General features: G+C 71.7%; 43 protein-coding genes and 5 pseudogenes (1 of these 48 running past the window's edge). 26 read left to right on the top strand and 22 right to left on the bottom strand.

The features are described from left to right. The 4 genes from JF597_RS14915 to JF597_RS14900 all read right to left on the bottom strand — a co-directional run. Positions 1 to 148, bottom strand: the 5' portion of a protein-coding gene (locus JF597_RS14915; protein WP_293994283.1) for a hypothetical protein. It extends 1367 nt beyond the left edge of the window; only the first 148 of its 1515 coding nucleotides appear in the window; it begins with the start codon at positions 146 to 148; the stop codon falls past the left edge of the window. Positions 149 to 274: 126 nt separating this feature from the next. Next, entirely contained in the window at positions 275 to 1291 is a 1017-nt protein-coding gene (locus tag JF597_RS14910) for a hypothetical protein (protein WP_293994281.1), read from the bottom strand. A gap of 178 nt (positions 1292 to 1469) precedes the next feature. Next, positions 1470 to 3179 carry a carbohydrate binding domain-containing protein gene (locus JF597_RS14905; protein WP_293994279.1) on the bottom strand — a complete coding sequence of 570 codons (1710 nt, stop codon included), beginning with the start codon at positions 3177 to 3179 and terminating at the stop codon, positions 1470 to 1472. Positions 3180 to 3345: 166 nt separating this feature from the next. Then, the gene (locus JF597_RS14900; protein ID WP_293994277.1) at positions 3346 to 5301 is read right to left on the bottom strand and encodes a LamG-like jellyroll fold domain-containing protein; all 1956 of its coding nucleotides are present in this window, start codon (positions 5299 to 5301) and stop codon (positions 3346 to 3348) included. Between the two features lie 515 nt (positions 5302 to 5816). Between JF597_RS14900 and JF597_RS14895 the strand changes: the two are divergent. From JF597_RS14895 to JF597_RS14855, 9 genes and pseudogenes are all read left to right on the top strand, one after another. Next, positions 5817 to 7869 (top strand): annotated as a pseudogene (locus JF597_RS14895) (elongation factor G). Between the two features lie 525 nt (positions 7870 to 8394). Beyond that, complete coding sequence (locus tag JF597_RS14890; RefSeq protein ID WP_293994275.1) at positions 8395 to 9711, top strand: sugar ABC transporter substrate-binding protein; 1317 nt, start codon at positions 8395 to 8397, stop codon at positions 9709 to 9711. A 5-nt stretch (positions 9712 to 9716) separates the two neighbouring features. After that, positions 9717 to 10709 carry a carbohydrate ABC transporter permease gene (locus tag JF597_RS14885; protein ID WP_293994273.1) on the top strand — a complete coding sequence of 331 codons (993 nt, stop codon included), beginning with the start codon at positions 9717 to 9719 and terminating at the stop codon, positions 10707 to 10709. A 7-nt stretch (positions 10710 to 10716) separates the two neighbouring features. Beyond that, on the top strand, positions 10717 to 11556 hold the full coding sequence (locus JF597_RS14880) for a carbohydrate ABC transporter permease (protein WP_293994580.1): 840 nt from the start codon (positions 10717 to 10719) through the stop codon (positions 11554 to 11556). Positions 11557 to 11594: 38 nt separating this feature from the next. Continuing rightward, complete coding sequence (locus JF597_RS14875) at positions 11595 to 12953, top strand: GH1 family beta-glucosidase (protein ID WP_293994271.1); 1359 nt, start codon at positions 11595 to 11597, stop codon at positions 12951 to 12953. Positions 12954 to 13198: 245 nt separating this feature from the next. Then, the gene (locus tag JF597_RS14870; RefSeq protein ID WP_293994268.1) at positions 13199 to 13771 is read left to right on the top strand and encodes a TetR/AcrR family transcriptional regulator; all 573 of its coding nucleotides are present in this window, start codon (positions 13199 to 13201) and stop codon (positions 13769 to 13771) included. A 67-nt stretch (positions 13772 to 13838) separates the two neighbouring features. Then, entirely contained in the window at positions 13839 to 14822 is a 984-nt protein-coding gene (locus JF597_RS14865) for a zinc-dependent alcohol dehydrogenase family protein (RefSeq protein WP_293994266.1), read from the top strand. A gap of 439 nt (positions 14823 to 15261) precedes the next feature. After that, positions 15262 to 15933, top strand: coding sequence for a hypothetical protein (locus JF597_RS14860; protein ID WP_293994264.1), 672 nt, complete (start codon positions 15262 to 15264; stop codon positions 15931 to 15933). A gap of 51 nt (positions 15934 to 15984) precedes the next feature. Beyond that, on the top strand, positions 15985 to 16710 hold the full coding sequence (locus JF597_RS14855; protein WP_293994262.1) for a YcnI family protein: 726 nt from the start codon (positions 15985 to 15987) through the stop codon (positions 16708 to 16710). Positions 16711 to 16790: 80 nt separating this feature from the next. On the opposite strand, the gene JF597_RS14850 is transcribed toward JF597_RS14855, so the two are convergent. Next, positions 16791 to 17597, bottom strand: a complete 807-nt coding sequence (locus JF597_RS14850) for a CDP-alcohol phosphatidyltransferase family protein (RefSeq protein ID WP_293994260.1) — start codon at positions 17595 to 17597, stop codon at positions 16791 to 16793. A 121-nt stretch (positions 17598 to 17718) separates the two neighbouring features. Between JF597_RS14850 and JF597_RS14845 the strand changes: the two genes are divergently transcribed. From JF597_RS14845 to JF597_RS14825, 5 genes and pseudogenes are all read left to right on the top strand, one after another. Next, positions 17719 to 18702 (top strand): zinc-binding alcohol dehydrogenase, encoded by a 984-nt coding sequence (locus JF597_RS14845; RefSeq protein ID WP_293994258.1) that lies wholly within the window; start codon positions 17719 to 17721, stop codon positions 18700 to 18702. 160 nt (positions 18703 to 18862) lie between these two features. After that, positions 18863 to 19261 (top strand): 6-carboxytetrahydropterin synthase, encoded by a 399-nt coding sequence (locus JF597_RS14840; RefSeq protein ID WP_093497951.1) that lies wholly within the window; start codon positions 18863 to 18865, stop codon positions 19259 to 19261. Then, on the top strand, positions 19258 to 20460 hold the full coding sequence (locus tag JF597_RS14835; RefSeq protein ID WP_293994253.1) for a glycosyltransferase family 4 protein: 1203 nt from the start codon (positions 19258 to 19260) through the stop codon (positions 20458 to 20460). The genes JF597_RS14840 and JF597_RS14835 overlap by 4 nt, the downstream gene beginning before the upstream one ends. Before the next feature lie 77 nt (positions 20461 to 20537). Then, entirely contained in the window at positions 20538 to 21479 is a 942-nt protein-coding gene (locus JF597_RS14830; protein WP_293994251.1) for an SAM-dependent methyltransferase, read from the top strand. Continuing rightward, a pseudogene (locus JF597_RS14825) lies at positions 21476 to 22357 on the top strand (lysylphosphatidylglycerol synthase transmembrane domain-containing protein); the annotation flags it as partial. The gene JF597_RS14830 and the pseudogene JF597_RS14825, both read left to right, overlap by 4 nt. Positions 22358 to 22455: 98 nt before the next feature. On the opposite strand, the gene JF597_RS14820 reads toward JF597_RS14825, so the two are convergent. Next, positions 22456 to 23214: a creatininase family protein gene (locus tag JF597_RS14820; protein WP_366916404.1), complete on the bottom strand. Its 759-nt coding sequence runs from the start codon at positions 23212 to 23214 to the stop codon at positions 22456 to 22458. Between the two features lie 38 nt (positions 23215 to 23252). On the opposite strand from JF597_RS14820, the gene ribA reads away from it, so the two are divergent. The 3 genes and pseudogenes from ribA to JF597_RS14805 all read left to right on the top strand — a co-directional run. Beyond that, on the top strand, positions 23253 to 23912 hold the full coding sequence (gene ribA / locus JF597_RS14815) for a GTP cyclohydrolase II (protein ID WP_293994246.1): 660 nt from the start codon (positions 23253 to 23255) through the stop codon (positions 23910 to 23912). A gap of 54 nt (positions 23913 to 23966) precedes the next feature. Further along, positions 23967 to 24224 (top strand): annotated as a pseudogene (locus JF597_RS14810) (FAD-binding oxidoreductase); the annotation flags it as partial. 409 nt (positions 24225 to 24633) lie between these two features. Beyond that, positions 24634 to 25092 (top strand): annotated as a pseudogene (locus tag JF597_RS14805) (FAD-binding oxidoreductase); the annotation flags it as partial. A 7-nt stretch (positions 25093 to 25099) separates the two neighbouring features. Here the strand turns inward: JF597_RS14805 and JF597_RS14800 are convergent. Beyond that, positions 25100 to 26320 (bottom strand): serine hydrolase domain-containing protein, encoded by a 1221-nt coding sequence (locus tag JF597_RS14800; protein ID WP_293994244.1) that lies wholly within the window; start codon positions 26318 to 26320, stop codon positions 25100 to 25102. A gap of 484 nt (positions 26321 to 26804) precedes the next feature. Here JF597_RS14800 and JF597_RS14795 point away from each other — a divergent pair, with 484 nt between their 5' ends. Further along, positions 26805 to 27230 (top strand): PPOX class F420-dependent oxidoreductase, encoded by a 426-nt coding sequence (locus JF597_RS14795; protein WP_293994242.1) that lies wholly within the window; start codon positions 26805 to 26807, stop codon positions 27228 to 27230. A gap of 63 nt (positions 27231 to 27293) precedes the next feature. Then, a complete protein-coding gene (locus JF597_RS14790) occupies positions 27294 to 27635 on the top strand; it encodes a VOC family protein (protein ID WP_293994239.1) in 342 nt (113 codons plus the stop codon). Here JF597_RS14790 and JF597_RS14785 read toward each other — a convergent pair. From JF597_RS14785 to JF597_RS14775, 3 genes are all read right to left on the bottom strand, one after another. Beyond that, on the bottom strand, positions 27532 to 28746 hold the full coding sequence (locus JF597_RS14785) for a glycosyltransferase (RefSeq protein WP_293994237.1): 1215 nt from the start codon (positions 28744 to 28746) through the stop codon (positions 27532 to 27534). The genes JF597_RS14790 and JF597_RS14785 overlap by 104 nt on opposite strands. Before the next feature lie 75 nt (positions 28747 to 28821). Further along, positions 28822 to 30144, bottom strand: coding sequence for a nucleotide sugar dehydrogenase (locus JF597_RS14780; protein ID WP_293994235.1), 1323 nt, complete (start codon positions 30142 to 30144; stop codon positions 28822 to 28824). An 89-nt stretch (positions 30145 to 30233) separates the two neighbouring features. Beyond that, a complete protein-coding gene (locus JF597_RS14775; RefSeq protein ID WP_293994233.1) occupies positions 30234 to 31655 on the bottom strand; it encodes a glycosyltransferase family 4 protein in 1422 nt (473 codons plus the stop codon). Positions 31656 to 31756: 101 nt separating this feature from the next. Between JF597_RS14775 and wecB the strand changes: the two genes are divergently transcribed. The 4 genes from wecB to JF597_RS14755 are packed head-to-tail and all read left to right on the top strand — an operon-like array spanning position 31757 to position 37482. After that, entirely contained in the window at positions 31757 to 32845 is a 1089-nt protein-coding gene (gene wecB, locus JF597_RS14770; protein WP_293994231.1) for a non-hydrolyzing UDP-N-acetylglucosamine 2-epimerase, read from the top strand. Next, entirely contained in the window at positions 32838 to 33488 is a 651-nt protein-coding gene (locus JF597_RS14765; RefSeq protein WP_293994229.1) for a methyltransferase domain-containing protein, read from the top strand. Before wecB ends, JF597_RS14765 begins: the two co-directional genes overlap by 8 nt. Further along, entirely contained in the window at positions 33488 to 35299 is a 1812-nt protein-coding gene (locus tag JF597_RS14760; RefSeq protein ID WP_293994227.1) for a hypothetical protein, read from the top strand. The genes JF597_RS14765 and JF597_RS14760 overlap by 1 nt, the downstream gene beginning before the upstream one ends. Then, the gene (locus tag JF597_RS14755; RefSeq protein ID WP_293994225.1) at positions 35296 to 37482 is read left to right on the top strand and encodes a glycosyltransferase; all 2187 of its coding nucleotides are present in this window, start codon (positions 35296 to 35298) and stop codon (positions 37480 to 37482) included. Before JF597_RS14760 ends, JF597_RS14755 begins: the two co-directional genes overlap by 4 nt. A 56-nt stretch (positions 37483 to 37538) precedes the next feature. Here the strand turns inward: JF597_RS14755 and JF597_RS14750 are convergent, their stop codons facing one another. The 3 genes from JF597_RS14750 to JF597_RS14740 form a co-directional block, all read right to left on the bottom strand. Then, complete coding sequence (locus JF597_RS14750) at positions 37539 to 38540, bottom strand: fatty acid desaturase (protein ID WP_293994223.1); 1002 nt, start codon at positions 38538 to 38540, stop codon at positions 37539 to 37541. A 201-nt stretch (positions 38541 to 38741) separates the two neighbouring features. Continuing rightward, positions 38742 to 40103, bottom strand: a complete 1362-nt coding sequence (locus JF597_RS14745; protein WP_293994221.1) for an MFS transporter — start codon at positions 40101 to 40103, stop codon at positions 38742 to 38744. Positions 40104 to 40334: 231 nt separating this feature from the next. Beyond that, positions 40335 to 41000: a TetR/AcrR family transcriptional regulator gene (locus tag JF597_RS14740; protein WP_293994219.1), complete on the bottom strand. Its 666-nt coding sequence runs from the start codon at positions 40998 to 41000 to the stop codon at positions 40335 to 40337. A gap of 157 nt (positions 41001 to 41157) precedes the next feature. Here JF597_RS14740 and JF597_RS14735 point away from each other — a divergent pair, with 157 nt between their 5' ends. The 3 genes from JF597_RS14735 (at position 41158) to JF597_RS14725 (ending at position 45977) form a co-directional block, all read left to right on the top strand. Next, positions 41158 to 42039: a shikimate dehydrogenase gene (locus JF597_RS14735; protein ID WP_293994217.1), complete on the top strand. Its 882-nt coding sequence runs from the start codon at positions 41158 to 41160 to the stop codon at positions 42037 to 42039. 106 nt (positions 42040 to 42145) lie between these two features. After that, positions 42146 to 43927: a sugar phosphate isomerase/epimerase and 4-hydroxyphenylpyruvate domain-containing protein gene (locus JF597_RS14730; protein ID WP_293994214.1), complete on the top strand. Its 1782-nt coding sequence runs from the start codon at positions 42146 to 42148 to the stop codon at positions 43925 to 43927. 175 nt (positions 43928 to 44102) lie between these two features. Continuing rightward, on the top strand, positions 44103 to 45977 hold the full coding sequence (locus JF597_RS14725) for a glycosyltransferase family 39 protein (protein ID WP_293994211.1): 1875 nt from the start codon (positions 44103 to 44105) through the stop codon (positions 45975 to 45977). Positions 45978 to 46032: 55 nt separating this feature from the next. Here JF597_RS14725 and JF597_RS14720 read toward each other — a convergent pair whose 3' ends face one another. The 9 genes and pseudogenes from JF597_RS14720 to JF597_RS14680 all read right to left on the bottom strand — a co-directional run. Next, positions 46033 to 48888 (bottom strand): glycoside hydrolase family 2 TIM barrel-domain containing protein, encoded by a 2856-nt coding sequence (locus JF597_RS14720; protein ID WP_293994208.1) that lies wholly within the window; start codon positions 48886 to 48888, stop codon positions 46033 to 46035. Positions 48889 to 48913: 25 nt separating this feature from the next. Beyond that, on the bottom strand, positions 48914 to 49777 hold the full coding sequence (locus JF597_RS14715; protein WP_293994205.1) for a carbohydrate ABC transporter permease: 864 nt from the start codon (positions 49775 to 49777) through the stop codon (positions 48914 to 48916). Beyond that, positions 49774 to 50739, bottom strand: coding sequence for a carbohydrate ABC transporter permease (locus JF597_RS14710; protein ID WP_293994202.1), 966 nt, complete (start codon positions 50737 to 50739; stop codon positions 49774 to 49776). Before JF597_RS14710 ends, JF597_RS14715 begins: the two co-directional genes overlap by 4 nt. 20 nt (positions 50740 to 50759) lie before the next feature. Further along, positions 50760 to 52025 (bottom strand): sugar ABC transporter substrate-binding protein, encoded by a 1266-nt coding sequence (locus JF597_RS14705; protein WP_293994199.1) that lies wholly within the window; start codon positions 52023 to 52025, stop codon positions 50760 to 50762. Positions 52026 to 52282: 257 nt separating this feature from the next. Next, positions 52283 to 54163: a glycoside hydrolase gene (locus JF597_RS14700; RefSeq protein WP_293994195.1), complete on the bottom strand. Its 1881-nt coding sequence runs from the start codon at positions 54161 to 54163 to the stop codon at positions 52283 to 52285. Beyond that, a complete protein-coding gene (locus JF597_RS14695; protein ID WP_293994192.1) occupies positions 54160 to 55404 on the bottom strand; it encodes an ROK family protein in 1245 nt (414 codons plus the stop codon). Before JF597_RS14695 ends, JF597_RS14700 begins: the two co-directional genes overlap by 4 nt. 218 nt (positions 55405 to 55622) lie before the next feature. Further along, complete coding sequence (locus JF597_RS14690; RefSeq protein ID WP_293994190.1) at positions 55623 to 56216, bottom strand: histidine phosphatase family protein; 594 nt, start codon at positions 56214 to 56216, stop codon at positions 55623 to 55625. Between the two features lie 6 nt (positions 56217 to 56222). After that, positions 56223 to 57236: a phosphogluconate dehydrogenase (NAD(+)-dependent, decarboxylating) gene (gene gnd / locus JF597_RS14685; RefSeq protein ID WP_293994188.1), complete on the bottom strand. Its 1014-nt coding sequence runs from the start codon at positions 57234 to 57236 to the stop codon at positions 56223 to 56225. A 46-nt stretch (positions 57237 to 57282) separates the two neighbouring features. Next, positions 57283 to 57671, bottom strand: a pseudogene (locus JF597_RS14680) (glucose-6-phosphate isomerase); the annotation flags it as partial.

Genomic DNA, 57671 nt, shown 5'->3' with positions numbered 1-57671 from the left:
CCTGGTAGGCGCCGGTGGACGCGTCCCACAGCCGGGAGTTGATCTGCGTTCTGAGCGCCGCGGCCTGGTCGCCGTAGCTGGTCGTCAGCGTGCTGTCGCCCTCGGTGCGGGCCAGGGACGCGCCGGTGGTCAGGACCCGGTAGAGCATGGCATTGGCCGCGATGTTCTCCCCGCCCTGGCCGGTGCGGGCCCAGTCCAGGGTCCCGGTGACGTCGAGCAGGCCGTTCGAGTCGACTTTGCCGGTGATGAAGTCGACGCCGCGCTTGTACCGCGCTCAGATGCCGTCGAGCCAGGTCCGGTCGGCGGTGTCCAGGTAGTAGGTGTAGGTGCCGAGCAGCGTCCACATGTGGTAAGTGTCGGAGCCGAAGAAATTGAACTCCGGTCCCGCCCAGAGGAGTTCGCCCGACGACTGTTGCATCTGGTACACGGTGGCCAGCGAGTTGCGGGCGGCCGTCATGTCGTCGGTGCTGACGTAGGCCGTGGGCAGGGAGATGCCCATGTCGCCGGGCCACACGGAGCGGTCCCGTTTGGCGCCGTCGGTCAGGACCTCGCTGCCCACGCCCACCACGCCGTTGTTCTCCCAGCCGGAGGAGGGCAGCGGCCACACCCGGCCCTGGACCGGGTCGATGGTGTCCATCTGGACGGTGTAGGCACCCGCGTACCAGATGCGGTTGAGCAGCGTGTCGTTGGAGTAAAAGCAGTCCGGGTAGGCCGCCGGATTCGTGGCTCCGGGGGCGGCCGAGTACGCGAGCGAGACGCCGTTGACGTCCACCCAGCCACCGGAGTCGAGGAAGAGCGTCAGATAGCGGAAGCCGCCGCGCAGCTTGTCGGCGGGCATGGCGTAGCTGCCGGCGCCGTTGACCGGCGCGTAGATCGCGCCGTCCGTACCGCCGCCCGAGTTGTCGCTGCTGTTGGCGACGTACAGCGACGACTCGCTGAAGGCCAGCCCCACGCTCCGCCCGGCACTGCTCGCCCCGGAAAAACTGAGGATGACGATACCGCCGACCTCCTTGCCGAAGTCCAGGGTCACGGCCGAGCCGCTGCCGTTCAGCCGGGCGGCCTGGTGCGACAGCACATGGGTGGGGTCGCTCACCGAGCCGGCGGTCCGGTACACCGAGACCGGTGCGAGCGTCCGCGAGGTGGGAGCGAGGAGGTAGGGGTCGCCGGGGGTGGCCCCCGCCGACGTGGCGGCCGCGGCCGGCGGCGACTCGAAGGGTGCCACGCGGCCGAGGGCCAGGGCGAGGCCGACAGCGAGCGCGATGCGGAGCGCGCCTTTGAGCGGATGGTTCACGGGATGACTCTCCTCGGTCTCGTGAGGGAGGGGGCTTGCGGGTGTTGAAACGGTTCAATCATGGGCAGGTCGATACGGTTGCGAGCCTCCTCGTCCGGGCCGGAGTGCGAAACGCGCCCCGTCGGCTCGCCGGGGGATGAGACCCGAGGCCGCCGCCGGGGCGCGCATGGAGAGGCCGTCAGCCGAGGGCGAAGTCGTCCGCGTCGACGTTTGACTGGCCGTACCAGCCGTGCACGTAGACGGTCACCGCTCCGCTGCTTCCGGTGGTGAAGCTGACCGTGAGCTGGTTCCAGCCGGTGCTGTTCGACCAGGTGCTCGCGGTGGCGCCGCCGCTGACCCCGACGTAGGCGTACGGGCCCTGTACCCACGCGGTTAGAGTGTAGGTGTGGTTGGCGGCCAGGGTGACGCTCTGGTCGCACTCGCCGGTGCTGCTGGAGCTCGGCGTGACCTGGAGGCCGTGGCTGCCGCTGTGGACGGGGCCGGCGACCACCGAGCTGCCGCCGGTGCACGTCCAGGGGGTCAGGCTGCCGGTCTCGAAGCCCGCGTTGGTCAGCGAGCCCCCGCCGCCTCCGCCGCTGCCGGAGGACGTGACGGTGAGTGAGTAGGTCGCGCTGTGGCTGCCGCTCGCGGCCGTACCGGTGACGGTGATCGGGTAGGTGCCCGCGGCCACGGACGAGCCGACCGTCGCCGTCAGCGTCGAACTGCCGCCGGACGTCACGGAAGCGGGGTTGAAGGAGACGCTGACGCCGGACGGTGCGCCGGAGGCGGAGAGGCCGACGGACTCGGCGCTGCCGGAGGTGACGGCCATGCCGACCGTCGCGGTCGCCGAGCCGCCCTGGGGGACCGAGGCGGACCCCGGCGACAGGGAGAGGGAGAAGTCGGTGGTGGTGCCTCCGCCGCCACCGCCCGTGCTGCCCGCGTAGGGCACGAACGCGTCGGTGAAGGCGAGCGTGTTCTGGCTGATCTCGCTGCACGTGGAGAGCGAGTTGGCGCTTCCGCTGCACGGCTGGTCCCGGTTGGCCGACCAGAACGACAGCCGCCCGACGCCGTTCTGCGCGGCGAAGGACTCCACCGTCCGGGCGTCCGCGAGGGTGAAGGTGGACCCGTCGTCGTTCTTGCCGATCATCGGCGTGATGCCGAAGTTGGCGTAGGTGTAGCCGGAGTCGACGGACTGCATCTGGGCCAGCGTGGCCTTGGCCGCGGAGACCGCGCCCTGGCCCATCTCGGTGCCGGTGCCCGCGTAGTAGTCCATGGCCATGATGTTGACCACGTCGATCCTGATGCCCGCCGTCTTCGCGGCCTTGAGGATGTTGACGCCGTCGCCGGTGAGCCCGCTGGTCAGCACGGGCAGGGTCATGGAGAACTTCAGGTTCGGGTTGGACGCCTTGAGGTCCTTCATCGCCTGCATCTGACGGGCCGCGGCCGCGGTGTCCGCGATGGCGGCACCCTCGACGTCGAAGTCGAGCTGGGTGACGCCGTAGTCGTTGATGATGGCCTGGTAGCCGGCGTCGATGCTGCTCTGGGTCGAGCACGTCCAGGCGAGCGGCTCACCGCTCGCCCCGCCGGAGGAGATGATGACGGAGGCGCCCTCGGACTTCGCCCTGGCGATCTCGGGGTCGGTGTAGGAGTCGTTGCCTATGGGGAGCGTGTCGCCCCAGATCTGCGTGCAGCCCTCGCCGAGTACGAAGGCGGCTGTGTAGGCCTTGAGTCCGTGTCCCGTGACGGCGGTGTCGAGCAGTCCTTCCTGACCGTTCGACATGTCGACGTAGGGAGCCACGGAGTAGACGCTGCTGCCCGCGGCGCTGCCGGCGGGGGCCAGCGCGACGGTGACGCCGGTGGCCGCGAGTGCGAGCGCGCATGCGGAGGCTGCAAATCTTGCCAGGTGCATGACAGTGGCCCTTTCGGGATGCCCATGGGGGGCGGTGAGGGTGGGCCGAGATTTGGTACATACCAAACCGTCGTCATGCCCTTCAGTCAAGAGGACTAGACCAACTCCATACCATTCCGGGATGTCTCCAGTCCCCGGCGGGCGGGCCGGGGGCGGGAGACGCCGCTCATCGCGCCGTCAGGAACTCGTCCGTGGCCAGGGGGCGGTTCACGATGCGGATGTCGCCGATGCTGCCGTGGAACACCATGTCGACGGCGCCCGCGTACTCGTGGCCGCCCACCATCCACGGCAGCCCGAGCGAAGTGAGGCCGACCGACCGGCGGTCGGGGTTGTCGACGACCGGGGCGCCCTCGACGTACAGCCTGGTGCGACGGCCGTCGTTGACCACCGCGAGGTGCCACCACTTGAGTTCGGCCAGGCCGTGCCCCCAGTTGGTGGTCGGCCAGGTGTCGTTCAGCGGGTAGTGGTTGAACTGCGGCTCGCGGCCGTTGTTCGAGACGGAGAGCTGGAGCACCGGCTCGCCCGGGTCGGTGTTCCTGCCGTGCTTTCCGGCGTCCCCTGCCGAGCCGCGGCGGCTGAGTACCGACGCCCAGCCGTTCTTCCCGGCGTCCCAGTCCAGCGCCAGCATCACGAACGTCTCGATGGTGTACCCGAACCTGAACGTCTCGTCGTTCAGCGGTGCGTGCGCCTCGGTGGTCAGGTACGAGCCGTGCAGCGGGTTGCGGCCCCCGCTGAACTTCAGGCCGGCGTGCGCGGGCTGGTCGGGGTGGTGGTCGGAGGACCAGGTGAGCGCGTCCGCCGCGGTGCCCGGCAGGGTCACCACGGTCAGGTCGTTGCCCTTGCCGGACAGGTCGCGGACGATGTCGCCCGCGGCGAGTGCGGTGCCGGGCGCGCCCTGCCCGTCGAAGCGCCAGTACGCGAGCGTGCTCTTCACCAGTTCCCGGCCGGCCGGCCGGGCGGGCCGGTCCGGAACCGGGGCGAAGCCGGAGAAGCGCTGCTCGAAGTCGATCGGCACCGAGAAGTCGTCCACCGGGCCGGTGATCCGGGCGTGCTCGGCCGCGAGTTCGGTACGGGACTCCGGCTTCTGGGCCAGGATCCACGGGTTGATCGTCTCCACGTCGATCGTCTTGCGGGCCAGGTCGAAGTGGTAGAGCCGGATCATGCCGCCACCGCCGAAGTAGCGGTTCTGGTAGTTGGTGATGTGCAGGTGCACATCGTTGCTGGCGGCGTTCTTCGCGGTCGTCCGCGCGGGCGGCCAGTAGTGGCCGTTGAGGGTGAGGAAGATCTGGTCGTTGCCGTCGATCAGCCGGTCCCAGACTGCCCGGCCGTGGTCGGAGAGCACGGCGTTGTCCTCCGGGTCGCCGGAGTCGTATGGGAAAACGTTGTCATCGTAGTTCGAGTAGACGAGGTCGTGGGTCGTGAGGATCACCGGCAGCTTCGGGTGGGCCCTGATGACGCTCTCGGCCCACGCGAAACCCTGCTCGCTGGTCCGCCAGTCCAGGGCGAGCAGCAGCCAGGAGCGCCCGGCGGCCCGGAAGACGTGCGCGGTGTTGTAGCCGGTCGCGTCGGCCCCGGCGAACGTCTTCGCGTGCGCGAACCGCTGTGGGCCCATGGTCCGCAGGTACGGGGTGTCACCGCGGCTGTCGTCGCCGCTCACGTCGTGGTTGCCGGCCAGCACGTTGTACCCGGCGCCGTGCGCGTCCAGCAGCGCGAACGCCTTGTCGACCTGCTGGAACGAGGACGGGTCCGCGTCCTGGGTCAGGTCGCCGAGGTGCGCCATGAACACGATGTTGTCGCCGTTCGCGTCTCCGCTGTGGTCGATCACGTAACGGAACGACGCCTCCTGCGGCGCCCGGTTGACGCTGTCCTGGCTGTCCCAGTACAGGAACTGGGTGTCCGGCATCACCGCGAGGGTGAACCGGAGGGCGGCCGGATCCGGTCTCCAGGTGCCGCTCCCGGCGCTGCCGTTGGCCGCCGCGGCGGTGGCGGGCGCCGTGCCGAGCATGGTCGCGCCGGTTCCCGCTGCCGCCGCTCCCGCGCCGGCCAGCGCCGTGCTGCGGAGAAAACCGCGCCTGCTCTGTCCGGTGTTCTCTTGTGCCGGGGTGTCGTCTCGATGGGACATGGGGCCGCCTTTCCCGTGCCGATGGCTCGACGCGACGACGCTACCCAGCGGCGCTCCCGGTCGGGCGGCCGAGAGGTGACAGTCGAAGCGCAGTCGTCTGTCCGGGACTTGAAGGATCGAGACAGCCGGTCGAAAACCGGGTGCCGTGCCCCGCGCCTCCTGCCTACACTCGTCCACTGTCACGCACCGTAGCCGCGAACCGCGGTCGCGGTGCTGTGCCGTGACGAGTTCGGACGAACGAGGGGGAGAGGGCCATGCGGGATCGCACCGCTGTTGTCCCCTTCCTTTCCCGTTCCCTTTCCCGCTTCGACGTGATCCTCGTGTCCCCGTCCCTCCGGTGCCCGCTGCGCGGCCGGCACCGGACTCCGTGACGCGCGACCGGATCAGTCGACCACCGGCACATGTACGTACTGTGACGTGCCGTCAGGCCGGACCGGTGGACTTCGCCGCACGGGAAATCGCGCTGCCCCTTCCGGGAGCGATTCCGGGAACCGTCATCCGAAAGGCACCGGGCCATGCGCACCGAACTCCACCCGAACTCCGTCAACCCCCTTGCCGCCGTTCGCAACCTGGGCATCCTCGCCCACGTCGACGCCGGGAAGACCACCGTCACCGAACGCATCCTGTTCGCCACCGGCACCATCCACAGACGCGGCGAGGTCCATGACGGCACCACTGTCACCGATTTCGACCCCCAGGAACGCGACCGCGGCATCACCATCTTCGCCGCGGCCGTCAGCTGCGCCTGGCGCGGCCACCGCGTCAACCTCATCGACACCCCCGGCCACGTCGACTTCGCCGACGAGGTCGAACGCTCCCTGCGCGTCCTCGACGGCGCGATCGCCGTGTTCGACGCGGTCGCCGGCGTCGAGCCGCAGAGCGAGTCGGTGTGGCGGCAGGCCGACCGGCACGGCGTCCCCAGGATCGCCTTCGTCAACAAGCTGGACCGCGCGGGCGCCGACCTCGACCGGGCCGTCGCGTCGATCCGGGGCCGGCTCCACCCGGCCCCGCTCGTCGTCCAGTTGCCCATCGGCACGGAGGACGGCTTCACCGGCGTCGTCGACCTCGTACGCATGCGGGCGCTGGTCTGGGCGGACGACGGCGGTACGGCGACGGAGGGACCCGTTCCCGAGGAGTTGCGGGAGCCGGCCCACCGGCGCCGGCACGAGTTGGTGGAGGCGGTGGCCGCGCTGCACCCGGGCGCGCTGGAGGAGTTCTGCGCACCGCCCGGCCGGCTGTCCACGGCCACGCTGACCGGCGCCCTGCGCGACCTCACCCTGAGCGGTGAGGGCGTCGTCGTCCTGTGCGGCTCCGCCTACCGCAACCGGGGCGTCGAACCGCTCCTGGACGCGGCCGTGGCCTATCTGCCCTCGCCGCTCGACGTCCCCGCCGTGCGCGGTACCCACCAGGGCGCCGAGCAGCGGCGGGCCGCCGACCCCGAGGGGCCGTTCGCCGCGCTCGCGTTCAAGGTGACCGCGACCGCCACCGGGCGCCTCACCCACGTCCGGGTCTACTCGGGCACGATCGAGAAGGGAGACACCGTGTGGGACCCGGCGACGCGCCGCACCGAACGCGTGGCGCGCATCCTCCGCGTCATGGCCGACCGGCACGAACCCCTCGACCGGGCGGTGGCCGGTGACATCGTCGCCGTCGTCGGGCTGAAGTCGGCCCGCCCCGGCGCCACGCTGTGCGCCCCGGACGCCCCGCTGCTCCTGGAGCCGCCGGCCGCCGCGGAACCGGTGGTCTCGGTCGCCGTCGAGGCCCGCCGCCGTACCGACACCGACCGGCTGGCACAGGCGCTCGCCCGGCTGGCGACGGAGGACCCCTCACTGGTGGTGCGCACCGACGCCGAGACCGGGCAGACCGTGCTGTCCGGGATGGGTGAACTGCACCTGGAGGTCGCGGTGGAGAAGATCCGCCGGGACGGCGGCCCCGAGGTGACGGTGGGCCGGCCGCGGGTCGCCCTCAGGGAGACCGTGGCCCGCGGGGTGACCGGCTTCGTCCACCGGCACGTCCACCAGACCGGCGGGGCCGGGCAGTTCGCGCACGTCGTCCTCGACGTCGAACCGCTCGGGCGCGAGGGCGGGTGCGAGGGCGGGTGCGAGGGCGGCCTTGAGGGCGGTCACGACGGCGGGTGCGAGGGCGGCTTCGTGTTCCGGTCGGCGGTCGCCGGCGGCCGGGTGCCGCAGGAGTACGTCCGCGCGGTCGAGGCCGGCTGCCGGGACGCCCTCGCCGAGGGCCCCCTCGGCGGGCATCCGGTGACCGGGCTGCGCGTCACGCTGACCGACGGCTCGACGCATGTGAAGGACTCCTCCGACAGTCGCCGAGGTCACGGTCACCGTGCCCGAGGACGCGGTGGGCGGCGTGCTCGGCGACCTGGCGGCCCGGCGCGGCCGGGTCACCGGTTCCACGGCGCGGGGCGGCGCGGCGGTGCTCACCGCCACCGTGCCGCTGGCCGAACTCTTCGGCTACGCGACCCGGCTGCGCGGCCGCACCCAGGGCCGCGGCACCTTCACCATCCGCCCGGTCGGCCTTGCACCGGCTCCGACCGCCGTATCCGCCCACTGACACCGGGCGGGGGGTGGGGCCGGGGACAACCTCCCCGGCCCCCATCCCCGCAGCCGACGTCCGATGTCCCGACCCGTCCTCCGAGGCGCCGACCGACCCTCCGGCGCCGCTCGCCCCCCCGATCGCCGTCCGTCCCCTCGCCGTTCACGCCTTTCGCGTCGCCGTTCTCCCGACGCCCGTCGCTCCACCTCCGGCCTCCGGCCGCCCGCAACCGGCCGTCGAAACAGAACCGTTGTGGAACGGCATACGCCCGCTTTCCGCGCAGGTCATCCGGCTTCGGCCCAGGTCACGCCGTCGGCGTGGGCGTACCCCCGCTCCGGAACCGGCTGTTCCCCGGCCCGCCTGCGCCGATACCCGTGCCGGATCCCTTGACGAGCCACTGTTCGGGGGATTAACTCACGTCCTAAATTAAGCCATGAGGGGCTTCGGAAGCCGAACGTCGGTCCGGCCGTCCGCACGCGCGGGCGCCGGCCTTCGCGAAGCCCTCTCGGGGTTAACGACTCCCGGAAAGGCACAGCTGGAGCCATGCGCAGCATCCGAGCCGCGGCCGTAGGCGCCGTCACCATGTCCCTCGCCCTCGCGGCCACGGCCTGCGGTGGCGGTTCGTCCACCGGGGGCGGGTCCAACGACTCCCCGAAGACGCTCACCTACTGGGCCTCCAACCAGGGCGCCAGCATCGAGGTCGACAAGAAGGTCCTCCAGCCGGAGCTCGACAAGTTTCAGAAGCAGACCGGCATCAAGGTCAAGCTGGAGGTCGTGCCCTGGTCGGACCTGCTCAACCGGATCCTGACCGCGACCACCTCGGGTCAGGGCCCCGACGTGCTGAACATCGGCAACACCTGGAGCGCCTCGCTCCAGGCGACCGGCGCGCTGCTGCCCTGGGACGCCAAGAACTTCGGCAAGATCGGCGGCAGGGACCGGTTCGTCGACTCCGCGCTCGGCTCCACGGGCGCCGAGGGCAAGGACCCGGCGGCCGTACCGCTCTACTCGATGGCGTACGCCCTCTACTACAACAAGAAGATCTTCGCCGACGCCGGCATCCCCAAGCCCCCGGCCACCTGGGACGAGCTGATCGCCGACGGCAAGAAGATATCGGCGAAGGGCAAGTCGGTCCTCGGCGCCGAGGGCGGCAACGTCTCGGAGAACATCCACCACGTCTTCGTCTTCGCCAAGCAGCACGGCGCCGACTTCTTCACCTCCGACGGCAAGCCCAACTTCACCGACCCCAACGTCGTCGCCGCGGTCAAGCAGTACGTCGACCTGATGGCCAAGGACAAGGTCATCCCGACCGGTGACGCCGAGTACGCGCAGAACCAGTCGGTCAGCGACTTCGCCAAGGGCAAGCAGGCCATGCTGCTGTGGCAGTCGGCGTCCGCCAACCTCAAGTCGCAGGGCATGAGCGACAGCGACTACGGCATCGCCCCGGTGCCCGTGCAGTCCGGCACCCCCGGCACCGGCGCCCAGGTCAACTCGATGGTCGCCGGCATCAACATGGCCGTCTTCAAGAACACCAAGAACCTCGACGGCGCGACGAAGTTCGTGAAGTTCATGACCAGCGACGACGAGCAGAAGATCCTCAACACCGCCTACAGCTCCATCCCGCCGGTCAAGACCGCCCAGGAGGACGCGGCCTTCAACACCCCGGCCAACTCGGTCCTGAAGAACACCCTCGCCACCAGTGCCGCGGCCCTGCCCCAGGTGGCCTCGGAGTCGCAGTTCGAGACCACGGTCGGTACGGCGGTCAAGAACCTGTTCGCCGACGCCGCCGCCGGCCGCGCCATCACCACCGACTCCGTGAAGGCCGAGCTGGAGAAGGCCCAGCAGCAGATGCCGGCGGCCTGAGCACCATGACGACCACCACCACCGCCGTACAAGAGCCGGTGCGTGCGAACTCCCCCGGGACGGCGGGCGGCTCGGGCCGCCGTCCCGGGCGGATCCGCCGGATCGGACTGCCCTACCTGCTGCTCCTGCCCGCCCTGCTGCTCGAACTCCTCGTCCATCTCGTCCCGATGGTCATCGGCGTCGTGATGAGCTTCAAGGAGCTCACCCAGTTCTACATCCGCGACTGGACCACCGCCCCCTGGGCCGGATTCGGCAACTACAAGCTGTCGGTCGAGTTCGACGCCCCGATCGGCAAGGCCCTGCTGCACTCGTTCTTCGTCACCGTCGGCTTCACCCTGCTCTCGGTCGGCCTGTGCTGGCTGATCGGCACCGCGGCCGCCGTGTTCATGCAGGACACCTTCAAGGGCCGTGGCCTGCTGCGCGCGCTGTTCCTGGTGCCGTACGCGCTGCCGGTCTACGCGGCCGTCATCACCTGGGTGTTCATGTTCCAGCACGACAACGGCCTGGTGAACCACGTGCTGCACGACCAGCTGCACCTCACCGACAAGCCGTCCTTCTGGCTGATCGGCGACAACAGCTTCTACGCCCTGCTCACCGTGTCGGTGTGGAAGGGCTGGCCGTTCGCCTTCCTGATCGTGATGGCCGGCCTCCAGAACATTCCGCGGGAGCTGTACGAGGCGGCCGCCCTGGACGGCGCCGGCATGTGGCAGCAGATCCGCCGGATCACCCTGCCGTCGCTGCGCCCGGTCAACCAGGTGCTGATCCTGGTCCTGTTCCTGTGGACGTTCAACGACTTCAACACGCCGTTCGTCCTGTTCGGCAGGTCCGCCCCGGAGGCCGCCGACCTCATCTCGGTGCACATCTACCAGGCCTCCTTCGTCACCTGGAACTTCGGCACCGGCTCGGCCATGTCCGTGCTCCTGCTGCTCTTCCTGCTGGTGGTGACCGGCGTGTACCTGGTGCTCACCTCGCGCGGACGGAGGACCTCGGATGTCTAGCTCGCCCATGGCCCCGCCGCGGTCCTTCCTCTGGTCCCGGCGGGTCTTCCTCACGCTGCTCACCGGGTTCGTGCTGGTCCCCGTGTACGTGATGGTCTCCAGCTCGCTCAAGCCCCTCGCGGACGTCACCGGCGAGTTCCGCTGGCTGCCGAGCGGCCTGACGATCCGCCCGTACATCGACATCTGGTCGACGATCCCGCTCGCCCGGTACTTCGTGAACTCGCTGATCGTGTCGGTCGCGGCCACCGTGTGCTCGGTCGTCGTCGCGGTGTTCGCCGCCTACGCGGTGAGCCGCTACGAGTTCCGCGGCAAGCGCGTCTTCACGGTCACCGTGCTGTCCACGCAGATGTTCCCGGGCATCCTCTTCCTGCTGCCCCTGTTCCTCCTGTACGTGAACATCGGCAACGCCACCGGCATCGCCCTGTTCGGCTCCCGCGGCGGCCTGATCCTCACCTACCTGACGTTCTCGCTGCCGTTCTCGATCTGGATGCTGATCGGGTACTTCGACTCGGTCCCGCGGGACCTGGACGAGGCGGCGCTGGTGGACGGCTGCGGGCCGCTCGGCGCGCTGCTGCGGATCGTCGTACCCGCCGCGATCCCCGGCATCGTCGCGGTCGCCGTCTACGCCTTCATGACCGCCTGGGGCGAGGTGCTGTTCGCGTCGGTGATGACCAACGACACCACCCGCACCCTGGCCGTCGGCCTCCAGGGCTACTCCACGCTCAACAACGTGTACTGGAACCAGATCATGGCCGCCTCGCTCGTGGTCAGCGTCCCCGTCGTGGCCGGCTTCCTGCTCCTCCAGCGCTACCTCGTCGCCGGGCTGACCGCCGGCGCCGTCAAGTGAACCCGCTTCGCAACGAAGCCAGTTCCGAAGGGAATTTCGTGACCATCGACCTCGCCGCCCTCCCGCACGACTTCCTGTGGGGCACGGCAACCGCGGCGTACCAGATCGAGGGAGCCGTCGCCGAGGACGGCCGTGCACCCTCCATCTGGGACACCTTCTCGCACACCCCGGGGAAGATCGCAGGCGACGACAACGGGGACGTCGCGTGCGACCACTACCACCGCTGGCGCGAGGACATCGACCTGATGCGGCAACTGGGCGCCAACGCCTACCGGCTGTCGGTCGCCTGGCCGCGCGTGCGGCCCGGCGGGGACGGCCCGGTCAACGCCAAGGGTCTCGACTTCTACGACGAGTTGATCGACGCCCTGCTGGCGGCCGGCATCACCCCGTCGGTCACCCTCTACCACTGGGACCTGCCGCAGGCCCTCCAGGACCGGGGCGGCTGGCCCGAGCGGGCGACCGCCGAGCACTTCGCCGCGTACGCCTCCGTGGTCGCGGAGCGCCTCGGTGACCGGGTCAAGCACTGGACCACCCTCAACGAGCCGTCCTGCTCCGCCTGGATCGGCCACTTGGAGGGCAAGATGGCCCCCGGCTGGACCGACCTCACGGCCGCCGTCCGGGCCTCCTACCACCTGCTCCTCGGCCACGGCCTGGCCGCCCAGGCGATCCGTGCCGCCGCGCCCGGCGCCGAGGTCGGCATCGTCAACAACCTCTCCACCGTGTTCGCCGCCTCGGACCGGCCCGAGGACGCGGCCGCCGTCCGCCGCCACGACGGGCACGTCAACCGCTGGTGGCTGGACCCGGTGCACGGCCGCGGCTTCCCGGCCGACATGGTCGATACCTACGGCGTCGAACTCCCCGAGCGCGCCGGCGACCTGGAGACCATCGCCACCCCGCTCGACTGGCTGGGCCTGAACTACTACTTCCCGGCCTACATCGAGAACGACCCGAGCGGCCCCGCGCCCTACGCCCGTTCGGTCCACCGCCCCGACGTCCCGCGCACCGGCATGGACTGGGAGATCGACGCGAGCGGCATCGAGACGCTCCTGCTGCGCCTGACCGAGGAGTACGGCGCCCGCAAGATCTACGTCACCGAGAACGGCTCCGCCTACCCCGACGTGGTCCGCCCCGACGGCACGATCGACGACCCCGAGCGCCAGGCCTACCTGGTCAGCCACCTCGCGGCCTGCGCCTCGGCGGCCCGCAAGGGGGCCCCGCTGGCCGGCTACTTCGCCTGGTCGCTGCTGGACAACTTCGAGTGGGCGTACGGCTACGCCAAGCGCTTCGGCCTGGTCCACGTCGACTACCGCACCCAGGTCCGCACGATCAAGGGCAGCGGCCACCGCTACGCGGACATCATCCGCGACCACCGGGGACAGGCCCGCCGGGCGGCCTGACACAGACCGCGGTGGGCGCGGACCAGGGGAGTACCGCGCCCACCGCACCCGCGCCCACCGCACCCGCGCCTACCGCGCCGTGCCAAGCCCCGGACGCACGAACCCCCGGACCCGGCTCGCCGGCAGACGCTGCGGGCCGGATCAGGGTTGGCCTCGATGCTGCCCAGGACTACGCCGGCCCCAGGACTCCGCGCTTGCCGAGCTTAATCGAACGAACTAGTCTGTCCGATTAAGGAGGCCGAGCCATGGTGACACGGGTCAGGAAGACGAAGTCCGAGGAGAGGATCCTCACGGCGGCGGCGGAGCTGTTCTACGCGAACGGGCTGCGCGGCGTCGGTGTCGATCAGGTCATCGCGGCGTCGGGCGTCGCGAAGTCGACGCTGTACGTGCACTTCCGCACCAAGGAAGAGCTCGTCGCGGCGTACCTGCGCAGGACCGACGACTCCTGGATGGCACAGCTGCAGGACGCCGCCGCGCGCAGCGGGGACGACCCTCGAGAGCAGCTCGTCGCACTGTTCGACGCGCTGACGGATGCCTTCGACCGGCATGGCTTCTTCGGGTGTCCGTTCGTCAGCGCGGCGGTCGAGGCGGACCTGGACTCGGAGGCCCGGTCCATCACCGTGCAGCACACGCGGCGTCGTCAGGCCTGGCTGACCGAACTGTGCGAGCGCGCCGGGGCAAAAGCCCCCGGCGCGCTCGCCCGGCAGATCGGGCTTCTGATCGACGGCGCCCTGACCTCGGGACGCCTCCTCCAGGACCGCTCCGTCGTGGAGGAAGCGAAGTCGGCGGCACACCTGCTCGTCGGCAGTCACATCTGATCGCGGCCGGTGCACCACCGTGCCGACCGCGCACATCCACCCGGCAAGACAGGAAAGAGGCGCAGTCATGCGCGCAGTGGTCCTCCGGGAGTTCGACACTCCGCTGGTCCTCCGTGAGATCGACGAGCCCGACGCCGGCCCGGGGCAGGTGCTTGTCAGGATCGGGGCCAGCGGCGTCAATCCGCTGGACACCAAGATCCGGGCCGGCAAGGCCGCCCACGCCCGGCGCACGCTCCCGGCCGTCCTCGGCCTGGACCTGGCCGGCGTGGTCGAGGAGGCCGGCCCCGGCGTCACGGACTTCGCCGCCGGCGACGAGGTCTTCGGCATGACCGGCGGCGTCGGTGACGTGCAGGGCACGCTCGCCGAGTACGCGGCCGTCGACGCCCGTCTGCTGGCCCGCAAGCCGGCCGCGCTCAGCATGCGCGAGGCGGCGGCGCTGCCCCTGGTCTTCATCACGGCCTGGGAGGGACTGGTGGACCGGGCGCAGGTCCACGCGGGACAGAAGGTCCTCGTCCACGGCGGAGCCGGCGGCATCGGCCAGGTGGCCGTCCAGATCGCCCGGGCCCGCGGTGCCGAGGTCTTCGCCACCGCCTCGTCCGCCCGACGGGAGGTCGTCCAGCGCCTGGGCGCCACCCCGATCGACTACACCACCACCGCCGTGCAGGAGTACGTCGCCGAGCACACCGGCGGCGAGGGCTTCGACGTCGTCTTCGACACCGTCGGCGGCTCCGTCCTCGACGACTCCTTCGCCGCGGTACGCACCTACACGGGGCACGTCGTGAGCGCCCTGGGCTGGGGAAGCCACAGCCTCGCCCCCCTGTCCTTCCGCGGCGCGACCTACTCCGGTGTCTTCACCCTGCTGCCCCTGCTGACCGGGCGCGGTCGGGAACACCACGGCGAGATCATGCGCGAGGCGGCCGCGCTCGCCGACGCCGGGGCACTCAAGCCGCTGCTCGACCCGAGGCACTTCACGCTCGCCGACGTCGCCGACGCCCACGCCGCGGTGGAGAGCGGCACCGCCCGGGGCAAGGTCGTGATCGACATCAGCTGACCGGCGCCGCCGCCGCGAGGCCCGCGACGACGTCCGTGTCAGCCGGTCCTGCGCGCCCCACGACCGAGCCTCGTAAGCCTGATGCAGACTTGTCGGTCAACGGAGTACCGCAGCACCGCATCTGAGGCGGAGCCCACGTCGCCTCTGCCGTCAGAAGACTGCTGGGCCATACGCGCGGGAGGTGGCTCGCTCGGTGGGCGGAACTCCTGAGTGCTTTCCATCGCGGCTCAACGGGCGGTGGCCGAGGCCGGCCCACATATGTCGCGCTCCGACCGGGGACCGGCGCCCTGCTGGAGGTCGGGGCGGTGTCGCGGTACGGCCGCAGCCGACCACCGCCCTCGCTCAGCAGGCCACGACCGTCGCACCGGAAATCCCCAGCCACGAGTGAACGGGGCGTCCGTGCCTCGCGTATCCCCCCATCGTGGGAGGATCGCTCACCATGAGTGCGTCACCGGCGGTACGGAGCCTGCGTGCCGCGGTGTTCGCCGCGGTGTGCGTGCTGCTGGCTGCCGCCGGGCACGGTCTGACCATGGGCGACATGCCGCCGCTGTGGGCTGACGCGGCCGGGTTCGTGGTCGTGTTCGCCCTCGGGCGGGCCCTCGCGGAGCGTGAGCGCGGGTTGCCGGAGATCGGTGTCGGCATGCTGCTCACCCAGGCCGGTCTGCACTTCGGCTTCGACGCGGCCCGTGCAGTCACTCCCGCTGCTCCCGCGCCCGCCACGACCATGGCCCCCATGCGCATGCACGGTCATGTCACGGCCGGCATGTCTGCTGTGACCGGCATGGCGAGCATGGCCGGTATGCGCGGGCCGGCGGAGCAGCACCCGCACGTCCACGTCCTGACCGCGCACGCCACCCTCGCCCACGTCGTCGCCGCGCTCGTCGCCTCCTGGTGGCTGCGGCGCGGTGAGGCCGCGCTGTGGTCGCTGCTGAGGCGGACCGCCACGCTCGTCCCGGGCCTGGCCGCCTGGTGGCACGACGCCCCCCTGCCCGCCCCGGCCGGCGGGCCCCGCCTGGCCCCGGCCGGCCCGATACGGCCCCGCCCGCTGCTCGCGCTGCGGCACGCGGTGAGCCGGCGCGGCCCCCCGAACCCGGTCCCGTACCCCGCCTGACAGTCGTCAGACACGCCAGCAGACCTCACCCGTACGGAGATCGACTCACCCATGTCCACCACCCGACTGACCCTCCGCCGCGCCGCCACCGTCACCGCGCTCACCACCGCGTCGGTCCTGGCCGCCGCCGGCATCGCCGCCGCGCACGTCACCGTCCACCCCGAGAGCTACGCCAAGGGCGCCACCGACGGCGTGCTCACCTTCCGCGTGCCCAACGAGGAGGACACCGCCGCCACCACCAAGGTCCAGGTCTACCTGCCCACCGACCACCCGGTCCTGGGCGTCCTCGTGACCCCGCACGACGGCTGGACCGCCAAGGTGACCACCACCAAGCTCAAGACGCCCGTGAAGACCGACGACGGCACCATCACCGAGGCCGCCTCCGAGATCACCTGGACCGGCGGCAAGATCGGCGCCGGCCAGTTCGAGGACTTCGACGTCGCCTTCGGGCAACTGCCCGAGGACACCGACCAGCTGACCTTCAAGACCCTGCAGACCTACTCCGACGGCAAGGTCGTCCGCTGGATCGAGGAGGCGCAGAGCGGCGACGACGAGCCGGAGAACCCGGCGCCGACGCTCAAACTGACCGCCGCGGGCGACGACTCCGCCGCGCCGGCGGCGCCGGCCACCGAGAGCAGCGGGAAGGCGACCACCGCGGCCGCCGGCTCCAGTGACTCGACCGCCCGCGGCCTCGGCATCGCGGGTCTGATCGTCGGCGTTCTCGGCCTGGCGGCGGCCGCCTTCGCCGTCGTACGGACGCGGGGCGCGAAGTCGTAGACCGACATCCGTCGCTGCGTCGGTGAACGGCGAAGGGGCCCGGACCGCTCCCCGGTCCGGGCCCCTTCGCCGTGCTCGGTTCAGCGCACCGCCAGCTCCAGGATCTCCAGCTCCTCGGCGGAGTCCGGCACGCGCTCCGATGCCGCCGCCGCGGGCGCCGCCGCCAGGGCAGCCGGCCGCGCGTTGCGCCACAGCCACCGCACGTCCCGGCCGAAGGACCAGACCAGGGAGCCGAGCGCCAGCAGCACCACGCCCAGGTTGGCCACGTAGGGCAGCAGGTCCGCGCCGGCCAGCAGCAGGCAGATGCCCTGCATCGCGGCGACCGTCTTGCGGGCCATGGAGTGCGGCAGCGGGGCGTTCAGCCAGGGCGCGGCCTTCGCCGCCGCGACGAACGCGTAACGCATCCCGCCGATCAGCAGCACCCAGGGCCCCAGCTGCGTCGAGACGTACACGCTCAGCACCAGGATCAGGAACGCGTCGACCTCCATGTCGAAGCGGGCGCCCAGCGCGGTCGACGTACCCGTCCTGCGGGCCACCTTGCCGTCGACGCCGTCGAGGATGAGGGCCACGGCCGTCAGGCCGACCAGCAGGGTGACCGGCGGCGAGCTCTCGAAGGAGTCGGCGACCAGGGCGGTCACGCCGCCGACCAGGATCGCGCGGCCGAGGGTCACCCGGTTGGCGGGGCCGAAGGAGCGCGGCCGGGCGCGGTGCAGGGCCCGGGAGAGCACCGCCCAGGTGGCTATCGCGAACGCGAGACCCACAAGCCAGCCGGCCGGCCCCATGCCGATCGCCGTCCCGAGCAGGGCCAGCAACAGGATCTGCACGCCCGCTCCCACAGCGGTCTCCTGCTGGACCAGCCTGGCTTCGTAAGTGTTGTTCAGGGCCACCGCACGTCCTCCGGCCGAGTGACAGAGTCGATCAACGCCGCGTACTGTGCGCGGCCTGTGCACCTCTCGCTGTGCACATCTCCGTACGTGAACCACTTCCCGATCGTTCAGGAGGATGCCGATGAACTCCTCGGCCCGCGCGTTCTGGCTCCGCTCTCCGGGCCACGGAGAGCTCCGTGACGTCCTGCTCGCGGAGCCCGCCGAGGGTGAGGTACTGGTGCGCGCGCTGTACTCGGGGGTCAGCCGGGGCACGGAGACCCTGGTGTTCCGGGGCGGGGTGCCGCAGAGCCAACACGCCGTGATGCGGGCGCCCTTCCAGGAGGGCGAGTTCCCCGGTCCGGTGAAGTACGGCTACCTCAGCGTCGGCCAGGTCGAGCAGGGCCCCGATGGGCTGATCGGGCGAACGGTCTTCTGTCTGTACCCGCATCAGACGCGTTACGTCGTTCCGGTGAGCGCGGTGACGGTGGTACCGGAGCGGGTACCCCCGGCACGTGCGGTACTCGCGGGCACGATCGAGACCGCCGTGAACGCCCTCTGGGACGCGGCGCCGCTGCTCGGCGACCGGATCGCGGTCATCGGCGGCGGCATGGTCGGCTGCTCGGTCGCCGCCCTGCTCGCCCGCTTCCCCGGCGTACGGCTCCAGCTGGTGGACGCCGACCCGGCCCGGGCCGAGACCGCCGAGGCCCTCGGCGTGGACTTCGCGGCCCCCGAGGACGCCCTCGGGGAGTGCGACCTGGTCGTGCACGCCAGCGCCACCGAACAGGGCCTGACCCGCGCGCTGGAGCTCCTCGCGCCGGAGGGCACGGTCCTCGACCTGAGCTGGTACGGCGACCGGCGGATCGCCCTCCCGCTCGGCGAGGCCTTCCACTCCCGCCGGCTCACCGTGCGCAGCAGCCAGGTCGGCACCGTCTCCCCGGCCGCCCGCGCCGGCCGCACGTACGCCGACCGGCTCGCCCTGGCCCTGGAGCTGCTGGCCGACCCGGCGCTGGACGCCCTCATCACCGGGGAAAGCGCGTTCGAAGAGCTGCCGGAGGTGCTGCCGAGACTCGCCTCCGGGGAGCTTCCGGCCCTCTGCCACCGGGTCCGCTACGGCGACAACGGCTGACGGAACGTCCAATTACGGCCGGTGCAGGCCCCCAGGAGGTCCTGACCTGAGAAAAGAGTGAGAGTGGACTGAACACGGGGAAGCCAAGAGCCGTATTAAGGGCATCCCCCGGCAGGGATCAGCCGGGGGACCAGACGCGCCGCACCTGGAGGGTCGTCCGTTGTTCAGCATCACCGTCCGCGATCACATCATGATCGCCCACAGCTTCCGCGGCGAGGTGTTCGGGCCCGCGCAGCGCCTGCACGGCGCAACGTTCCTGGTGGACGCCACCTTCCGCCGCGAACAGCTGGACGACGACAACATAGTCGTCGACATCGGTCTTGCCACCCAGGAACTCGGCGCCGTGGTCAGCGAGCTGAACTACAGAAACCTGGACAACGAGCCCGACTTCGCCGGGATCAACACCTCCACCGAGTTCCTCGCGAAGGTCATCGCCGACCGGCTCGCCGAGCGCATCGAGAAGGGCGCACTCGGGGAGGGCGCCCGGGGCCTCGCCGGGCTGACCGTCACCCTCCACGAGTCGCACGTCGCCTGGGCGAGTTACGAGCGTGCCCTGTGACCGACATGACCGTCGGCCACAAACCGGCCCTCACCTTCGTGCCCGCGCAGCGCGCGGCCACCACCGACAGCAACGCCCCGGCGAACATCGGGATCCTCCCCATGTCCCTGCGCACCGTGCACTTCGTCATGCCGGGCGGTGTCGACGACCCGGCCAACCCGAGCGGGGGCAACGCCTACGACCGGCGGCTCTGCCTGGATCTGCCCGGCTTCGGCTGGCAGGTCACCAGACACGCCGTGCCCGGCTCCTGGCCGCGCCCCGACACCGCCGCCCGCGACACCCTCGCCCGCACCCTGCGGGAGCTGCCCGACGGCACGGTCGTGCTGCTGGACGGCCTGGTGGCCTGCGGGGTCCCGGACATCGTCGTACCGGAGACGGAGCGGCTGCGGCTCGCCGTCCTCGTGCACCTCCCGCTCGGCGCCGAGACCGGGCTCGACGCGGCCGTGGCCGCCGACCTGGACGCCCGCGAACGCACGGTGCTGCGCGCCGTGCCGGCCGTGATCGCGACCAGCGACTGGGCCGTACGACGGCTGGTCTCGCACCACGGCCTGGCCCCCGAGCGGGTCCACGTGGCCGCCCCGGGCGCCGACATCGCCCCGCTGGCCGCCGGCACCGACGGCGTCTCGCACCTGCTGTGCGTCGCCGCCGTCACCCCGCGCAAGGGCCAGCACCGGCTCGTCGAGGCGCTCGCGGCGGTCCGGGACCTGCCGTGGACCTGCACCTGCGTCGGCGGTCTCGACGCGGCTCCCGAATACGTCTCCCATCTGCGGTCGCTGATCGCGGAACACGGGCTGACGGACCGGCTGCACCTGGCCGGCCCGCGCGCCGGCGCCGACCTGGACGCCAGTTACGCGGCCGCCGACCTGATGGTCCTCACCTCGTACGCCGAGACCTACGGCATGGCCGTCACCGAGGCCCTCGCCCGTGGCATCCCGGTGCTCGCCACCGACGTCGGCGGCCTGCCGGAAGCGGTCGGCCGCGCCCCCGACGGCGGGGTACCCGGCATCCTCGTGCCACCGGAGGACCCCGCCGCGCTCGCCGCCGAACTGCGCGGCTGGTTCGGCGAGGCGGACGTACGCCGCCGCCTCAAGGCCGCCGCACGCGGCCGGCGGGCGGCGCTCGACGGCTGGGCGACCACCGCCCGCAGCCTCGCCGGAGTCCTGCTGCGGCTCCCTGACGAACCCCGGAGGGCGGCATGACCAGCGAAACCACGACCACTGCTCCGGTCGGCGCGATACCCGCGCAGCCGGGACCGATGGATGTTACGGATGCGGGAATGGGACGAGAACGCGAACAGGCGCCCTCCGAGGTGATCGCCGGGGCCGGTCCCGTCGACCGTCCGGGCGAACGGGCCACCGTACGGCTGCGGGAGACCGGGCCCGAGGAGCCGCCCCGGTACGCCCCCGAGTGGCTGGAGCTGCGGGAGAGCGCGGACGCCGCCGCCCGGGCGCACGACCTGCTGGACCCGCTGCGGATCCGGCTGGCCAACCTGCCCGGCAAGGCGGGCGGGGTCGTCGTGCACGACCTGGGCTGCGGCACCGGCTCGATGGGCCGCTGGCTCGCGCCCCGCCTCGACGGCCCCCAGCACTGGATCCTGCACGACCGCGACCCCTACCTGCTGCACTTCGCCGCCGTCGCCTCGCCCCGCGCGGCGGCCGACGGCAGCCGGGTCACCGTCGAGACCCGGCGCGGCGACGTCGCCCGGCTCACCCCCGACGCGCTGATCGGCGCCTCCCTGGTGACCGCGTCCGCACTCCTCGACGTCCTCACCCGGGAGGAGGTCGACACACTCGCCGAGGCCTGCACCGGGGCCGGCTGCCCCGCGCTGCTCACCCTCTCGGTCGCCGGGCGGGTCGAACTGACCCCCGCCCACCCGCTGGACGCGGAACTCACCGAGGCGTTCAACGCCCACCAGCGGCGCGGCGGACTGCTCGGCCCGGACGCCGTCACCGCCGCCTGCGAGGCCTTCGCCGACCGGGGTGCCACCGTGAAGGTGCACCCCAGCGCGTGGCGGCTCGGCCCCGACGAGAAGGCGCTCACCGAGCAGTGGCTGCGCGGCTGGGTCGGCGCGGCCGTCGAGGAGCGCCCCGAACTGGCCGGCCGTGCCGACGCCTACCTGGCCGAACGGCTCGCCGCCAACGCGGCCGGCGAACTGCGGGTCGTCGTGCACCACAGTGACCTGCTCGCGCTCGCCCGGCCGACCGGAGGCACCGCATGAGCACTCCGACCCTCGTCCGCGGGACCGCGCCCGTCGCCCCGATCGCCGTGCCCCGGCGGCTCGACCTCCGCGCCGTCCGCACCCACCTGGGCACCGTCGCCGGAGCCGCCATCATCGCCGTGCTGCTGTGGCGGCTCGGCACCGGCGTCTTCCTCGACGGACTGCGCCGGATCGACGCCCCGACCCTGCTCGTCGGCCTGGCGGTCGGCGCGGTCACCACCGTACTGAGCGCCTGGCGCTGGCAGTTGGTGGCCCGCAGCCTCGGCCTCCGGCTGCCGCTCGGGCCCGCCGTCGGCGACTACTACCGGGCGCTGTTCCTCAACGCGGCCCTGCCCGGCGGGGTGCTCGGTGACGTGCACCGGGCGGTCCGGCACGGGCAGAGCGAGGGCGACATCGGGCGCGGGGTCCGCGCCGTCGTCCTCGAACGCGCCGCGGGACAGATCGCGTTGACGGTGTTCGGCGCGGCCGCGCTGCTCATCCTGCCCTCGCCGGTCCGCGACGAGGTGCGCAGCTTCGCCCCGCTGGCGGCGGCCGGGCTGGCCGGCGCCTGCGCGATCGTGGTCGCCGTCCGCATGAACAAGGCCCCGGGCAAGCGCGCCGGTGCCCTGCGCGCCACCCTCGGCGAGGCCCGCCGCGCGCTGCTGTCGCGGCGGAACGCGCCGGGCGTCGCACTGTCCTCGGCGATCATCCTCGCCGGGCACGTCGGGATGTTCGTGGTGGCCGCGCGGGTCGCCGGTTCCGCCGCCTCGGTGGCGGTGCTGACGCCGATCGCGGTCCTGGCGCTGGTCGCGATGGGCCTGCCGCTGAACGTCGGCGGCTGGGGCCCGCGGGAGGGCGTCACCGCCTGGGCGTTCGCCGCGGCCGGCCTCGGCGCGGACAGCGGGCTCGCCACCGCCGTCGTCTACGGCGTCCTCAGCTTCGTGGCCGCCCTGCCGGGTCTCGTGGTCCTGGCCGTCCGCTGGTACGCGGGGCTGCGCTACTCCCGCCCGGCGGTGAGCAGTTCGAAAACCGCGCCGAAGGAATCCGCGAGGCTCGACAGGAGTTCCTTCCCCTTTTCCGCCGACCCCAGGGAAGGACGGCCGATGACGCCCGACTCGGTATAGGCGGACATTCCCAGGGTGAGGAGATGACGACGGTCGTCAGCGGTGAAATCGGCGGACTCGTGACCAGGGCGGACCAATTCGGGATGAGCATGCAGCAGAATGGAGGTCTCGATTTCTCCGGCATGCATGTCGGTGAGCGCCGAGGTCTCCACCCCGGCGCGCTCCAGGGCTGCCTCCCAGTCCTCCGCGGCCGGGTACAGTGCCATCCCCTCGCCCCGCGCGGACGCCTCCTGCACGACGTTGCCCAGCACGTAGTTGCCGCCGTGGCCGTTGACCACGACCAGCGCCCCGACGCCCGAGCGGCGCAGCGAGTCGGCGATGTCGTTCACCACCGCGTGCAGCGTCACCGCGGAGATGCTGACGGTCCCCGGCCAGGCCGCGTGCTCGTGCGAGCAGGAGACCGTCACCGGCGGGAGGAGGTGCACCGGGTACGCGGCGGCGATCTCCCGGGCGACGGCACAGGCGACGAGGGTGTCCGTCGCGAGCGGAAGGTAGGGGCCGTGCTGTTCGAAGCTCCCCACGGGAAGGACGGCGACCTGTGTTGAAACGCCCGCCCCCCTGGTCCGTACCTCTTCCGTAGTGTCCGCCGGCAACAAGCCGTAAGCCGCCGTACGCGCGCCCGAACCACTCATCTTTTCACGGCCTTTCGTCTCTGCTTAGGAATCAGATCATGACAGAAAACATCGGCGTACTCGGCAAGAAGTCCCCACGGCGTTCGGGCGTGGAACGCGTCGTGAATGCACCGCTGCCCACCGTCTACGGGAAATTCCAGGCGATCGGCTACCTGGACCACGACCGCGGTGACGAGCAAGTCGCCCTGGTGTACGGGGACATCGGCAGCGACCGGGTGCTGACCCGGCTGCACTCCGAGTGCCTGACCGGGGACGCGTTCGGCTCCCAGCACTGCGAGTGCGGCGACCAGCTCGCCGCCGCACTGCGCGCGGTCGTCACCGAAGGCAGCGGCATCGTCGTCTACCTGCGGGGCCACGAGGGCCGCGGCATCGGCCTGCTCGCCAAGCTCCGTGCGATGGCCCTGCAGGCCGAGGGCCTGGACACGGTCGAGGCCAACCTCGCGCTCGGACTGCCCGTCGACGCCCGCGACTACGGCGTCGCCGCCGGCATCCTGAGCGACCTCGGGGTGCGTTCGGTACGCCTGATGTCCAACAACCCGCGCAAGCGCGAGTCCTTGGTACGGCACGGCATCGAGGTCGCCGAAACGGTCCCGCTGCTGATCGAGCCGTGCGAGAACAACATCACCTACCTGCGGACCAAGCGCGAGCGACTCGACCACGTGCTGCCCCACCTGGACGCGGTGGCGCACTGGTCCTGAGGTACCGGGCGGCCTCCCGGGGAAGGATCGGGGAGACCGACAGGAGGTACACGCGTGAATCTTCGGGCCCAGGTCGTGATCATCGGCGGCGGGGTGATGGGGACCAGCATCGCCTGCCATCTCGCGAGAGCGGGCGTCCGCGACGTCGTCCTCGTCGAACGCGACGAACTCGCCGCCGGATCCACCTCGAAGGCCGCGGGCGGGGTGCGCGCCCAGTTCTCCGACGAGCTCAACATCCAGCTGGGCGCGCGCAGCCTGGAGGCCTTCGCCCGCTTCGGCGAGGAGACCGGGTACGACATCGGGGTGCACCGCGCCGCCATCGAACAGCCGGGCAGGATCTCACCTTTCAGGGTGAGGGAAGGCGTCCTCCCCTGTTCGCGGCTCGGCGGAGCGGTGCACTACTGCTAGGTTTCTGCTGTCCGGCAACGGAGTTGACGGACCTACCGCCGGGCGGGCGGAAAGTGACGCCTGTGGAGGCTCATGTAAGACCGATCTCCCCCGGAGACCGGCAAGGGCTCGTGAAGCAGGAACCCGTGGTGGTATCGCGAAGCGGTACGGACCGGAATCTCCTGCCTCATGGACCGGAGAGGACGTCAACTCTTCCTCCTCTCCACCTGAGGAAGTCGCCTCCTTCGAGGTTGGTGTCCGGCCGCGGAGCCGCCTGGGCGTGCCGGGCCGAACGCTCACCTCGAAGGAGGCGCCGCACTCCCGGCTGATCAGCACCGAGCCGGTCCCGGGACTGCCGCCGACACTCCCGATGACGATCGACTTCACCACCAGCCTGTACTTCCACGCCGAGGGCCCGGGACTGCTGCTCGGCATGTCCGACCCCGACGAACGGCCGGGCTTCGCCACCGACACCCACGACCGGTGGATACCGCGCCTGTACGCGGCGATGGAACGCCGGGCCCCGGCCCTGCTCGACCTGCGCCGCACCGGCGGCTGGGCGGGCCTGTACGAGAACACCCCCGACCACAACGCCCTGATCGGCGAGGCGCCCGCGGTCTCCCGGTTCCTTTACGCCACCGGGTTCTCCGGCCACGGCTTCCTCCAGGCGCCGGCGGTCGGCGAGGTGGTGCGCGACCTGTACCTGGGCCGCGCGCCCTTCCTGGACGTCCGCCCGCTCGGCGCAGGCCGGTTCGCGGCCGACGCCCCACGCCCGGAGTCGAACCTCGTGTGAGGGACGCTCAGTCCTGGATCGCCTCGTGCACCAGCCGGCGCAGGTCCGGGAAGACCTTCAGGGTCTTCGGCCGGAGCTGGGTGTGGAACTGCACGGTCAGGTCGTGGGTGGGGTCGACCCAGAACGCGGTGGTGGCGGCGCCGGTCCAGCCGTAGGCGCCGGGGCTGCTCGGGGAGAGGGTACGGTCCGGGTCGATCACCACGGAGACGCCGAGCCCGAAGCCGAGCCCGTCGTTGCCGGGCTCCTGGTGGACCGGGGCGCCGTAGGTGCGCAGGTCGGCCCCACCGGGCAGATGGTTGCTGGAGAGCAGCCCGACCGATGCGGGGGACAGGAGCCGGACGCCGTCCAGTTCGCCGCCCCGGCGCAGCATCTCCATGAATCGGTGGTAGTCGTACGCCGTGGCCGCCATGCCGCCGCTGCCGGACAGGAAACGGGGGCGGCCGCGCAACGGCAGCCCGGGGATCGCCTCGATGCCGCCGTCCGTCTCGCCGTACAACTCGGAGAGCCGGTCGGCCTGTTCGGGCACGATGTGCAGGCCCGCGTCCGGCATGCCGAGCGGACGGAAGATCCGGCCCGCGAAGAACTCGTCGAGCCGCTGCCCGGAGACCACCTCGACGACCCGGCTGAGCACGTTGAAGCCGACGGAGTAGTTCCACTGGGTGCCCGGCTCGAACTGGAGCGGCATCCGGGCGTACACCGCCATCGCCTCGGCGAGGTCCGCGCCCGAGGGCACCGAGAACTCCAGGCCCGCCTCGCGGTAGCAGGCGTCCACGGGGTGCGTGTGGTAGAAGGCGAAGGTCAACCCGGCGGTGTGGGTGAGCAGATGGCGGATCCGGATCGGGCCGTCGGCCGGCCGGGTCACCATGTCCTCGCCCGAACCGGAGACGTGGACCCGCGGGGCGGCGAACTCCGGCAGGAAGCGGTCGACCGGGTCGTCCAGCGACAGCAGCCCGTCCTCCACGAGCAGCAGCACGGCGACCGCGGTGACCGGCTTGGTCATGGAGTAGATCCGCCAGATGGTGTCCGCCTCGACCGGCAGCCCGGCCGCGCGGTCGCGGTGGCCCTGGGCGGTGAGGTGGGCGACCCGGCCGCCGCGTGCCACGGCCACCAGGTAACCGGGCAGCCGCCCTTCGTCGACGTAGTGGGCGAAGTGCTGGTCGAGGCGGTCGAGCGCCTTCACGTCCAGCCCCACCTCACCGGGGTCGACTTCCTGTCGCAGCTGTGCCATCGCTCTCCTTGGGTCGTGTCGTCCGCGGTGCGGTCCGACCTCGGACCTCATCGTCGCGCAGGAAGAGGGGAACGGTCCCGCTCATCCACGTGTGGTGTGACGGACGCTATAGCGGAGACACCGGGAAGCGGACGCGTCACCGCCACCCTTCCGGTGCCGGATCCCCGCGCCTGCCGGCCCGAACCCGCCGTACGACGCGACCGCGGCCCGGAGGCCGGAGTCGTGCGGCAGGTCGTGTCGGCTCATCAGTTCGTCACATGCCCGCGATGTGCCCCGCCGACTCCGGGCACACCGGGATCGGCGCGGCGAATCGCGCGCCCGGCGCGACCCGCCGTGGCAGGGCGGCCACTCTCCGCGCGCGGCCGGCTCGGTGCGGCCCCGGCGTGCGAGGGCCGGGAGCCGTGCGGGAGGGCCGGGAGCCGTGCGGGAGGGGCGGGGAAGCGGAGGCGGGAATGCGTGCCGCCGGGGTGCGGTTGCGCCTGACATGACCCAGGACGCTCTGCTGAAGCTGCTCGGCGAAGGACACGACGGGGTGCTGGTCACCCTCAAGAGCGACGGACGGCCCCAGCTGTCCAACGTCAACCACGCCTACTACCCCGACGAGCGGACCGTGCGGGTGTCGGTCACCGACGGCCGCGCCAAGACCCGCAACCTGCGCCGCGACCCCCGCGCCTCCTACCACGTCACCAGCCCGGACCGCTGGGCCTACACGGTCGCCGAGGGCATCGCCGAGCTGTCGCCGGTGGCCGAGGACCCGTACGACGCGACCGTCGAGGAACTCGTCCGCCTCTACCGCGACGTCCGCGGCGAGCACCCCGACTGGGACGACTACCGCGCCGCCATGGTCCGCGACCGCCGGCTGGTGCTGCGGCTGCGCGTGGAGCGGGCATACGGCATGCCGCGCGCCTGACCGCCGGGGTGGCGGGGCCGCGGATCCGGCGGACACCGGCTGGGGCTCTGCTAGCCTCCGCGCGTGATCAATGGTGCACATGTGGTGATCTACACCCGCGACGCCGAGGCGGACCGGACCTTCCTGGGGGACGTGCTGGGCTGGCCGCACGTCGACGCCGGACACGGCTGGCTGATCTTCCGGCTGCCGCCGGCCGAGGTCGCGTGCCACCCGGCCGACGGCGAGCCGTCGCACGAACTGATGCTGATGTGCGACGACCTGGACGAGACGGTCGCGGAACTCACGGGCAAGGGAGTGGAGTTCAGCCGACCCGTCCAGATCGCGGCCTGGGGCCGGGTGACGGGCTTCCGGTTGCCGGGCGGAGGCGAGGTCGCCTTGTACGAGCCGCGTCACCCGCGCGCCTAGCACCGCTCTGCTCCCGCACCCAGCTCTCCAGCCACTGTGTGAACTCGGCCGCCTTGTCGGGCCAGTTGAAGTGGGTGAGGGCCGCCTCGCGGCCGCGCTGGGCCGCGGTGTGACGCAGGATCGCGTCGGTGCTCAGCCTGCGGATCGCCTCCGCCGCCGCTCGCGGATCCTCGTACGGGACGACGATTCCGCAGCCGTGCCGCTCGACCATGTCCGCGGCCAGCGGAGTGGGCGTGGTGATGACGGGGACCCCGTGGGCCATGTACTCGACGACCTTGGTGGGCCGGGAATGGCGGTAGTTGGGCTGGTCGTGCAGGAGGGAGAGACCGGCCAGGGCGCCCGGGAACAGGGCGAGGGCCCGGTCGTTGGGCAGGAATCCGTGCCAGCGCAGGACGCCGTCCCGGTCGGCGGCCGTGAGCGCGTCCCGGACGTCGGGGTCGGCCGCGCCGGCCACCTCGACGCGCAGGCCGGGGCCCAGGTGCCGGGCCGTCGCTATCAGGTCCAGCGCGCCGCGCGCCCGTGACAGGTGGCCGACGTAGACGACCCGTTCGGTGCCCGGCGGTTCCGGTGCCGCGATCGGGGCGGTGGTGAAGTTCGGCACCACGGGATGGCTGCGGCGGAACCGCTCCTGGTAGGCGTCCTCGGCGAGCAGCAGCCGCAGATGGCGCTCCGCCAGCCGTTCCGCCGCGCGGACACCGAGCCGCAGCGGTGGCCGCAGCGCTCTCGGCACCCAGCGCTTCATGGCGAGCGCGGCCGCGGTGTCCTCGTGCACGTCCCAGACGACCACCGGACCGGTGCCGGACCGCCGCCAGCGGCGCAGGGTGCCGGGCAGGGCCAGCAGCAGTTCCGGGTCGTGGAGCAGGATCAGATCCGCCTCGTGGCCGCGTCGGGCCAGCAGGGTCCGGGCCGCGCCGACGGCCGCGCGGCGGCTGCGGCCCGCGGCCCGGGGCAGGTCGATGCCTTCGAGGTCGGGGCGGGGCCGCACCTCGCGGGCCGAGAACGGCGCCGCGTAGACGACGTGGTGCCCGCGGTCCCGCAGCGCGGTGATCTGCCGGTGCAGGATGCGCGCGTCCTCGGGGTGGTGGACGACGGTGACGACGAGTATCCGCATCTGGGCGCCTTTCGACTCCGTGGCTCGGAGCCCTTCGACTCCGAGCCACGGAAAGGGAGTTGCTACAGAGGTCGGCTACAGCACCTCGACGCCGGGCCGGAAGATCCGCCCCCGGGTGTCGAAGAGCAGGCGGGCCTCGTCGCCGAGGGCCGGCAGATCGTACGCGGAGTGGTCCTGGAGCAGGATCGTCAGGTCGTGCGAGCGCACCGCGGCCATGACGTCGGCGACGCGTGGCACGGCCTGCCCGTCCACGAACCAGGCCGGAACGAACGGGTCGTGGAAGGCGATCTCGGCCTCCCGCTCCCGCAGCAGCCGGGCCACCGGCACCGCCGGCGCCTCACGCTGGTCGGCGACGTCCGGCTTGTAGGTGACGCCGAGGAGCAGCACCCGGGAGCCGTGCAGCGCGCGGCCCTCGTGGTTGAGCAGGTCCTGGGCGCGCCGCACGACGTACTCCGGCATGTGCGCGTTGATCTCCCGGGCGAGTTCCACGAAGCGGAACTCGTAGCCGAGCGAACGCACTTTGTAGGAGAGGTAGTTGGGGTCGATCGGGATGCAGTGCCCGCCCACCCCGGCGCTCGGCCGGAAGGGCTGGAACCCGAACGGCTTGGTACCCGCGCAGCGGATCGCGTCCCACACGTCGACCTGCAACTCGCGGCAAAGGATCGCCAGTTCGTTGACCAGAGCGATGTTGACGTGCCGGTAGGTGTTCTCCAGGAGCTTGGCCATCTCGGCCTCGCGGGTGCCCTTCGCCTGCACGACCGTGTCGACGAGCTTGCCGTAGAAGGCGGCGGCCTTCGCCGCGCACGCCGGCGTGCAGCCGCCGACCACCTTGGGTGTCTCGCGCAGCCCGTGGGTGGCGTTGCCGGGGTCGATGCGCTCCGGTGAGAAGGCCAGCGCGAAGTCCTCGCCGGCCCGTAGCCCCGACTCCTCCAGGATGGGTCGGACGATCTCCTCGGTGGTGCCGGGATAGGTGGTCGACTCCAGGACGACGAGCCGCCCGGGACGCAGCCGGCCCGCCACCGCCCGTGCGGCGGAGGTCACCGCGCTCAGATCGGGGCCGCCGTCCTCGCTGAGCGGGGTCGGCACGCAGATCACGACGGTCTGCGCCCGGGCCAGCCACTTGTCGTCGGTGTACGCGGTGAACCCGGCCGCCCGCATCCGCGCGACGTCCTCGTCGGAGACGTCGTCGACATGGGAATGGCCGGCGTTGAGGCCCTCCACGACCCGCGGGTCGAGGTCGAGCCCGGCCACTCTCAGGCCGACCAGTGACGCCTCCCGCGCGAGCGGGAGCCCCACGTAGCCGAGCCCGATGACGGCCAGTTCGTAACTGTCGGTCTGTTCCTCATCCCCGAGCGATGCGCTCGATTCCCCGAGCGGTACGGCCTTTTCGACCTGCATAGGGATTCACTCCGCCCTCGACGGCAGCAACGGCAGACGCCGTTCGGATCCGAAGAGCCCGGACGGTGAGCGGTTCCGGGCGCGGGGTCTCAGACACATCCAAGAGCGCGGTACGCCTCTCGGGTCGTGGCAGCGACCCTTTTCCAGGTGCGTTCACGCGCCACCAGCGCGCGGGCGGATGCTCCCCATTCATGCCGCCGATTTCGACTGTAGAGCAATACTTCGAGAGCTTCTGCCCAAGCCTGCGGAGATTCGGGCGGGATCAGCCGCCCGTTCACTTCGTCTTGCACCAGTTCTCGCAGGGCTGTGACATCACTGGCCGCCACGGGAAGACCGCTCGCCATCGCTTCGACCGGCTTGAGCGGGGTGACCAGATGGCAGACCCGTTCGTCGGTGCGCGGCACCGCGAAGACGTCCAGAACAGCGTGGTAGGCGCGCACTTGGCGGTGCGGCACGCGACCGGTGAACAGGGCGGCGCCGGCGCCGAGACCGAGCCGTGCGGCCAGTGCCTCGAGGCTGCCGCGCTCCGGCCCGTCACCGACGATCAGCAGCCGCAGCGGGACCCCCCGGCGGCGGAGTTCGGCACCCGCATGGAGCAATGTGCCGATTCCCTCGTGTGGAGTAAGGCTGCTCACGGTGCCCACCACGAAGTCGTCCGCCGCGATGCCGAGCCGGGCGCGCAGCTGTGCCCCGTCCGGCGGCGGGGCGAGGAAGGCGTCGTCCACCGCGTTGGGCACGATCAGGACCCGCTCCTCGGGCACCCCGCGGCCCGCGATCTCGGCCTTCATCGCCGCGCCCAGCGTCAGCACCAGGTCGGCCCCGCGCATGCAGTACGTCTCCAGGGCGCGCCGGGCCCGGTACGACGGGTCGTCCGCACTACGGCCGGGCGCCTGGGTCAGCCAGGTCTCCTCCAGGAAGCCCCGCACCTCGTAGACGACCGGCAGCCGGTAGGTCTCCCGCAGGGCCAGCGCCACCCGCCCGTTGCCGTGGTCGGTGGCCGCGTGCAGCACGGCCGGGCGCAGCCGCTCCACCAGGCGCCCGGCCAGCTCGGCGTTGCGGGCCAGGACCGCGCCCTGGCCGTAGGGCAGCCCGTACGGCAGCAGCCGGTGCTGCGGCACCCCGTTCACGACCTGCGACGGGCGGGCGTCCAGGACGCCCTGCGCCACCGGGAACCCGATCCGGGTCACGACGTGCGGGTCCAGCCCGGCGGCCCGCTGGGCCTCGGCGAGGGCCTGGGTACGCACGGTGTAGCCGGCGTGCTTGAACGGCAGCCCGTTGGTGACCAGATGAAGCACCCGGCCGGGCTCCGGCCGCACCGCCCGCCCGGGGGGCGCCGGCACCCGGGCGGCGGACGGGGCGGCGGTGGGCCCGGCCGTACGGGCCCGGGCGGCGAGCCGCTTCTCCACGGGCCGCAGCCCGCGCCGCGCCCGCCCCGGCAGCAGCCGTACGCCGAGCAGCGCGGCCCGGGCGGGGTCGTGCCGCAACTCGCCCCAGGCGACGGATGCGGCCAAGCTGAGTGCACGGGGGAACCGCAGAACACCACGCGGCAGGTACCGGGACGGACGTCGGGCCATGTCGCCAAGGTAGGCCGACAGAGCGGAGAACGTACGACATGAACGGCCGCGTACTCCATGTCGTAGGGACCAGGCCGAACTTCGTGAAGGCCGCGCCCGTCGTCGCCGCCCTGCGCGCGACCGGGCACGACCAGGTCCTGGTGCACACCGGTCAGCACTACGACGAACGGATGTCGCACGTCTTCTTCCGGGAGCTGGGCCTGCCCGCCCCGGACACCGACCTCGGCGTCGGCTCGGGCAGCCACGCCCGGCAGACCGCCGACCTGCTGGTGGCCCTGGAGGGCGAGCTGCTCGCCCGTGCCCCGGCCCTGGTCGTCGTCTACGGCGACGTGAACTCCACCCTGGCCGCGGCCCTGGCCGCCGCCAAGCTGGGCATCCCGGTGGCCCATGTGGAGGCGGGGCTGCGCAGCTTCGACATGGCGATGCCGGAGGAGGTCAACCGGCGCCTGGTCGACCAGCTCGCCGAGCTGCTCTTCGTCACCAGCCCGGAAGCCGTCGGCCACCTCGCCCGCGAGGGCGTCGACCCGGGCCGGGTGCACTTCGTCGGCAACCCCATGATCGACACTCTCCTCACCCATCTGGAGCATTTCGACCCGGCTTCCGCCCGCGCCGCCCACGCGCTGCCCGAGCGGTACGGCGTGGTCACCCTGCACCGCCCGGCCAACGTCGACGACCCCGAGGCCGCCGCGGCCGCCGCCCGCGCCCTCACCGAGGCCGCCGGACACCTCGACCTCGCCGTCCCCCTGCACCCGCGCGGCCGCGAGGCGCTGCGCAAGGCCGGCCTCGCCGACGCGCCCGGCATCCACCTCCTCGAACCGCTCGGCTACGTCGAGTTCATGGGCCTGGTCCGCGGGGCCGCCGCCGTGATCACCGACTCGGGCGGCGTCCAGGAGGAGACCACCGTGCTCGGCGTGCCCTGCCTGACGCTGCGCACCACGACCGAACGCCCGGTCACCGTCACCCACGGCACCAACCGCCTGGTCCGGCACGGCGAACTGGTGCCCGCCCTGCGCAAGGTCCTCGACGGGCAGACGGCGGCCGACCCCGAGGGACCACCGCTGTGGGACGGCAAGGCCGGCCCCCGCATCGCCCGCGTGCTCACCGAGTGGCTGGAGCGCCATGACTGACGCCACCCGTACCTACACCGAAGCCCCCCTCACCTACTGGGACACCCGGCACCGCGAACGCGACGACCTCGCCTCCGGCGGCCACATCGGCCTCGACCGGCCCGGCAACGAGATCTTCTACGCGATCCGGCTCGGCCAGCTCCTCACCCTGATCGGTGACCTGTCCAGCCCCGCCTCCCCGCTGTTCGTCCTCGACGCGGGCTGCGGCAAGGGGCACTTCGCCCGCTCCCTCGCCCGCTGCGGCCACCACGTCGACGCCTTCGACGCCAGCGAGGAGGCCGTCACCCACGCGCGGGCCGAGGGCGGCGGCCCCCGCTTCACCGTCGCCGCCCTCGACGAGTGGCGCAGCCCCTGGCTCTACGACGTCGTGATGTGCGTGGACGTCCTCTTCCACGTCCTGGACGACGCGCAGTGGCGGGCGAGCCTGCGCAACCTCGCCTCCCTCGTCCGGATCACCGGCCGGCTGATCGTCACCGACGAGAACACCGACGAACCCGTCCCGCGCGGCGACTACATCCTGCACCGGCCGATCGCCGCCTACCTCGAAGAACTCGAACCAATGGGCCTGAGCCACACCCTCTTCCGGCCGTACGGCTTCCGCGAGAACCGGGTCGGCTTCCATGTCTTTACGAGGAACCGCTGATGCGCCTGACCGATCTGCTCCACCCGCACCTGGACGACGTGACCTCGGTCGTGGACGCGACGGGCGGCGGCCTGCGTCTGGACCCCTATCTGCACCTGCCGCCGGGCGTCGAACTGCGGCGGCACGCGGAACCCGTCGGCGAGGGGGAGCTGATGCTCCTCTGCTACGGCCCCGACCTGGCCCTGCACGGCGCCGAGGCGGACTGCCTGGCCGCACTGGAACGGATGCGGCCCGGCGGCCGCGGCCTGATCGTCTTCGGCCACCCCGGCACCGACCTGCCCTACCACCGGCTCCTCGACGCCCTGGTGGCACACCGCTGCCAGGTGCTGCACGCCGCCGCGCTCGGCTACACCCACCTGCACGCCGGCGCGGTGTTCGCATGCACCGAGGAACTCCTGCCCCCGCACGACTGGTTCGGTCACCCGCTGCCGGCCGACGGCTTCGCCACCGCCCTGAGGATCGCCGACGAGTACGTCCTCGCCGACTTCGTCTCCCGCTCCCAGCGCGCCCGCCTGATCGACCTGGAGCGGGCCGCCGAGGAGACCGCCCGCGCCCTGGAGACCGCCCGCGAGGACGGCCTCGCCGAACGGCTCGCCGCCGCCCTGCGGGACAAGGACCAGCTCTCCGCCGAGCTGCGCCGGGCCCGGGAGCGCACCGGCGTGCTGGAGTCGCGGGTGACCATGCTGGAGGGCTCCACCTCGCTGCGGGTCGGCAAGGCACTGGTGTCGGCGGCCCGGTCGCCGAAGCGCCGCGCGGCCCGGCTGCCGGGCGAGCTGTACGGGCTGTGGCGGCAGCGGAAGGCCAAGGGCGGCCGCCCGTCCGGCGCCCAGGTCGCCGCCCCCGCGCCGGAGCCGCACACCGGCGACCGCTTCCACCTCTCCCACCGCGCCCTGTCCGTGGCGCCCCGCGACCGGCTGGTGATCACCGGCGTGCTCACCGACCGCACCGCAGCGGACTTCGCGGCGGACGCCGTGGTCAGCAGGGTGCTGCCGCACGACGGGCGGCTGCTGGTCGAGCGCACCGACCCGGACGTCTTCCTCGTCCAGTCGAGCGCGTGTGCGGCCCAGGACGGGCCCTGGTCGCTCACCGGCACCGGCCTAGCCCCGGACCTGGACCGGCGGCTCGCCGAACTCGTCTCCCGGGCAAGGAGCCTGGGCCGTGTCGCGGTGCTGTGGCGGGACGGCCCGGCGTCGTCCGCCCCGGGCCTGTCGCTGCTGCCCTGGGACGCCGTCCTCGACGGCGACACCGGGACGGCGCTTCGTCGCCTCGACCCGGTCACCGACGGCCGGGACCGGCTCCGGGACGTCTTCGTGCAGGACAGCACCCGGGTCCGGCTGGCCCGGCTGGCCGCCCTCACCGGCGGCCCCGACCCGCTCGCCGAGCGCCGGATCGCCGTCCTCGCCGCCCCCCGGGACGCCACCGACGTGGCCCGGCTCGTCGCCCAGGCGCTCGGCCAGCTGCACCGGCCGGCCGAGGTGGTCGTCGCCGACCCGGCCGGCCTCGCCCTCGACGAACTCACCGCCGCCTCGGTCGCCGTGCACGCGGGACCGCCCACCGCACCCTGGGTCGCCGACTGGACGGACCTGACCGAGGACCGTCCGGACACCCTCCTCCTCGACCTGCTCTGCGCCCAGGAGTACTCGGGCGCCGACGTGGTGGGCCACACCCCCGCCGCCGACGACTACGCCTTCGTACCGGCTCTGAAGCCGCTCCTCGTGCGCCGGTCCCTCCTCGACACCGGCACCCCGCCGGACACCTGGTCGCGGGCCGGGCACCGCCTGTTCGCCGTGCGTGGAAAGGAACCGTCATGACCCGCACCCTCAGGGCGCTCGTCTACGGCGACGTGGACCTGAACCTCATCGACGGCTCCGCCGTCTGGGCCCAGTCGACGGTCCAGGCACTGTCCCGCGCGGGCTGCCGGACGCGCCTCGTCCTCAAGGCCCCCGTCGAGACGGGCAGGCTGACCGACCCCCTCGCGGGCCTGCCCGGGGTCACCGTGGTCCGGCCGTACGAGGAGCATCTCGTCCCCGGCCAGGGCGCGCACCCCCTCTCGCCCTTCCAGGCCTCGCGGCTGCTCGCCCGGCTGGACGCGGAGGAGCCCTGCGACCTGCTGGTGCTGCGCGGCCGCCGGCTGGTCAAGCAGATCGTCGGCGACGGCGCCTTCGAGGGCCGGATCTGGGCCTACCTCACCGACATCCCGCAGTCCCCGGCCGACATGACCGAGGAGGCCCGCGCCGACCTCGCCCGCATCGCCGCCGCCTCCCGGTACCTCCTCTGCCAGACCGAGGAGTTGCGCTGCTTCCTGGAGGCCTGGGTGCCGGAGGCCTGCGGCCGGTCCGTGCTCTGCCCGCCCGCGGTGCCCGAGCCGGGCTTCCCGGTCCCGGCCCGCAACGGCCTGCACGATCCCGTACGCCTCGTCTACACCGGCAAGTTCGCGCCCCGCTGGAACACGCTGCCCATGACCCGGCTGCCCGCGATGCTCGCCGAACGCGGCATCAGGACCGAACTGCACGCCGTCGGCGACAAGATCCACAAGGATCCGGGCCACCCCGGCTTCGACACCGCCATGGCCGAGGCGCTGCGCACCACCCCCGAGGTCGTCCACCACGGCGGCGTACCGCGCGAGGAGGCCATGCGCCTCGCCGCCGACTGCGACCTCGGCCTCGGCTGGCGCGCCGCCTCCCTCGACGCCAGCCTCGAACTCTCCACCAAGGTACTGGAGTTCGGCTCCCTCGGCCTGCCCGTCGTCCTCAACCGCACCCCCGCCCACGAGGCCCTGCTGGGCGCCGACTACCCCCTGTTCGTGCCGGGCACCGCCACCCTCGCGGACGCGGCGGACGTCGTCTGCCTCGCCGTACGCGACACCGCGGCCCGGCAGCTCGCCGCCGACCGGTGTGCCGCGGCCGCCCGGGAGTACACCCTGGAGGCCGCGGCCGCCCGCTGGCGCGGCCACCTCGACCGCGCCTTCCCGGCCGCACCCGCCGCCGTCGCCACCCGGGCCCGCCCGCTGCGGGTCGGGGTCGCCGGCCACGACCTGAAGTTCCTCACCCGTCTCCTCGACCACCTCAGCGCGCTGCCCGGCCTCGACGTCCGGATCGACGCCTGGCCCGCCCTCGCCCGGCACGACGCCGCCGCCAGCCGCGAACTCGCCGCCTGGGCCGATGTGGTGGTCGTCGAGTGGTGCGGCCCCGCGGCCATCTGGTACAGCCGCCACAAGCGGCGCGGCAGCAGGCTGATCGTGCGCCTGCACCGCTTCGAACTCGACGCCGGCTATCCGCGCCAGGTCGACATCGACGCCGTCGACCGGGTGGTGTGCGTCAGCCCCTACTACGCCCGCGCCACCCGCGACCGCACCGGCTGGCCCGCCGCGAAGATCACCACGATCGGCAACTGGGTGGACGTCGACCAGCTCGACCGGCCCAAGGCGCCCGGCGCCCGCCACCGGCTCGGCATGATCGGGATCGCACCCAGCCGCAAACGCCTCGACCTCGGCCTCGACGTCCTCGAAGCACTCCGCGCCCGCGACCGCCGCTGGCACCTGTCGGTCAAGTCGAAGCCGCCGTGGGAGTACTGGTGGATCTGGAACAAGCCCGAGGAACGCGAGCACTACGACGCGATCCTGCGCCGCATGCAGACCTCACCGCTCCTCGAAGGGGCCGTCGTCTTCGACCAGTTCGGCCCCGACGTCCCCAACTGGCTGCGCCGCATCGGCCACGTGCTCTCCACCAGCGACGACGAGAGCTTCCACCTCTCCCCGGCCGAGGGCATGGCCTCCGGCGCCGTACCCGCGCTGCTGCCGTGGCCCGGCGCGGACGAGATCTACGACCGGCGCTGGATCCACGACACCCCCGAGGCGATGGCCGACGCGATCACCGGCCTCGCCGAGCAGGAGGACTGGCGGTCCGCCGGGGCGACGGCCCGCGAACAGGTCCGGGAGGGGTTCTCGCTGGAGCGGGTGGCCGGGGAGTGGACGGAGCTGCTGGTGTCGAGGTGAGACCCGCGGCGGCTGCCGTGCCGTCAGCTCGTGGCTGGTGCACCGTCAGAGGGGCGTCACGCCGCCGACTCCGGGCGGCCGGCCGGCCCGGGCAGCAGGCGGGCGCCGAGGCGGTCCGGGCTCGGCCAGCGGACGTCGTAGGCCCAGCCCAGCTTCTCGAAGATGCGGATCAGGCGTGCCGACGGGTCGATCTGGCCGGACAGTACACCGTGGCGCGCGCCCGTGGGGTCGGCGTGGTGCGAGTTGTGCCAGCTCTCCCCGAAGGACAGCAGGGCGAGCGGCCAGAAGTTGGTGGCCTTGTCCCGGCTGGCGAACGGGCGCCTGCCCGCGACGTGGCAGACCGAGTTCACCGACCAGGTGACGTGGTGCAGCAGGGCCATCCGCATCACGCCGGCCCAGAAGAACCCGGTCAGCGCACCGGCCCAGGTCCCGGTGACGAGCCCGCCGACCAGCGCGGGGGCCAGGAGGGAGACGACGGTCAGCGGCCCGAAGAGCCGGCCGACGAGCCGCAGATCGCGGTCGGCGTCGATGTCGGGCGCGAACCTGGCCCGGTTGCTCAGCTCCCGCTTGAGCATCCAGCCGATGTGCGCGTGCAGCAGCCCCTTGAGGAGCGCGCGCGTGTCGGTTCCGAAGCGCCAGGGGGAGTGCGGATCGCCCTCGCGGTCGGCGAAGGCGTGGTGGCGGCGGTGGTTCGCCACCCACTGCACCGGCGAGCCCTCGACCCCCAGCGAACCAGCGACCGCCAGAGCGATGCGCAGACCCCGCTTCGCCTTGAACGAGCGGTGCGTGAAGAGGCGGTGATAGCCGACCGTGAGCCCGAAGCCGGACACCAGGTAGGCGACCACGGCCATGGTGACGTCCAGCGCCGACAGGCCCCGCCCCCACAGCAGCGGCACCGCGACGGCCAGGCAGACCACCGGGCCGACCACGAAGATCCACATCGCGACGCCCGCCGCGGCGTTCTGCGGGGCGTCGAGCAGCGGCCTGACTCCGGCCACGGTGTCGGCGTCGCCTCCGGCGACGGTCTGTTCGGAACGGTCAGCTGTGCTCGGGCTCATCGGTTCCCCGCCGTTGCTCGAGGGTGTCGGACATGGTGCCGCCTACGGCACACCATCGCAGGGAACGGCATCCCCGCAGGTCATCGCTCATGTCCAGGGTGTGAACGGCGTGGGACCAAATCTCCTTCAGAGCGGCGGCGACGGTCCGCCCGGGCGCCGGCCCGGGCGGACGTGTGCCTGCCTCGCGGAACGGACGGGGCCTCAGGCGGTCACGGTCTCCGGCCGGGACGCCTCGCGGGGGGTGCGGGACCCGAGGTCCTCGGTGGCCACCGTGTGGGTCTCGCGGGCGGACAGCGCGGCGATCACCGGCGGCACGCACAGCGCGGCCGTGAACAGCGCCACCGCCGACCAGTCGTCGCCGCCCGGACCCGCGATCCGCGCCGCGAAGGTCACCGCGAAACCGGCCACCGCGAACCCGATCTGGGTACCGATCGCCATGCCCGACAGCCTCACCCGGGTCGAGAACATCTCGCCGTAGAAGGACGGCCAGACCCCGTTCGCCGCGCTGTAGACGACACCGAAGGCGACGATCCCGAGGAGCATGACCAGCGGGTACGAGCCGGTGGAGATCGCCCACAGGTAGCCGAACATCGCCACCGCGCTGCCCACCGCACCGATCAGGTAGACCGGCCGCCGCCCGATCCGGTCCGACAGCGTCGCCCACGCCGGGATCGCGCCCAGCGCCACCAGGTTCGCCAGCGCGCCCACCCACAGCATCGAGGTCCTGGACATCCCGACCGGGTCGCTCGTCGCGTAGGCCAGCGCCCACACCGTGAAGATCGTGCTCACCGAGGCGATCAGCGCGCCCCCGATCACCCGCAGCACGTCCGCCCAGTGGTACCGCACCAGCGTGACCAGCGGCAGCCGTACGACACCCTCGGTCGCCGCCTGCTCGGCGAAGGCCGGGGTCTCCTCGAGCCTGCGCCGGATGAACCAGCCGACCACGGCCACCGCGACACTCAGCCAGAACGGCACCCGCCAGCCCCAGGACATCAGCTGGTCCTCGGGCAGCTGGGAGACCGCGATGAAGACCAGGGTGGCGATCAACTGACCGCCCTGGGTGCCGCCGAGGGTGAAGCTGGTGAAGAAGCCGCGCCGGTTCGGCGGCGCGTGCTCCAGACTCATCGAACTCGCGCTGGCCTGCTCGCCGGCCGCCGAGATGCCCTGCAGCACCCGGCACAGCACCAGCAGCACCGGCGCCAGGCCGCCCACCTGGGCGCGGGTCGGCAGACAGCCGATCAGGAACGTCGACAGGCCCATCAGCAGCAGCGTGAAGACCATGACCTTCTTGCGGCCGATCCGGTCCCCGAAGTGCCCGAGGAACAGCGCGCCGACCGGGCGGGCCGCGTACGCGACGCCGAACGTGGCCAGCGAGAGCAAGGTCGCGTTGGCCGGGTCCGACTCGTCGAAGAAGACCTTCGGGAAGATCAGCGCGGCCGCGCTGCCGTAGATGAAGAAGTCGTAGTACTCCAGGGCGCTGCCGATCCAGGCGGCCAGGGCGGCCTTTCTCGGCTGGCCACCGGGTGGTACGGCGGTGGCAGCGGGCTGGGCGGGGACGGACACGGCGGTGCTCCTTCGGGGAACTCCAACGTAGGCGGAGTGAGCGGCGGGGGAGAAGGCCGGTTCCCAGGGATGACGGGGTCGGCGGGCCAGGGGCCGGGGTGCTAATTAACCCACTGGATAGTTAGTCGCGATGGGTACGGATGTTGCGCTCGCGTTTCCCCGGTGTCAAGAGGTCGTGCCGGTCCCGTCCGGTTCCGTCCGGTCCCTTCCCGCGCCCGGCGCCCGGCGCGGTCAGTCCGCCGCGCGCTCCGCGGTGAGGTAGGCGATCACCATGTCGCCCAGCATGGCCCGGTAGTGCGCGCGCTGCGCCGGGTCCACCAGGTCGCGGCCGAAGAGGGCGCGGAAGGTGGCCCGGTTCGCCACCCGGAAGAAGCAGAACGAACTGATCATCGCGTGCAGGTCGACGGCGTCCACGTCGGCCGTGAACAGGCCCGACTCCTGCCCGGCGGCCAGGATCCGGCGGATCACCTCCAGTGCCGGCGAGCCGATCCTGCCGAGCTTCTCGGAGGCCGCGATGTGCTCGGCGCCGTGGATGTTCTCGATGCTGACCAGCCGGATGAAGTCCGGGTGCTGCTCGTGGTGGTCGAAGGTCAGCTCGGCGAGCCGGCGGATCGCCGCGACCGGGTCCAGGTGCTCGACGTCCAGCTGCTGCTCCGCCTCGCGGATCACGCCGTACGCGCGCTCCAGGACCGCCGTGAACAGCTGCTCCTTGCCGCCGAAGTAGTAGTAGATCATCCGCTTCGTGGTGCGGGTGCGGGCCGCGATCTCGTCGACGCGGGCCCCGTCGTAGCCGGCCCGGGCGAACTCCTGGGTGGCCACGTCGAGGATCTCGGCCTGGGTGCGGGCGGCGTCACGGAGCCGCCCGTTGGTCTGTGCCGGTTCGTCGACGCTGGTCATCGGGTTCCTATCGGGTTCCGTCGGGGAGACAGCCGGTGCCGGAGATTGTAGAAGCCCGTGGCGGAGCGTTCCCGGAGAGGTCTTCCCACGCGGTCACCCCGGGTGCTATAGCTAACGTACTAGTTCGTACATTAGTGATGCCGCTCGGGAGGGCCACGTGGCCAAGGACTCGTATCTCGTCGGACTGATCGGCTCCGGCATCGGCCCGTCGCTCAGCCCGGCCCTGCACCAGCGCGAGGCCGACCGGCAGGGGCTGCGGTACCTGTACCGGCTGATCGACATCGACGTGATCGGCGTTCCGCCACAGGCCGTGGGGGAACTCGTGCGGGCCGCGCGGGACCTCGGCTTCGACGGGCTGAACATCACGCACCCCTGCAAGCAGCTCGTCATCGAGCACCTCGACGCGCTTGCCCCGCAGGCCGAGGCGCTCGGCGCGGTCAACACGGTGGTCTTCGAGGCCGACGGCAGGGCGGTCGGCCACAACACGGACGTGACCGGGTTCGCGGCGTCGTTCGCGCGCGGGCTGCCGGACGCTCCGCTGGAGCGGGTGGTGCAGCTGGGCGCCGGGGGCGCCGGGGCCGCCGTCGCCCACGCGACGCTCACGTTGGGGGCCGGGCGGGTCACTGTCGTGGACGCGGTGGCCGAGCGGGCCGTCGAACTCGCGGGCTCGCTGAACCGGCATTTCGGCGCGGGGCGCGCGGTGGCCGCGGGCCTGGACCGGCTGCCGGACCTGCTGACCGGTGCGGACGGGCTGGTGCACGCGACGCCGACGGGGATGGCCGCGCATCCGGGGCTGCCGGTGCCTGCGGAGCTGCTGCATGCAGGGTTGTGGGTGGCCGAGGTGGTGTACCGGCCGCTGGAGACGGAACTGGTGCGGACCGCTCGGGCGGTGGGGTGCGCGGTGCTGGACGGGGGTGGGATGGCCGTGTTCCAGGCCGTGGACGCGTTTCGGTTGTTCACGGGGAGGGCGGCGGACAGTGGGCGGATGCTTGCCGACATCGCGGAGTTGGGTGAGAGGTCGGCGGGGCAGGTCGTGTGACGAATGCGGGCCGGTTGTGGCTGGTCGCGCAGTTCCTCCCCCAGCCTTCGGCTGGGGGTACCCCCAGCGCCCCCAAGCAGGTGCAGTGCACGTAAGGAAAAAGGCCATGCGTACTTCCATCGCTACCGTCTCGCTCAGTGGGTCGCTCACCGAGAAGCTCACCGCCGCCTCCCGGGCCGGGTTCGGCGGGGTCGAGATCTTCGAGAACGATCTGCTCGCCAGTCCGCTCTCGCCCCGTGAGATTCGGACTCGGTGCGCCGATCTCGGGCTGACCATCGATCTCTACCAACCCATGCGGGACATCGAAGCCGTCCCCGACGACGAGTTCGCGCGCAATCTGCGGCGCGCCCGGCACAAGTTCGGACTCATGCGGGAACTGGGCGCCGACACCGTCCTCGTCTGTTCCTCCGTCTCACCGCTCGCGATCGACGACGATGGTCTCGCCACCTCCCAACTTGCTCGACTCGCCGACCTGGCACAGGACTTCGGCATCCGCGTCGCGTACGAGGCGCTCGCCTGGGGGCGGCACGTCAGTACGTACGACCGTGCCTGGCGGATCGTCGAGGCGGCCGACCACCCCGCCCTCGGCACCTGCCTCGACAGCTTCCACATCCTCTCCCGGCGGTCCGACCCCAAGGGCATCGAGGACATCCCCGGCGAGAAGATCTTCTTCCTCCAGCTGGCCGATGCCCCGCTGCTCGCCATGGACGTGCTCCAGTGGAGCCGGCACTACCGGTGCTTCCCGGGGCAGGGCGGGTTCGACGTGGCCGGGCTCGTCCGTCACGTACTGCGGACCGGGTACGACGGGCCGCTCTCCCTCGAAGTCTTCAACGACGTCTTCCGGCAGGCGGAGGCCGGCCCGACCGCCGTCGACGCGCACCGTTCGCTGCTGGTGCTGCAAGAGGCCGTCGGAGTGGGGGAGTTGCCGCCACCGGTCGTGCCGACGGGGGTCGCGTTCGCCGAACTCGTCACGCCCGACGCCGAGCCGGTGTCGGCGCTGCTCGGCGCCCTCGGCTTCGCCCGGACCGCGCGTCATCGGAGCAAGCCCGTCGACCTGTGGGAGCAGGGCGAGGCCCGGATCCTGGTCAACACCGGTCCCGCCGCCCGCCGCGAGGGCACGGGCCTCGCCGCGATCGGCCTCGGGTCACCGGACCCGCGGGCCGCCGCCCGCCGCGCCGAGGCCCTGCTCGCCCCCGTGCTGCCCCGCCGCCGCGCCCCGGGGGACGCCCCGCTCGACGCGGTCGCCGCGCCCGACGGCACGGAACTGTTCTTCTGCGCCACCGACCATGGCCCCCAACTCCCCGACTGGCGGGCCGACTTCGCCGGGGTGCCGCACGAACCGGCGCCGGGCCCGGCGCACATCGACCACCTCGCGCTCACCCAGCCCTGGCACCAGTACGACGAGGCGGCCCTCTTCCACCGCAGCGTCCTCGGCCTGCACGCCCAGGAGAGCGTCGACGTCGCCGACCCCTACGGGCTGCTGCGCTCCCGCGCCGTCACCAACGCCGACGGCAGCGTCCGGATCGCCCTCGGGGTCGGCGCAGCCCCGGCCGACGACACCCTGCACGCCCAGCACATCGCCCTGGCCGTCGCGGACGTGGCCGCCGCCGCCCGTGCCTTCCGGGCGGCCGGTGGCGGTCTGCTGCCCATCCCCGCCAACTACCACGACGACCTGGCCGCCCGGTACGAGTTCGCCGACGGTGAGCTGGAGACGTACCGCGACCTCGGCATCCTCTACGACCGGGACGCGGGCGGGGTGTTCCGGCACTGCTACACCCGGACGGTCGGACGGGTGTTCTTCGAACTCGTCGAGCGGGAGCCCGGGTATCGCGGCTACGGCGCCCAGAACGCCCCGGTACGCCTCGCGGCCCAGCACGCCGGGCGGTGAGGCACAGGCGGGGTCCAGGATTCTTACAGGTTCCATGACCGATCCTCACGAACATCCTGAATGTTCCTTGACAACCGGGACGTGACGTTCGCCGGAATCCAGTCGTCCTACAGGCCGTAGCACTCCGGGGCGCTCTGGAAGCCCCGGACACCGGGAGTCCTGGAGGCCGTCCGCGATGCCGAGCCCTGTCAGCGCCGAGCCGCTCGTCCGTGCCGAGGGGCCGCCGCCCTCGCCGGCCCGGGCACGGAGCCGTACCCAGCGCTACGAGCGCCCGATCCTCGCCGGCATCGCCACGGTCGCCGCGCTGCTCTTCTTCTGGGGCATCTGGCACAGCGCGTACCACACCTTCTACGCGAGCGCCGTCCGCAGCATGACCGACAACCCGGTCGCCTTCCTCTACGGCTCCTTCGACCCCGGCAACTCCATCACCCTGGACAAGCTGCCCGGCTTCCTGTGGCCGCAGGCCCTGTCGGCGCTGGTCCTCGGCTTCCACCCGTGGTCCCTGGTGGTCCCGCAGGCCCTGGAGGGCGTGGCCTCGGTGGTCCTGCTCCACGTGGTCGTACGGCGCTGGGCCGGTGTGCCGGCCGGGCTGCTGGCCGCCGCCTTCCTCACGCTCACCCCGGTGACCGTGGGTCTTGGCCGTTCGGTCACCGAGGACGCGCCGTTCGTCCTGCTGTTGCTGCTGGCCGCCGAGGCCACCCAGCGGGCCACCGCCCGCGCCCGGCTGCGCACCCTCGTCCTGGCGGGCTTCTGGGTCGGAGCCGCCTTCCAGTGCAAGATGCTGGAGGCCTGGGCGGTGCTGCCCGCGCTGGCGGTGACCTATCTGGTGGCCGCGCCGGCCACACTGCGCCGCCGGATCCGGGACCTCGCCGTGTCCGGGACGGTCATGCTGGCGGTGTCCCTCTCCTGGATGCTGGCCGCCGGCCTCACCCCGGCCGGCGCCCGCCCCTACCTCGACGGCACGACCGACAACTCGCCGATCGCCCTGGTCGTCGGCTACAACTTCCTGACCCGCTTCCAGACGCTGGGCGTCGACGCGGCCGGCACCGGGAGCATCGTCGCCGACCGGGCGCACAGCAGGGCGTCCGTGGGGATGGGGGACAGCGTCTGGAAGATGTTCAGCCCCGGGCTGGCCAGCCAGACGGGCTGGCTGTACCCGCTGGCGGCGCTGGGCCTGGCCGCCGGGCTGTACGGCCTGTGGCGCCGCCGTCCGCCGCGCACCGACCCCTTCCTGGCCGGGTACCTGCTCTGGGGTACCTGGCTGGTGACGTTCTTCCTGGTCTTCAGCTTCGGCAGCGTGACCGGGCACACCTACTACATGGGGGTGGTGGCGGTCGGCCTGTCGGCCCTGGCCGCCGTGGCCGTGACCCGGGTGCGGCGGCGGGGCGTGCTGTGCGCGGTCCTCGCCGTCAACGTCGGCTGGTGCGCGGCGCTCACCCTGCACTACCCGCGCTTCTTCGCCTGGTCCGTCGGCGTCGCCGCGGTCCTCGCCCTGCCGGCGCTGGTCCTCTTCGCCCTGGGCGGGGCGCGTCCGCGCAGGACCGCCCTGGCCGTCGCCCTCGCCGCGGTCCTGGTCGTCCCCACGGTCTGGTCCGCGTCCGCGACCTCCCTGCGCTACAACCAGCCCGGCGGGTTCGGCCGGATCGGCCCGGGCAGCATCGCCACCCGCAACGGCGCCTCCGCCCTCGACCCGGCCCAGCAGCGCGTCCTCGCCTACCTCACCGCCCACCGCGACGGCGCCCGCTACCTGGCCGCCGTGCCCCGCTGGCAGATGGCGGCGCCGTACATCCTCTCGGACAACGCCTCCATCCTCCCGCTCGGCGGCTTCACCGCCCACGTGCCCTACCCCGCGCCCGGCACCTTCCACAGCCTGATCGACACCGGCAGGCTCCGCTACGTCCTGCTCTCCGCGGCCGACCTCACCCACCGCGCCCGGGGCGCGAGGACCCCGGGACGGGCCCTGGTCCGCTGGGCCATCGGCCACTGCACGCCGGTCCACGTCGCGCGCTACACCCTCTACCGGTGCGGGGCCGCCGGGCACGGCCGCTGAGCGGACCGAAGGCCCCGGACCATGCACGGTCCGGGGCCTTCCAGGGCGCCGCGGATCAGCCGATGTCCGTGAACACGAAGGAGAACTCAGCCGGCTCGGCGTGGAGTTGGTACTGCGGCAGGACGCCCGGGCCGCAGGACTGCGAGCCGATGCCGTGCTGGCCGTGGTCCAGGTTGACCCACACCGTGTCGCCGGGGGTGAGGTCGCTGCGGTGCGTGGCCGCGTCCAGCTGTTCGGTGGTCCACCGGCGGGCCGTGAACCAGAACTCCGGGTCGCCGTCGATCCGCAGCCCGCCGAGCTCCGCCCAGCGGACGTCGGCGCGGGCGCCGTTCTCCTGCGGGCGGACGTACGGTGTCTGGAGGTCGTCGACCGTCGACTCCCAACGGCTCACCAGCGAAGCCGACCTGGTGTCCGGGTAGGCCTCCTCGGGTCCGCCGCCGAACCACCGCACCCGGTCGGCGGCCGGCAGCCCGAAGCGGATGCCGAGCCGGGGCAGCGGCACCGTCCAGTCGCCGTCCGGGCTGACGGTGACGGTCAGCCGCAGGCGGTCGCCGTCCGAGGTCCAGCGGTAGACGGTCGCGAGACCGAACTCCCAGGCGGCGGGCGCGACCCGGGTCCGCACGGTCAGCGCGCCGCCGTCCTGCTCCACCGCGTCCAGGCGGTGCCGCATCCGGTGCAGACCGAACTTGCGCCACAGCTCGCCGTAGCGCAGGTCGCTCTGCCAGGCGGCACCGTCGTCGTTGTCGGTCGGGGCCCGCCACACGTCCAGCCGCAGTCCGGTCACCGCCACCGAGCCGATGCTCAGCAGCGCACCGCTGCGGGCGTCGAACGCGGCCGGGCCGAGGGTGATCGACCCGTCGCCGGACACCACCGGTCCGGCGGAGGCCACGAACGACGGCAACTGCCGTCCCGAGACGGGGAACTGGCCCCAGGCGACCACATGCCCCCGCGGACCCCAGCCGGCGTCGGCCGCCAGGACCGCCTGTACCGTCCACTGCGTCTCGCCGCTGCCGGCGGCGACCGGCGGCTCCGGCAGCTTCACCTCCGCCGAATCGCCGGCCGCCAGAGCCGGTACGGCCAAGGTGCCCGACTCGACGGTCTCGCCGCCGACCTGGTACGACCACTCGAATGCCAGCGCCGACAGATCGGCGAAGTCCTGCCTGTTGGTGACACGGACGGTGGCGCCGTCGCCCTCGATGCGGACGGGCTCGACCACCTTCTTGTACTCCGCAAGCCCCGGAGAGGGCCGTCGGTCGGGGAAGACCAGTCCGTCGCAGACGAAGTTCCCGTCGTGCAGCTCCTCGCCGAAGTCGCCGCCGTACGCGAAGCCGTAGCGCTCGTCCTTGATGCCGTGGTCGATCCACTCCCAGATGAAGCCGCCCTGGAGCCGGTCGTACGACTCGAAGATCCGCTGGTAGTCGGCGAGGCCACCGGGGCCGTTGCCCATCGCGTGCCCGTACTCGCACAGGATGAAGGGGAGTTGGCGACGCCGATGGGTGCCGCCGTCCAGTTTCCGGCCGATCCGCTCGACCTCGGCGTGGTCGGCGTACATCCGTGAATAGAGGTCCGTGTCACGGCAGTCGATGTCACCCTCGTAGTGCACGAGCCGCGACGCGTCCCGGCCGTGGATCCACTCGGCCATCGCGGTCAGGCCCCGCCCGGTGCCCGCCTCGTTGCCCAGGGACCAGATCACCACCGACGGGTGGTTCTTGTCGCGCTCGACCATCCGGGCGGCCCGGTCGAGCAGCGCCGGGGTCCAGCGGTCGTCGTCGACCGGGTTGTCCCGCCAGGCCTGCTCGGTGAAGCCGTGGGTCTCCAGATCGCACTCGTCGATCACCCACAGGCCGTACTCGTCGCACAGGTCGAGGAAGGCCGGGTGCGGCGGGTAGTGGGAGGTGCGGACCGCGTTGATGTTGTGCCGCTTCATCAGCAGCACGTCCGCGCGCATCGTCTCCAGGTCGAGGGCCCGGCCCTGCTCGGGGTGCCACTCGTGCCGGTTGACGCCCTTGAAGAGGACGGGCCGCCCGTTGACCTTGATCAGCCCGTCCTCGAGGACGACGGTCCGGAAGCCGATCCGCAACGGAACCCGCTCGCCCTCGGTGGCCAGCACACCGTCGTACAGCCTCGGGGTCTCGGCCGTCCACGCCTCGACCGGGACGGTGACCGGCTCGCCGGTGGCGGTGTCGACGCCCAGTTCCGGCACGGTGACCCTGCCGTCCACGTCGGAGTCGACGCGCAGGGTGCCGGTGCCGTCGACGTGGTCGTAGGAGGCGTGCACGAAGAAGTCGAGGGCGCTCCCGGCCGGGCGGTGCAGCAGGGTCACGTCGCGGAAGATGCCGGGCAGCCACCACTGGTCCTGGTCCTCCAGGTAGGAGCCGGCCGACCACTGGTGGACCCGGACGGCGAGCACGTTGCCGGCCGGCTTCAGGAGATGGCCGACCGCGAACTCGTGCGGCAGCCGGGAGCCCTTGAACTCGCCGATGTCCGTGCCGTTCAGCCAGAGGCGGGCGCAGGACTCGACGCCGTCGAAGCGCAGGACCGTCCCGCCGTCGGTCAGGTCCCAGTCCTCCGGCAGGTCGAAGGCGCGCAGGTGGTCACCCGTGGGGTTCTCGGTCGGCACCCTCGGCGGGTCGACCGGGAACGGGTACAGGTGGTTCGTGTAGATCGGCGCGCCATGCCCCTGGAGCACCCAGTGCCCCGGGACCGACACCTCCGCCCAGCCCCCGGCGTCGTACCCCGGCTCGGCGAACGCGTCGTCCTCGGCGGCCGCCGTGGGCGACAGCCGGAAACGCCAGCTGCCGTTCAGGGAAAGGGACTTCGCGTCCGAGGCGCGGTACCAGGCGCGGGGTGGCAGCGCGCCCGAGCCCGGCGAGACGTCCTCGACGTAATCGGTGGTGGTGCGCAAAGACATCGGTCTCCAGGTCATTCGAGGCGGGTCAGCCCTTGATGCCGGTCTGCGCGATCCCCTGGACCAGCCAGCGCTGGAGGAAGAGGAAGACGAACACCAGGGGCAGGATGGAGATGGCGGTGGCCATGAAGATCAGGTGGAAGTTCACGGTCTGGTTGGTCATGAACGAGGAGAGCGCGACCTGCACGGTCCAGGCGTTCGGGTCCTGCCCGATGACCAGCGGCCACAGGAAGGCGTTCCAGCCGCTGATGAACGTGATCGTGGCCATCGCCGCGAAGAAGTTCAGCGAGTTGGGGACGACGATCCGCCAGTAGGCGCCCCAGTAGCCGAGCCCGTCCACGCGTGCCGCCTCCTCCAGTTCCTTGGGGAACCCCAGGAAGTACTGCCGGAAAAGGAAGCAGGTGAAACCACTGAACAGGCCCGGAACGATCATGCCCCGGTAGGTGTCGATCCAGCCGAGGGACGAGACCAGCACGAAGCTGGGCACGAAGGTGACGGCGGTGGGGACCATCAGGGTCGCCAGCACGGCGTAGAAGACCTTGTTGGCGTGCTTGTAGGGGATCCGGGCGAGACCGTATCCCGCCATGGAGCAGAACAGCAGGGTGCCCACGGTGCTCAGGACGGCGATCACCGTGGAGTTCCACATGGAGTGGGCGAACTCGACGGTGGGGTCGTCGAAGAGTTCGGAGATGTTGCCCCACTGGAAGGAGGGCAGCAGCTTCCAGTTCTCGCCCGTGATCTCCGGGTCGGTGGAGAGCGCGTTGCGGACGATCAGGTAGAAGGGGATCAGGAAGAGGAAGGCGGCGACGCTGACGGCGATGTACAGACCGGTGCTGCCGAGGACCCCTCCGCGCTTCTTGCGGTCCTTGCGGACGTGCGGTGTGACGGTCACTTCTCCTCCCCTCCGCCGAAGCCCATGATCTTGCCCTGGGCCAGCGTGACGATGCAGATCAGCAGGGACAGGATGACCGCGCCCGCGCTGCCGGCGCCGTAGTCCTGGTCGGTGCCGAGGGCGGCCTTGTAGAGCTCCATGAGCGGCGTCTGGGCCCACGTGGCCTTCGTCCCGATGAGGTTGAAGAACTCGTCGAACGCCTGGTACGCGGCGATCAGCAGCAGGAGGATCACCGCGGTCGAGGTGGCCCTCAGCTGGGGCAGTGTGATGTACCGGAAGGTCTGCCAGCCCGGCTTGGCGCCGTCGATCGAGGCGGCCTCGTACAGCTCCGGCGGGATGTTCTGCAGCGCCGCCAGGAACAGGATCATGTAGAAACCGGCCTGGATCCACAGTCGAAGGGTCAGGATGACCAGCCAGTACCAGGGCGGGCTCGGGTCGGAGAGCCAGGCGATGTTGTCGACGCCGAACCAGCTCAGGACGGTGTTGGCCAGCCCGAAGCGGACGCCGCTGAAGACGGACATCTTCCAGATCAGGGCGGCGGCGACGTAGGAGACGGCGGTCGGCAAGAAGAACACCGACCGGAAGAACGCTCGCATGAACCGCAGCCGGTGCACCAGCAGTGCGAGGCCCAGCGACAGTGCCCACGTGGTCGGCACGATGAACGCGGCGAACACGGTGAACGTGACCAGCGAGTCCGGGAAGTTGCTGTTGGTGAGGATCTGCTTGTAGTTGTCGAAACCGATGAAATGGCTCGGCGTGACCGTGTAGCGGGCGTCGAAGAAGCTGAGGAAGATGCTCCAGCCGATCGGCACGAAGACGAAGATCACCAGGCCGATGAGGAACGGCCCGGTGAAGAGCCAGAAGTTGAGCGTCGGATTGCCCCGCAGGCCCCGCCGCGGCCGGGCCGGGGAGGCCTTGGCCGGGGCGGGCTGGGCGACCCCGCGTGTGGTGGTGGTCGACATGTCGTGGTCTTCCCGGCGGCCTATCCGAACAACTTCTTGAGCTCGACGCCGACCTTCTTGTCGCAGGCGTCGAGCGCGGCCTCGGGGTTGCCGTTCTTGCGCACGGAGGACGCGATCACGTCGTTGAAGGCGGTGATCATGGTCTGGTCGAAGCCGATGTTGTCGAAGTGGCCGTAGTCGGTGAAGAGCTTGACGCCCTCAGCGGGCAGGCCCGACTTCAGCTTGGTGGCCGACTGCGCTATCGAGGTGCGCGGCGGGATGTGGAAGCCGTACGAGGTGGCCCAGTCCTCCTGGTAATTCTTCTGGTCGATCCACAGCCACTTGACGTACTCCTTGGCCGCGTCGACGTTCTTGCCCTTGGCGTTGACGAAGATCGACCAGCCGCCGTTGTAGACGGACTGCTTGCCGGCGCTGCCGATCTTCGGGAACGGGAAGATGCCGAGGTCGTCGCCGAGGGCCTGCTGCATGGCCGGCATGGACCACATGCCGCCCCACTGGATGGCGCACAGGCCCTGGTTGAGCGAGGACGGGTCCCAGAAGTCGGTCGGGGCGCCGAGGAGCACATGGCCGCTGGTGAACAGGGTGCGGAGCTTCTTCAGGCCCTCGATGACGCCCGGGGTGTGGTAGGCGATCTGGTTCTTCGCGTCGAGGGTGTCGGCGCCGGCCGACCAGATCAGGGTGTTCTGGATCGCGGTGAAGTCGTTGCCGAGGAAGACGCCCTTGACCTTGCCGGTGGTGAGCTTGGCGGCGGCCTCGATCAGCTCGTCGAGCGTGGTCGGGACGTCGACCTTGGCCTTCTCCAGCATCGACTTGCGGTAGTAGAAGAACTGCGGGTCGTCGATCATCCGGATCCCGTAGATCTTCCCGTCGACCGTGTGGGAGTTGATGTCGTTCGGGTTGAAGTCGTCCTTGACCGGGTCGATGAGGTCGCTGAGGTCCGCCACCTGGCCGCTCTTGACGAGCTGGAGCTGCGGGTGGAACTCGAAGACGTCGGGCGCCTTCGAGGTCAGCAGCGACGCGAAGAGCGCCGACTCGAAGTTGTTGCCGGTGATCCAGCTGGTGCTCACGTCGGCCTTCTTGTATGCAGCCGCGTAGCGCTTGAGGGCCTGCTCGGTGCCCGCCTCGCCGTAGGCGTGGAAGTACTGGGTGAGCTGGGTGCCCGACCCGCTGCCCCCGCCTCTGCCGTTGTTGCTGCCGCACGCGGCCAGCGTGCCGGCGGCGGCCATGCCCGCTGCCGCCCGGAAGAGTGACCGGCGGGACCAGTTGTTGTTGCTGAGTGCCGACATGCTGACGTCCTTGTCTGTCGAGTGCGGCGTGGGCGCCGTGGCCGTGGGAGGCCCTGAAAACGTCGGGAACCAGATGGCCGAAATTGCGTTGCGGAGCGGGACGTTAACCTTCGGCTAACACTTCGGCAAGAGGTTGGACGAAGTCTGCGCGAAACGTTGTACCCCGTTCGGAATGGCGAACAGGAGGTGGCGCAAGGCGAGTTGAGGGCCGCCGCGTCAGGGGGCGGCGGCCCTCGGTCCGTGGGGAGGCCGGTTGGCTACTGCCTGGTCCAGGCCTCGTTGCTGCCGCTGTTGCAGCTGTAGAGGATCACCTTGCTGCCGTCGGCAGTGGCCTGCCCGGTCACGTCCAGGCACTTGCCGGACGCCTCGCTGAGAATCTGCCCGTTGGCGTTCAGCAGCCAGCGCTGGCTCGCGTCACCGGTGGGGTCGGCGGTGGCCGTCAGACCGGAACCCGACGCCGTGAGATAGCCGTTCGGGCCCTTCAGGGTGCCCTTCGCGTCGTACGACCACGACTGGTCCGCAGCGCCCGTGCAGGTGGCGATGGCGCCCCCGGAGGCGCCCGCCGTCAGGCACTTGCCGGACTGCCTGCCGGCCAGCGCGCCGGTGACGGCCGAAGTGCCGTTGCCCTTCTGGCCCTTCTGGTCGAGGACGTACGTCGTGATCGAGCGGGCCGCCAGGGTCGCGGAGACCGTCCCCGCGCTCACCGACGGCTCGGCGGCCTCGGCCCAGTCCTCGGTGGCCGAGGTGCGCACCGACTCCCTGGCCCGCTTCGGCGCCGCGTTGTTGAAGTGCAGACTCAGCGGGGTGTCGGTCGCGTTGTGGTTGTTGACCACGACCACCCATTGCCCGCCGCTGTCGTACGCCGACACCTCGACCCCGGCCGGCGCCCCGGTCACGTTGTGCGCGACCGAGCCGGGGCGGACGAACTTGCTGTACTGGCCGAGCGCGTAGTACCGCTTGGTGAAGTACAGCGTCTGGTTGCCGTTCGTCGCGTAGTCGGGGTCGTAGTAGATCAGGCCGTCGTTCCAGCCGACGTCGTTCTTCGCGTACGGGTCGGTGCCGTAACCGCTGGCCAGCGCCACCCACCACTGGAAGGCCGAGTCGTGGGCGCTGGCGAAGTCCTTGTAGATGATGCGGGACAGCAGCAGGGCGTTGTCGATGGTCGGGTCGTACTCCTGGTTCCAGCCCGTGGAGCCCTTGCCGAAGCAGCAGATCTCGCTGGCCCAGGACTTCTGGCCGACCGTCCTCGACGTCTCGTAGACGTTGCCGAGCTGGCCGTCGCCGGGATTGTTGTAGGTGTGGTGCGCCAGCGCGGACACGTACTGCGCGGTGTCCGGCTGTGAGATCCACTGCGGGAGTTCGGAGACGAACTGGGTCGTCTGGCTGGACTCGTCGGCGATGATCGAGGTCGTCTGCTGCCGGGCCCTCTGCTCGGCGCCGAGCGCCCGCACGATGTCGTCGCGCTGGTCGACGGTGACCTGCATGCCCTCCTGCCCGCACGAACCGAAGTCGTTGTCCGGCTCGTTGAAGGGGCTGATGTAGTCCAGCTGCACGCCCTGCCCGGCGAGGTGCTGGGTCACGTCGGCGATGTACCGGGCGTAGTCGCCCTCGTTCTCCGGCTTCAACTGCCCGCCGCAGCTCTGCCCGTTCGTCGTCCACCGGGCGGGCGCGCTGTTGACGAAGCCGATCAGGTCCTCGACGCCGTACTTCGCGGCGTACTTGAGGAACGTCCGACCTCCCTTGTCCCGGCTCCAGTCGTACGAGCCGTCAGGGTTCAGGAAGTCCTCGGCGACCCGGGCCGGGGTGGTGACCGCGACCCCGCCGCCGCCGATGTTGTAGCGGTACGCGCTGAGGTCCAGGCCCTCCTTGGAGAAGAGCAGCTTCGCCACCCGGGCCTGGACCTTGGGGGAGAAGTGCTGGAGGTCGTTGACCCACCAGGCGCCCGAGGCGCCGATGTCGTCGATGGTCTGGGCGGCGTGCGGGGACACCTCGGCGGCCACGGTGGTGGCGGTCGCGGTCGCGGCCGAGGCGGGCGGGGCGGATATCAGGGGTCCGGCGACGGCCAGTGCGGCCGCGGCCGTCAGGAGGACCGGTCTGCTGCGGTGGGGGTGTGACACGTGCGTCCCTTCCGTCGTCATGAAGGTCGTGCGGTACGGCTCCTTGCGGGGGTGGTGCGTTTCGGTGCCCTCTGTCCCACCGCCTGCAGGGCGCCCTCCAGCGCGAACGTGGCCGCGCCCAGGCAGACCGGATCGGTGGGGACGGGGGAGAGGACGATCTCGGTGGTGGCGAACGGCCGCCTCAGCGCGTGCCGTCGCACGGCCTCGCGGACTTCATCGAGCAGCGGTGCGCCCAGCTTTCTGGCGACCCAGCTGCTCAGCACGACCACTTCGGGGTTGAACAGGTTCACGAGGTCCGCGATGCCGGCCCCGAGGTATCGGGCCGTGTCGCGGACCACCTTGACGGCCACCGGGTCGCCCGCGGCGACCCCGTGGGTCAGGGCGTCGATGGTCGCCGTCTGGTCCTCGGGGTGCAGCAGCGTGGAGCGGGGGCTGAGTTCGCGCAGGTTGAGCATGATGCCGGGGGCGCCGACGTACGTCTCCACGCAGCCGTTGTTGCCGCAGTGGCACAGCCGCCCGTCCAGCACGAGCGTCGTATGGCCCCACTCTCCGGCGCTGTTGCTCACCCCGCGGTACAGTCCGCCGCCGAGTACCAGTCCGGCGCCGACGCCGGTGCCGAGGTTCACCACCACGGCGTCCTCGCGCCCGCGCGCGGCCCCGAACCACAGCTCGGCCACGGCACTCGCCCGCAGCGGGTTGTCCAGGTACAGCGGATAGGCGATGTGTTCGGCGAGCAGGTCCAGCAACGGCACGTCGTGCCAGTCCCAGTTGGGCGCGTACTCGGCGATGCCGGTGGCCCGGTCCACCTGACCCGGCACGCTCACCCCCACCCCGAGCACCCGCGCGCCCTCGACGCCGGCCTGGGCGACCACCGAGCCGACGGCCGTGGCGACGTGGGCGACGGCCTGCTCGGGCCGGCTCTCCCCCGGGCGCATGTCCTCCACCGCGCGGGCCAGCACGTTCAGCCCCAGGTCGAACAGCTCCACCCGGACGTACGTCTCCGCCATGTCGACGCCGATCAGCGCGCCGCCCGAGGCGTTGACGGCGACGAGGCCCCGGGGGCGGCCGCCCGCCGAGTCCTCGAAGCCGACCTCGGTGATCATCCGGAGGTCGAGCAGTTCGCCGACGAGGGTGGCGACCGTGGCCACGCTCAGCCCGGCCGAGGCCGCCAGGGTCTGCCGTGAGGTGGGGGACTGGGCGATGATCTGGCGCAGCACCTCGTAGCGGTTCGCGGTGCGGATGTCACGCGATGTGCGCTTCACGCGGCTGCCCCTCCCATCCCGTCACGGCCGGGCCGGGGCGTACGACGGCACCGGCGCGGCGTCAGGGTATGGGCTTCGCGGGACTTTCGACAAGGGGTTAGGAAAGGGGCCGTAGAAACTGGCCCGGGACCGCCCCGGGAAGGCTGCTGCCGACTGCCTGGCACCAACACGTCGAAACGGCCCGCCAGTTGTCGCCGGCGGGCCGTCCCCACGATGTGCTACGGCTGCTTGTTCCACTCCGCGATCACGGGCCACCCGTGTTCGGTGGACAGCCGGCTCACGGTCCCGGTCGCCAGCTGGAACAGCCTGCCCTCGGCGGGCGGCAGCCCCAGGCGGCGGGCCGTCAGCACCCGCAGGAAGTGGGCGTGGGCCACCAGGACCACGTCACCCGTGCCGGTGGTGAGCGCCGTCTCGACCTTTCTGAGCACCCGGTCGGCCCGCTCGCCGATCTGCTCCGGGGACTCGCCGGGGTGGCCCTGAGGGCCCGGCGGGACGCCGTCAGCCCACAGGTACCAGTCGGGGCGGCTGCGGTGGATCTCCGCCGTGGTGATGCCCTCGTAGCCGCCGTAGTCCCATTCGTGCAGGTCGGGGTCGGGCACGACCCCGGTCAGACCGGCCAGTTCGGCGGTGCGTATCGCGCGGTCCAGCGGGCTGGACAGCGCCAGTGCGTAGGTCCGTCCGGTGAGCAGCGGGGCGAGGGACTTGGCCTGTTCCTCACCGTGCTGGGTGAGGGGCAGGTCGGTCCAGCTGGTGTGCTGTCCCGACACGCTCCACTCCGTCTCACCGTGGCGGACCAGGAGAAGGTCTCCCACCGCGCACTACTCCTTCGACTCGACGGCGTGGCCGCCGAACTGGTTGCGCAGCGCCGCGATCATCTTCATCTGCGGGGAGTCGTCCTGGCGGGACGCGAACCGGGCGAAGAGGGAGGCCGTGATCGCCGGCAGCGGCACCGCGTTGTCGATGGCCGCCTCGACGGTCCAGCGGCCCTCGCCGGAGTCCTGCGCGAAGCCCTTCAGCTTGTCCAGGTGCTCGTCGTCGTCCAGGGCGTTGACCGCGAGGTCGAGCAGCCAGGAACGGATGACGGTGCCCTCCTGCCAGGAGCGGAAGACCTCGCGGACGTTGTCCACGGACTTGACCTTCTCGAGCAGCTCCCATCCCTCGGCGTAGGCCTGCATCATGGCGTACTCGATGCCGTTGTGGACCATCTTGGAGAAGTGCCCGGCACCGACCCTGCCGGCGTGGACGTAGCCGTACGGGCCCTCGGGCTTGAGCGCCTCGAAGATCGGCTCCAGGCGCTGCACGTGCTCCTTGTTGCCCCCGACCATCAGGGCGTAGCCGTTCTGCAGGCCCCACACACCGCCGGAGACACCGGCGTCGACGAAGCCGATGCCCTTGATGCCGAGTTCGGCGGCGTGCTTCTCGTCGTCCGTCCAGCGGGAGTTGCCGCCGTCGACCACGGTGTCGCCCTCGGACAGCAGGTCCTTGAGCTCGTCGACGACGGACTGGGTGGCGTGGCCCGCCGGGACCATCACCCACACCGTGCGCGGGGCGTCGAGCTTCTCGACCAGTTCCTCGAGGGACTTGACGTCGGAGACGTCGGGGTTGCGGTCGTAGCCGATGACGGTGTGGCCGGCGCGGCGGATGCGCTCGCGCATGTTGCCGCCCATCTTGCCGAGGCCGATCAGCCCGATCTGCATGTCAGTCACTTTGCGTGATCCATTCGTGTGGTGTAAGTTACGGAGCTCAGCGTGTGAGAACTGGGCACGCTGCCGGGCAGGTTTCGACCCGGCTGGCGCTGATCGCGTAAGACCTGGCGGGAACGCTGTTTCCACTGGGCTGTGAGAGTCAGGAATCACCCTCGTTCGCGAGAGTGAGGATTCAATTCCTAAGCGTGCGGTACGCGGCCACGAGCCCGGCGGTGGAGGAATCCAGGCCGGGCACGTCGGCGCCCTCGGTGAGGGCGGGCTCGATGCGCTTGGCGAGCACCTTGCCCAGCTCCACGCCCCACTGGTCGAAGGAGTCGATGTCCCAGATCGCGCCCTGCACGAAGACCTTGTGCTCGTAGAGCGCGACGAGCTGGCCGAGGACCGACGGGGTCAGCTCGCGGGCCAGGATCGTGGTGGTGGGATGGTTGCCCTTGAAGGTGCGGTGCGCCACCTGCTCCTCGGCCACGCCCTCGGCGCGGACCTCCTCCGCCGTCTTGCCGAAGGCCAGCGCCTGCGTCTGGGCGAAGAAGTTCGCCATCAGCAGGTCGTGCTGGGCCCTGA

The sequence above is a fragment of the Streptomyces sp. genome (assembly GCF_019510245.1).
Lineage (GTDB): Bacteria > Actinomycetota > Actinomycetes > Streptomycetales > Streptomycetaceae > Streptomyces.
Note: the sequence above shows the minus strand (reverse complement) of the source record. Positions and strands in the feature narration are given on the sequence as shown.

Bases quoted from the DNA above. Each gene is read 5' to 3' on its own strand.
- JF597_RS14710 (WP_293994202.1), bottom strand. From the start codon at position 50,739: ATGTCGACCACCACCACACGCGGGGTCGCCCAGCCCGCCCCGGCCAAG.
- JF597_RS14760 (WP_293994227.1), top strand. From the start codon at position 33,488: ATGCGCCTGACCGATCTGCTCCACCCGCACCTGGACGACGTGACCTCG.
- JF597_RS14830 (WP_293994251.1), top strand. From the start codon at position 20,538: ATGGGACGAGAACGCGAACAGGCGCCCTCCGAGGTGATCGCCGGGGCC.
- JF597_RS14820 (WP_366916404.1), bottom strand. From the start codon at position 23,214: ATGAGTGGTTCGGGCGCGCGTACGGCGGCTTACGGCTTGTTGCCGGCG.
- JF597_RS14725 (WP_293994211.1), top strand. From the start codon at position 44,103: ATGCCGAGCCCTGTCAGCGCCGAGCCGCTCGTCCGTGCCGAGGGGCCG.
- JF597_RS14905 (WP_293994279.1), bottom strand. From the start codon at position 3,179: ATGCACCTGGCAAGATTTGCAGCCTCCGCATGCGCGCTCGCACTCGCG.
- JF597_RS14755 (WP_293994225.1), top strand. From the start codon at position 35,296: ATGACCCGCACCCTCAGGGCGCTCGTCTACGGCGACGTGGACCTGAAC.
- ribA (WP_293994246.1), top strand. From the start codon at position 23,253: ATGACAGAAAACATCGGCGTACTCGGCAAGAAGTCCCCACGGCGTTCG.
- JF597_RS14845 (WP_293994258.1), top strand. From the start codon at position 17,719: ATGAACTCCTCGGCCCGCGCGTTCTGGCTCCGCTCTCCGGGCCACGGA.
- JF597_RS14860 (WP_293994264.1), top strand. From the start codon at position 15,262: ATGAGTGCGTCACCGGCGGTACGGAGCCTGCGTGCCGCGGTGTTCGCC.
- JF597_RS14730 (WP_293994214.1), top strand. From the start codon at position 42,146: ATGCGTACTTCCATCGCTACCGTCTCGCTCAGTGGGTCGCTCACCGAG.
- JF597_RS14795 (WP_293994242.1), top strand. From the start codon at position 26,805: ATGACCCAGGACGCTCTGCTGAAGCTGCTCGGCGAAGGACACGACGGG.
- JF597_RS14720 (WP_293994208.1), bottom strand. From the start codon at position 48,888: ATGTCTTTGCGCACCACCACCGATTACGTCGAGGACGTCTCGCCGGGC.
- JF597_RS14785 (WP_293994237.1), bottom strand. From the start codon at position 28,746: ATGCGGATACTCGTCGTCACCGTCGTCCACCACCCCGAGGACGCGCGC.
- JF597_RS14870 (WP_293994268.1), top strand. From the start codon at position 13,199: ATGGTGACACGGGTCAGGAAGACGAAGTCCGAGGAGAGGATCCTCACG.
- JF597_RS14900 (WP_293994277.1), bottom strand. From the start codon at position 5,301: ATGTCCCATCGAGACGACACCCCGGCACAAGAGAACACCGGACAGAGC.
- wecB (WP_293994231.1), top strand. From the start codon at position 31,757: ATGAACGGCCGCGTACTCCATGTCGTAGGGACCAGGCCGAACTTCGTG.
- JF597_RS14740 (WP_293994219.1), bottom strand. From the start codon at position 41,000: ATGACCAGCGTCGACGAACCGGCACAGACCAACGGGCGGCTCCGTGAC.
- JF597_RS14890 (WP_293994275.1), top strand. From the start codon at position 8,395: ATGCGCAGCATCCGAGCCGCGGCCGTAGGCGCCGTCACCATGTCCCTC.
- JF597_RS14750 (WP_293994223.1), bottom strand. From the start codon at position 38,540: ATGAGCCCGAGCACAGCTGACCGTTCCGAACAGACCGTCGCCGGAGGC.
- JF597_RS14705 (WP_293994199.1), bottom strand. From the start codon at position 52,025: ATGTCGGCACTCAGCAACAACAACTGGTCCCGCCGGTCACTCTTCCGG.
- JF597_RS14855 (WP_293994262.1), top strand. From the start codon at position 15,985: ATGTCCACCACCCGACTGACCCTCCGCCGCGCCGCCACCGTCACCGCG.
- JF597_RS14880 (WP_293994580.1), top strand. From the start codon at position 10,717: ATGGCCCCGCCGCGGTCCTTCCTCTGGTCCCGGCGGGTCTTCCTCACG.
- JF597_RS14700 (WP_293994195.1), bottom strand. From the start codon at position 54,163: ATGACGACGGAAGGGACGCACGTGTCACACCCCCACCGCAGCAGACCG.
- JF597_RS14765 (WP_293994229.1), top strand. From the start codon at position 32,838: ATGACTGACGCCACCCGTACCTACACCGAAGCCCCCCTCACCTACTGG.
- JF597_RS14780 (WP_293994235.1), bottom strand. From the start codon at position 30,144: ATGCAGGTCGAAAAGGCCGTACCGCTCGGGGAATCGAGCGCATCGCTC.
- JF597_RS14800 (WP_293994244.1), bottom strand. From the start codon at position 26,320: ATGGCACAGCTGCGACAGGAAGTCGACCCCGGTGAGGTGGGGCTGGAC.
- JF597_RS14885 (WP_293994273.1), top strand. From the start codon at position 9,717: ATGACGACCACCACCACCGCCGTACAAGAGCCGGTGCGTGCGAACTCC.
- JF597_RS14865 (WP_293994266.1), top strand. From the start codon at position 13,839: ATGCGCGCAGTGGTCCTCCGGGAGTTCGACACTCCGCTGGTCCTCCGT.